This is a genomic window from Paenibacillus baekrokdamisoli (assembly GCF_003945345.1).
In the GTDB taxonomy this organism is placed as follows: domain Bacteria; phylum Bacillota; class Bacilli; order Paenibacillales; family Paenibacillaceae; genus Paenibacillus_Z; species Paenibacillus_Z baekrokdamisoli.
In genome coordinates, this window is sequence record NZ_AP019308.1 from 3229602 (window position 1) to 3287272 (window position 57671).

General features: G+C 45.9%; 54 protein-coding genes and 2 riboswitches (2 of these 56 cut by a window edge). Of the genes, 18 read left to right on the forward strand and 36 right to left on the reverse strand.

The window, feature by feature from the left end; all coding sequences use genetic code 11:
• On the forward strand, positions 1-350 hold the 3' portion of the coding sequence (locus EKN16_RS14545) for an ammonium transporter (protein WP_125666274.1). It extends 952 nt beyond the left edge of the window; only the last 350 of its 1302 coding nucleotides appear in the window; its start codon lies off the left edge, out of view; its stop codon occupies positions 348-350.
• Positions 351-439: 89 nt separating this feature from the next.
• Here the strand turns inward: EKN16_RS14545 and EKN16_RS14550 are convergent, their stop codons facing one another.
• From EKN16_RS14550 to EKN16_RS14570, 5 genes are all read right to left on the reverse strand, one after another.
• Positions 440-817 carry a hypothetical protein gene (locus EKN16_RS14550; RefSeq protein WP_125658380.1) on the reverse strand — a complete coding sequence of 126 codons (378 nt, stop codon included), beginning with the start codon at positions 815-817 and terminating at the stop codon, positions 440-442.
• A 340-nt stretch (positions 818-1157) separates the two neighbouring features.
• A complete protein-coding gene (locus EKN16_RS14555) occupies positions 1158-1718 on the reverse strand; it encodes an RNA polymerase sigma factor (RefSeq protein ID WP_125658383.1) in 561 nt (186 codons plus the stop codon).
• A gap of 116 nt (positions 1719-1834) precedes the next feature.
• Complete coding sequence (locus EKN16_RS14560) at positions 1835-2428, reverse strand: 3D domain-containing protein (protein WP_125658386.1); 594 nt, start codon at positions 2426-2428, stop codon at positions 1835-1837.
• Positions 2429-2512: 84 nt separating this feature from the next.
• Entirely contained in the window at positions 2513-4450 is a 1938-nt protein-coding gene (thrS, locus tag EKN16_RS14565) for a threonine--tRNA ligase (protein ID WP_125658389.1), read from the reverse strand.
• A gap of 426 nt (positions 4451-4876) precedes the next feature.
• Positions 4877-5875: a putative sporulation protein YtxC gene (locus EKN16_RS14570; protein WP_125658392.1), complete on the reverse strand. Its 999-nt coding sequence runs from the start codon at positions 5873-5875 to the stop codon at positions 4877-4879.
• Positions 5876-6056: 181 nt separating this feature from the next.
• Between EKN16_RS14570 and EKN16_RS14575 the strand changes: the two genes are divergently transcribed.
• Entirely contained in the window at positions 6057-7205 is a 1149-nt protein-coding gene (locus tag EKN16_RS14575; protein ID WP_125658394.1) for a GGDEF domain-containing protein, read from the forward strand.
• 356 nt (positions 7206-7561) lie between these two features.
• On the opposite strand, the gene mqnC is transcribed toward EKN16_RS14575, so the two are convergent.
• The 4 genes from mqnC to metA all read right to left on the reverse strand — a co-directional run bounded on the left by mqnC (position 7562) and on the right by metA (position 12172).
• Complete coding sequence (mqnC, locus tag EKN16_RS14580) at positions 7562-8698, reverse strand: cyclic dehypoxanthinyl futalosine synthase (RefSeq protein ID WP_125658397.1); 1137 nt, start codon at positions 8696-8698, stop codon at positions 7562-7564.
• A gap of 174 nt (positions 8699-8872) precedes the next feature.
• Positions 8873-10051 (reverse strand): trans-sulfuration enzyme family protein, encoded by a 1179-nt coding sequence (locus EKN16_RS14585; protein WP_125658400.1) that lies wholly within the window; start codon positions 10049-10051, stop codon positions 8873-8875.
• Positions 10052-10057: 6 nt separating this feature from the next.
• Positions 10058-11218: an aminotransferase class I/II-fold pyridoxal phosphate-dependent enzyme gene (locus EKN16_RS14590; protein ID WP_125658403.1), complete on the reverse strand. Its 1161-nt coding sequence runs from the start codon at positions 11216-11218 to the stop codon at positions 10058-10060.
• 36 nt (positions 11219-11254) lie between these two features.
• Positions 11255-12172: a homoserine O-acetyltransferase MetA gene (metA, locus tag EKN16_RS14595; protein WP_125658406.1), complete on the reverse strand. Its 918-nt coding sequence runs from the start codon at positions 12170-12172 to the stop codon at positions 11255-11257.
• Between the two features lie 116 nt (positions 12173-12288).
• A riboswitch (SAM riboswitch) is annotated at positions 12289-12399 on the reverse strand.
• A gap of 476 nt (positions 12400-12875) precedes the next feature.
• Between metA and corA the strand changes: the two genes are divergently transcribed.
• Positions 12876-13811: a magnesium/cobalt transporter CorA gene (gene corA, locus EKN16_RS14600; RefSeq protein ID WP_125658409.1), complete on the forward strand. Its 936-nt coding sequence runs from the start codon at positions 12876-12878 to the stop codon at positions 13809-13811.
• Between the two features lie 95 nt (positions 13812-13906).
• Here corA and EKN16_RS14605 read toward each other — a convergent pair whose 3' ends face one another.
• Positions 13907-15178, reverse strand: a complete 1272-nt coding sequence (locus EKN16_RS14605) for an MFS transporter (RefSeq protein WP_125666276.1) — start codon at positions 15176-15178, stop codon at positions 13907-13909.
• A 197-nt stretch (positions 15179-15375) separates the two neighbouring features.
• Here EKN16_RS14605 and EKN16_RS14610 point away from each other — a divergent pair, with 197 nt between their 5' ends.
• The 4 genes from EKN16_RS14610 to EKN16_RS14625 all read left to right on the forward strand — a co-directional run bounded on the left by EKN16_RS14610 (position 15376) and on the right by EKN16_RS14625 (position 19202).
• Complete coding sequence (locus EKN16_RS14610) at positions 15376-16278, forward strand: LysR family transcriptional regulator (RefSeq protein WP_125658412.1); 903 nt, start codon at positions 15376-15378, stop codon at positions 16276-16278.
• Between the two features lie 33 nt (positions 16279-16311).
• A complete protein-coding gene (locus tag EKN16_RS14615) occupies positions 16312-17121 on the forward strand; it encodes a histidinol-phosphatase (protein ID WP_125658415.1) in 810 nt (269 codons plus the stop codon).
• 171 nt (positions 17122-17292) lie between these two features.
• Positions 17293-18240, forward strand: a complete 948-nt coding sequence (locus tag EKN16_RS14620) for a cation diffusion facilitator family transporter (protein WP_125658418.1) — start codon at positions 17293-17295, stop codon at positions 18238-18240.
• A gap of 44 nt (positions 18241-18284) precedes the next feature.
• On the forward strand, positions 18285-19202 hold the full coding sequence (locus tag EKN16_RS14625; RefSeq protein ID WP_125658421.1) for a DMT family transporter: 918 nt from the start codon (positions 18285-18287) through the stop codon (positions 19200-19202).
• Between the two features lie 20 nt (positions 19203-19222).
• Here EKN16_RS14625 and EKN16_RS14630 read toward each other — a convergent pair whose 3' ends face one another.
• A complete protein-coding gene (locus tag EKN16_RS14630; protein ID WP_164522799.1) occupies positions 19223-20062 on the reverse strand; it encodes a DUF695 domain-containing protein in 840 nt (279 codons plus the stop codon).
• Positions 20063-20484: 422 nt separating this feature from the next.
• On the opposite strand from EKN16_RS14630, the gene EKN16_RS14635 reads away from it, so the two are divergent.
• Complete coding sequence (locus EKN16_RS14635) at positions 20485-20793, forward strand: winged helix-turn-helix transcriptional regulator (protein WP_125658427.1); 309 nt, start codon at positions 20485-20487, stop codon at positions 20791-20793.
• A 98-nt stretch (positions 20794-20891) separates the two neighbouring features.
• Here EKN16_RS14635 and EKN16_RS14640 read toward each other — a convergent pair whose 3' ends face one another.
• The 5 genes from EKN16_RS14640 to EKN16_RS14660 form a co-directional block, all read right to left on the reverse strand.
• Positions 20892-22028 (reverse strand): extracellular solute-binding protein, encoded by a 1137-nt coding sequence (locus tag EKN16_RS14640; RefSeq protein WP_164522800.1) that lies wholly within the window; start codon positions 22026-22028, stop codon positions 20892-20894.
• A complete protein-coding gene (locus EKN16_RS14645; RefSeq protein WP_125658432.1) occupies positions 22009-23802 on the reverse strand; it encodes an RNA polymerase sigma factor in 1794 nt (597 codons plus the stop codon). The genes EKN16_RS14640 and EKN16_RS14645 overlap by 20 nt, the downstream gene beginning before the upstream one ends.
• A 427-nt stretch (positions 23803-24229) precedes the next feature.
• Positions 24230-24994 (reverse strand): succinate dehydrogenase iron-sulfur subunit, encoded by a 765-nt coding sequence (gene sdhB / locus EKN16_RS14650; protein ID WP_125658435.1) that lies wholly within the window; start codon positions 24992-24994, stop codon positions 24230-24232.
• Between the two features lie 14 nt (positions 24995-25008).
• Positions 25009-26754, reverse strand: a complete 1746-nt coding sequence (gene sdhA, locus EKN16_RS14655) for a succinate dehydrogenase flavoprotein subunit (RefSeq protein ID WP_125658437.1) — start codon at positions 26752-26754, stop codon at positions 25009-25011.
• Between the two features lie 25 nt (positions 26755-26779).
• Positions 26780-27451: a succinate dehydrogenase cytochrome b558 subunit gene (locus tag EKN16_RS14660; protein WP_125666278.1), complete on the reverse strand. Its 672-nt coding sequence runs from the start codon at positions 27449-27451 to the stop codon at positions 26780-26782.
• Between the two features lie 224 nt (positions 27452-27675).
• Here EKN16_RS14660 and EKN16_RS14665 point away from each other — a divergent pair, with 224 nt between their 5' ends.
• Complete coding sequence (locus EKN16_RS14665; protein WP_125658440.1) at positions 27676-28599, forward strand: LysR family transcriptional regulator; 924 nt, start codon at positions 27676-27678, stop codon at positions 28597-28599.
• Positions 28596-28850 carry a hypothetical protein gene (locus EKN16_RS14670; protein ID WP_125658443.1) on the forward strand — a complete coding sequence of 85 codons (255 nt, stop codon included), beginning with the start codon at positions 28596-28598 and terminating at the stop codon, positions 28848-28850. The genes EKN16_RS14665 and EKN16_RS14670 overlap by 4 nt, the downstream gene beginning before the upstream one ends.
• A gap of 36 nt (positions 28851-28886) precedes the next feature.
• Here the strand turns inward: EKN16_RS14670 and EKN16_RS14675 are convergent, their stop codons facing one another.
• From EKN16_RS14675 to EKN16_RS14685, 3 genes are all read right to left on the reverse strand, one after another.
• Positions 28887-30086, reverse strand: a complete 1200-nt coding sequence (locus EKN16_RS14675) for a cation:proton antiporter (RefSeq protein ID WP_311547304.1) — start codon at positions 30084-30086, stop codon at positions 28887-28889.
• 90 nt (positions 30087-30176) lie between these two features.
• Positions 30177-30839 (reverse strand): potassium channel family protein, encoded by a 663-nt coding sequence (locus tag EKN16_RS14680; protein ID WP_125658449.1) that lies wholly within the window; start codon positions 30837-30839, stop codon positions 30177-30179.
• 15 nt (positions 30840-30854) lie between these two features.
• Entirely contained in the window at positions 30855-32207 is a 1353-nt protein-coding gene (locus EKN16_RS14685; RefSeq protein ID WP_125658452.1) for a TrkH family potassium uptake protein, read from the reverse strand.
• Positions 32208-32283: 76 nt separating this feature from the next.
• A riboswitch (cyclic di-AMP (ydaO/yuaA leader) is annotated at positions 32284-32480 on the reverse strand.
• 240 nt (positions 32481-32720) lie between these two features.
• Here EKN16_RS14685 and EKN16_RS14690 point away from each other — a divergent pair.
• Positions 32721-34334 (forward strand): CPBP family intramembrane glutamic endopeptidase, encoded by a 1614-nt coding sequence (locus EKN16_RS14690; protein ID WP_125658455.1) that lies wholly within the window; start codon positions 32721-32723, stop codon positions 34332-34334.
• A 40-nt stretch (positions 34335-34374) separates the two neighbouring features.
• Here the strand turns inward: EKN16_RS14690 and uvrC are convergent, their stop codons facing one another.
• The gene (uvrC, locus tag EKN16_RS14695; RefSeq protein WP_269462725.1) at positions 34375-36303 is read right to left on the reverse strand and encodes an excinuclease ABC subunit UvrC; all 1929 of its coding nucleotides are present in this window, start codon (positions 36301-36303) and stop codon (positions 34375-34377) included.
• Positions 36304-36500: 197 nt separating this feature from the next.
• Here uvrC and EKN16_RS14700 point away from each other — a divergent pair, with 197 nt between their 5' ends.
• Together EKN16_RS14700 and rsgA are read left to right on the forward strand one after the other, a co-directional pair.
• Positions 36501-36653 (forward strand): YqzM family protein, encoded by a 153-nt coding sequence (locus EKN16_RS14700; protein WP_179955611.1) that lies wholly within the window; start codon positions 36501-36503, stop codon positions 36651-36653.
• 596 nt (positions 36654-37249) lie between these two features.
• Positions 37250-38281 carry a ribosome small subunit-dependent GTPase A gene (gene rsgA, locus EKN16_RS14705; RefSeq protein WP_125666282.1) on the forward strand — a complete coding sequence of 344 codons (1032 nt, stop codon included), beginning with the start codon at positions 37250-37252 and terminating at the stop codon, positions 38279-38281.
• Between the two features lie 455 nt (positions 38282-38736).
• Here rsgA and EKN16_RS14710 read toward each other — a convergent pair whose 3' ends face one another.
• From EKN16_RS14710 to EKN16_RS14730, 5 genes are all read right to left on the reverse strand, one after another.
• On the reverse strand, positions 38737-38952 hold the full coding sequence (locus tag EKN16_RS14710; RefSeq protein WP_125658461.1) for a YezD family protein: 216 nt from the start codon (positions 38950-38952) through the stop codon (positions 38737-38739).
• Between the two features lie 290 nt (positions 38953-39242).
• Positions 39243-40307 carry an ABC transporter ATP-binding protein gene (locus tag EKN16_RS14715; protein WP_125658464.1) on the reverse strand — a complete coding sequence of 355 codons (1065 nt, stop codon included), beginning with the start codon at positions 40305-40307 and terminating at the stop codon, positions 39243-39245.
• A complete protein-coding gene (cysW, locus tag EKN16_RS14720) occupies positions 40297-41190 on the reverse strand; it encodes a sulfate ABC transporter permease subunit CysW (RefSeq protein ID WP_125658467.1) in 894 nt (297 codons plus the stop codon). The genes EKN16_RS14715 and cysW overlap by 11 nt, the downstream gene beginning before the upstream one ends.
• 12 nt (positions 41191-41202) lie before the next feature.
• Complete coding sequence (gene cysT / locus EKN16_RS14725) at positions 41203-42060, reverse strand: sulfate ABC transporter permease subunit CysT (protein WP_125658472.1); 858 nt, start codon at positions 42058-42060, stop codon at positions 41203-41205.
• A 28-nt stretch (positions 42061-42088) separates the two neighbouring features.
• The gene (locus EKN16_RS14730; protein WP_125666284.1) at positions 42089-43180 is read right to left on the reverse strand and encodes a sulfate ABC transporter substrate-binding protein; all 1092 of its coding nucleotides are present in this window, start codon (positions 43178-43180) and stop codon (positions 42089-42091) included.
• 439 nt (positions 43181-43619) lie between these two features.
• Here EKN16_RS14730 and EKN16_RS14735 point away from each other — a divergent pair, with 439 nt between their 5' ends.
• Positions 43620-44639 (forward strand): sulfate ABC transporter substrate-binding protein, encoded by a 1020-nt coding sequence (locus EKN16_RS14735; protein ID WP_125658475.1) that lies wholly within the window; start codon positions 43620-43622, stop codon positions 44637-44639.
• Between the two features lie 124 nt (positions 44640-44763).
• On the opposite strand, the gene dnaI is transcribed toward EKN16_RS14735, so the two are convergent.
• The 4 genes from dnaI to EKN16_RS14755 all read right to left on the reverse strand — a co-directional run bounded on the left by dnaI (position 44764) and on the right by EKN16_RS14755 (position 48679).
• Complete coding sequence (gene dnaI, locus EKN16_RS14740; protein ID WP_125666286.1) at positions 44764-45720, reverse strand: primosomal protein DnaI; 957 nt, start codon at positions 45718-45720, stop codon at positions 44764-44766.
• Between the two features lie 24 nt (positions 45721-45744).
• Positions 45745-47298, reverse strand: a complete 1554-nt coding sequence (locus tag EKN16_RS14745; protein WP_125658477.1) for a replication initiation and membrane attachment family protein — start codon at positions 47296-47298, stop codon at positions 45745-45747.
• 160 nt (positions 47299-47458) lie between these two features.
• Entirely contained in the window at positions 47459-48316 is an 858-nt protein-coding gene (locus tag EKN16_RS14750) for an alpha/beta fold hydrolase (RefSeq protein WP_125658480.1), read from the reverse strand.
• A 57-nt stretch (positions 48317-48373) separates the two neighbouring features.
• Complete coding sequence (locus EKN16_RS14755; RefSeq protein WP_125666288.1) at positions 48374-48679, reverse strand: YuiB family protein; 306 nt, start codon at positions 48677-48679, stop codon at positions 48374-48376.
• A 155-nt stretch (positions 48680-48834) separates the two neighbouring features.
• Here EKN16_RS14755 and hemQ point away from each other — a divergent pair, with 155 nt between their 5' ends.
• Complete coding sequence (gene hemQ / locus EKN16_RS14760; RefSeq protein ID WP_125658483.1) at positions 48835-49581, forward strand: hydrogen peroxide-dependent heme synthase; 747 nt, start codon at positions 48835-48837, stop codon at positions 49579-49581.
• A gap of 55 nt (positions 49582-49636) precedes the next feature.
• On the opposite strand, the gene EKN16_RS14765 is transcribed toward hemQ, so the two are convergent.
• Entirely contained in the window at positions 49637-49894 is a 258-nt protein-coding gene (locus EKN16_RS14765) for a hypothetical protein (RefSeq protein ID WP_125658486.1), read from the reverse strand.
• The gene (locus EKN16_RS14770) at positions 49894-51087 is read right to left on the reverse strand and encodes an NAD(P)/FAD-dependent oxidoreductase (protein WP_125658489.1); all 1194 of its coding nucleotides are present in this window, start codon (positions 51085-51087) and stop codon (positions 49894-49896) included. Before EKN16_RS14770 ends, EKN16_RS14765 begins: the two co-directional genes overlap by 1 nt.
• Positions 51088-51453: 366 nt before the next feature.
• Between EKN16_RS14770 and EKN16_RS14775 the strand changes: the two genes are divergently transcribed.
• Both EKN16_RS14775 and EKN16_RS14780 read left to right on the forward strand, forming a co-directional pair.
• Entirely contained in the window at positions 51454-52389 is a 936-nt protein-coding gene (locus EKN16_RS14775; RefSeq protein ID WP_221226781.1) for an NAD(P)/FAD-dependent oxidoreductase, read from the forward strand.
• An 88-nt stretch (positions 52390-52477) separates the two neighbouring features.
• Complete coding sequence (locus EKN16_RS14780) at positions 52478-52729, forward strand: hypothetical protein (RefSeq protein ID WP_125658495.1); 252 nt, start codon at positions 52478-52480, stop codon at positions 52727-52729.
• 29 nt (positions 52730-52758) lie between these two features.
• Here EKN16_RS14780 and sda read toward each other — a convergent pair whose 3' ends face one another.
• A complete protein-coding gene (gene sda, locus EKN16_RS14785; protein WP_375782077.1) occupies positions 52759-52893 on the reverse strand; it encodes a sporulation histidine kinase inhibitor Sda in 135 nt (44 codons plus the stop codon).
• A gap of 263 nt (positions 52894-53156) precedes the next feature.
• Complete coding sequence (locus tag EKN16_RS14790; protein WP_125658500.1) at positions 53157-53831, reverse strand: YheC/YheD family protein; 675 nt, start codon at positions 53829-53831, stop codon at positions 53157-53159.
• Between the two features lie 258 nt (positions 53832-54089).
• Between EKN16_RS14790 and EKN16_RS14795 the strand changes: the two genes are divergently transcribed.
• Complete coding sequence (locus tag EKN16_RS14795; RefSeq protein WP_125658503.1) at positions 54090-55034, forward strand: aldo/keto reductase; 945 nt, start codon at positions 54090-54092, stop codon at positions 55032-55034.
• A gap of 120 nt (positions 55035-55154) precedes the next feature.
• Here the strand turns inward: EKN16_RS14795 and EKN16_RS33030 are convergent, their stop codons facing one another.
• From EKN16_RS33030 to EKN16_RS14810, 3 genes are all read right to left on the reverse strand, one after another.
• The gene (locus EKN16_RS33030; RefSeq protein WP_375782078.1) at positions 55155-55637 is read right to left on the reverse strand and encodes a NucA/NucB deoxyribonuclease domain-containing protein; all 483 of its coding nucleotides are present in this window, start codon (positions 55635-55637) and stop codon (positions 55155-55157) included.
• A gap of 345 nt (positions 55638-55982) precedes the next feature.
• Positions 55983-56972, reverse strand: coding sequence for a sensor histidine kinase (locus EKN16_RS14805; RefSeq protein ID WP_164522801.1), 990 nt, complete (start codon positions 56970-56972; stop codon positions 55983-55985).
• 73 nt (positions 56973-57045) lie between these two features.
• Positions 57046-57671, reverse strand: the 3' portion of a protein-coding gene (locus EKN16_RS14810; protein ID WP_125658512.1) for a response regulator transcription factor. Its footprint extends 70 nt past the window's final position; the window shows 626 of its 696 coding nt (coding positions 71-696); its start codon lies off the right edge, out of view; its stop codon occupies positions 57046-57048.

A 57671-nucleotide genomic window follows, 5' to 3' on the forward strand; every position in this document is an offset into this window, starting at 1 on the left:
TAGGCGCCTTTGCCGTACATGGGATAAGCGGCAGCTTAGGTACACTAACTGTTGGCTTGTTCGCCAAACCGGAACTAACAGCAAGCATCGGCAAGGGTTATTACGGGTTACTATATGGTGGCGGTTGGAATTTATTAGGCATTCAAGCACTTGGACTTGTCGTTATCGGCATCTGGGGCTTCGCCCTGACATGGATTGCCTTAAAGCTCATTAAGCTAATCATGCCGGTCCGGGTATCAAAGGATGAAGAGCTGATCGGACTGGATGTGGGTATCCATGGCGTTCCTGCTTACAATCAGGATCATGACTTTCTCGATCTTGAGACAATGAAAAGAGAAAATAATAGATAACAAAAGAACGTCCTTAACTTGCAATCTATGCGAGTTAGGGACGTTCTTTTCTCTTAAACGGTACAAAAAAACCGTCTAGGCAGACGGCATCAGTTCGTATCATCGATAAGCTCATTGGATCTTGCCACCACATCGGCTTCAGAAGGGTTATTCAATATTTCACGAGCTTTCTCAACCTCTTTACGTAGCTGACGGACTTTCTCCATCGGCTTCTTGACGTAATGGATATACTCAACAGCCAAGTGATGATCAGGCTTCTTGCCAGAGATCAAGCGGCGCAGGGTAGATTTGGATTGATACGCCCGCTCTTCGATCATACGACGCTTCTCATATCGCTCTACCATCTGCTCGATCTCGCTAATTTCTTGTTCCTTCTTCGCGATATATGTGTTTAGGAATGGGATGACATCTGCAGCTTTGCGGGACTTGAAACGTGATGGTACGTTATGAACAACCGGGTCCGTCATGATAACTCACCTACCCCTACATGTTATCAATTGTTACACCATTAATTTTACACGATCATTTCGCTTTTGCAATCCTTTTTTCTACCCATTTTATGGCCATTATTTGACGCCAATGTCAGCCCCTATTACACCAACGCTATTACCTTATCGACGACATCCTTCAGCATAGTGGTGATTCATAGAATAAACCACCTTTTTGATTATATGTTAGAATAAATAACATTATAATTCAGCATACAACAAAAAGAAAGAGAAACCTATAAGGCTCCTCTTAAGATAACTATATATATGTCATACCTTTGAAGGACTCCATTCAGCTATCTGCGAAATTAGAATGCATTCATCCGGGCATAGTGCCTGATTCGCCCATTGTCTTTTTTAACTGAATCTTTGTACGGTGAATCCGAGCTTTGATGGTACCCACAGGAACCTTCATAGCGTCAGCAATTTCTTGATCCTTGAGTCCGTAATAGAACTTGTACAAAAGCATCGTTCGCGTCCGGGGATCTAGCTCTCCAAGCATCTCAGAAATCTCCAACATCAATTGCGCTTCGTCCTTAGGCATGTCGTGACTGCAAACCTTCACTTCATCTGGTGCATCGTCGCAATAGCTGCTTGAATGAGATCTTCTCCTAGATGCTCGATTCAAGTTGAGTGCAACGTTTGCCGTAATGGTCTTGGCCCATGAAATCAGCTTACTCCGCTCTCTAAGCGTATGATGCTTCGTCAACATTCGAACCCATGCTTCTTGAACAGCATCCTGTGCGTCAGACTTATTGCTGACCTTCGAGTAGGCTACCCGAGTCATTTGATTATAAAGCTCCCGCAATTCATCCTCACAGTGTGCCGACTGCAAAGAATGATCTACATCGAAAGGTAAATGTAATGATTCATCATCCATTGATAATCGCTCCAATAATCAGATGATAGCGTTTTCATAACTATATCATACCTATCCATGAAAAAGAAGATTGTTCAACAAATGATTCATTTGTTGAACAATCTATTAGGCCGCTATTAGGACTTAAGAAGCGATTCCGGAATTTTCTTCTCCGTGGTGACCGCCTCGTTAAGCTCATTCAACCACGCTTCCGTCAGCTTGCCTTTGCCTTGCTTGATCACATGGACAACAACGGTACGCTTACCCCATTGCTTATAAACCTGTTTACGTGTTTTAAAGTAGAGATCAATCTTCCTGCCTTTGATCGCTGAGCCTGTATCCGCAACAACACCATACCCATAACCAGGAATAAACAAAACTGTTCCAATAGGGAAAACCTTCGGATCAGCAGCAATCGTTGAGACACTCGCTCTTCTTACCTTAACACCAGAGTAGGTTATCCCGTACTGAGGATGGCCCGGACTTTTGCCGGTTGATTCGATACCAGCTGTATAACCGGTCGCTATGACTTCAATATGCTTGAGCGTCTTCACGCTGCTATTCATGGTTACATTAGCTAATTGCTGCTGATTCTGTTTATTCGCTCCCCCTTCTTGAGAACCTTCATGGGGCTTCGCGGCACAAGGAGCAGATATCGTAGAGAACAGCAAAGCACCTAGCATTATTATTGTCGTTAGGACACGTTGTAACGAGCTAAAGCTTGTCATCATTTGGTTTGTTGTCCCCCTTAGTCGAAGGATACCCCAACGTGACAAGCTTTATGCAAGAGCCTTGAAGTCTGCTAGTTTTATAGATTAAATGTGTTTAGAGTTGATTTCCCCTTGGAGCAAACTGATTAATTCCTCCACCGGCTTCGCACCGATGTCGCCTTCGCCGCGTTTGCGAACGGAGACCGTTCCAGACTGCGCTTCATTGTCACCTATTACGAGCATATAGGGCGCTTTCTCCAGCTGTGCTTCGCGAATTTTATAACCAAGCTTTTCGTTGCGCAAATCCGATTCCACACGAATGCCTGCAAGCTGCAGCTTTTCTGCAACCTCACGCGCATAACCTTCAAAGGCTGTCGACACTGGAATAATCTTCGCTTGAATCGGTGACAACCATAAAGGCAATGCTCCTGCAAAATTCTCCAGTAGGAACGCAGTCATACGTTCCATCGTGCTAATGATACCGCGGTGAATAACAACCGGACGATGCTTCTTGCCATCATCCCCCGTGTATTCGAGTTCAAAACGTTCAGGCAGCAGGAAATCAAGCTGAGCTGTGGATAGCGTCTCTTCCTTGCCAAGCGCCGTCTTGATTTGCACATCAAGCTTCGGTCCGTAGAATGCTGCCTCGCCCTCCGCCTCGAAGAAAGGCAAGCCAAGCTCCTCTACAACCTCACGAAGCATACGCTGAGACATTTCCCACATTTCATCGTTTTGGAAATACTTCTCCGTATCCTGCGGATCCCGGTATGACAAGCGGAAGCGGTAATCCTTAATGCCAAAGTCATCATATACCTGACGAATCAGCGTCACAACGCGAGCGAACTCCTCTTTGATCTGATCCGGACGACAGAAAATATGAGCATCATTCAGAGTCATCGCCCGAACGCGGTGCAGCCCTGTTAGTGCGCCAGACATTTCATAACGATGCATGGTGCCCAGTTCCGCAATACGGATCGGCAGATCACGATAGGAGCGCATATCACTTTTGAAAACCATCATATGATGGGGACAGTTCATCGGACGAAGAACGAGCTCCTCGTTGTCCATAATCATTTTCGGGAACATGTCCTCACTATAGTGCTCCCAGTGTCCGCTTGTTTTATAAAGCTCAACATTCGCAAGAACAGGTGTATAAACATGCTGATAGCCAAGACGTTCCTCTAGATCAACGATATAGCGCTCCATCGTTCTGCGTAATTTAGCACCATTTGGCAGCCAAAGTGGAAGTCCTTGTCCAACCTCACGTGAAAAAGTGAACATTTTGAGCTCACGGCCAAGCTTGCGATGATCACGTTTCTTCGCTTCCTCTAGGAAATGAAGATGCTCATCCAGCTGTGCTTTCTTCGGAAATGCTGTTCCGTAGATGCGCTGAAGCATTTTGTTTTTGGAATCCCCACGCCAATAAGCACCCGCAATGCTAAGCAGCTTGAAGGCTTTAATCTTACCTGTTGAAGGAAGATGCGGGCCGCGGCATAAGTCAAAGAATTCACCCTGGTCATAGATGGTCAGCTCTGCCTCAACGGGCAGATCACGAATAAGCTCGAGCTTGAGCGGATCATTCAGTTCCGTGAATATCGCAATAGCTTCTTCACGGCTGACGACGCGGCGGCGAATCGGCAGATCTTCCTGTACGATCCGTTCCATTTCCTTCTCGATTTTCGTCAAATCTTCGGGTGTCAGCGATTTCTCCAAATCAATGTCATAGTAAAAACCGTCTTCGATTACTGGTCCAATACCTAGCTTAACTTCAGTTTTACCATAAAGACGTTTAATTGCCTGCGCCATTAGATGAGCTGTACTGTGACGATATACTTCGAGACCATCAGCAGAATCAACCGTTACAATCTCTATTGATGCATCTTCTTGAAGCGGTGTATAAACATCAATAACCTTCCCGTTCCTTTTTCCTGCAATTGCATTCTTTCTTAATCCTGGGCTAATCGAGCCCGCGATTTCTTCTACGGTTGTTCCTTGGGCGTATTCACGAATTGCGCCATCAGGCAGTTTCACTTGAATTGTCATGGCCTTATGCCTCCTAAAAATATCCTGCGGTATGTGAGTCTTACATCCGCATTGGAATCATTTTGTACATTCTTCGGGTGTGTAGGCAACAAAAAAAGCACACATCCCGTGAAGGGACGAGTGCTTGTTAGCCCCGTGGTTCCACCCTAATTCAACCTGCACAGCTAGAACTCGTAATAAACGAATGCTGCCGGTCCTTGTGAGCGTTCTATAACGGGAACGGCCCGGTACAGCTTACAACCAGCATACGAAATCTGGCTTCAACTGCACAGCTACAAAGGGGTATCCGTGCAACTGCAAACGTAAGGAAATTTCAGCCTGGTTTCCTCTTTCTGGAACGCGCGTGCTGCATAAACATGTCTTTGTCATTGCTTTTACTTGCCATAATTATAATCCGTCAGCGCAAACCGGTCAAGCCCAGACATTTCACGGAATAACCGTACGCATACGCATTCCCGTATCTAGATCAGAGCAAGCTGCAGATGGGATGGTTTCATCAAAATAAGAATTGCAATGTGCGCAATCGGTACAAAGCTGCACACGCTGCTCAAATATCGTCTCAAGTGTCCTCATGACGGGCAGCTCAGGCTGACGGGTATGGATAACAATCTGCTGCGGCGACACCGTAATAAGTGTGCTGACGATCATATCCTCCATATTCATCTCTGTCTCCAGCATCTCTGCAACAATTCGATCCGTCGGTATAGCTTCTAATAGTTGAAACTGTTCATCATATAAAGCAAACTCGCTCCCGCCCTTATGCAAGACATGAACAATCGGCAGCTTGACCTCCTGCATTCGAACAAAATATTTGAGCAGCGAAATAAATTCCTGATATTGTTTGTCCATGACATATTCTTCTACAGCGTAAGCCGCTACCTCGCGCAATTCTTCCCAATAGGAGGCAAGTCGGAAGGTTACGAAGCCATCCAGATGGATGCTTGTATGGCTGCTTATGAACTGCTTCAGCTCATCGGCCACTTTGCTCTTGCGTCGATCACGATCTATTCGCAGCATATCGCTGTCGACCCGATCTTCCTCAAGGGCAGGCACAACAGCACCATATAATAGATTCCGACAATACAGCTCGACCATCTCTACTTCCTTAGGCACCTCATAGTGAAATTGCTTACGAATGATGGCCTTCAGCAGCAGCGGCTCCATTTCAGTCATAATGTACTGTGCAAAAGCGTTTGCGGCTCTTCGGTATACCAAAGGACCATCATCAGCGAGGTGAAATTGTGGCAGAACAGCAGAGCATTGTATGGTACCGGCTTCATAATCAGAGCTAAACGAGCAGCTATGAGATGGTATACTTGCTCCGGTATCGCTATGTAAATCAACGAATTCTTCGTTCAGACAACACTGCAGTCGATCAAGCGCTTCACTAGAAGCTGACAGTAAAGAAACGGTAAACAGTTCCATGCGCTCACTCCTAAAGGTTTCTACAATTCATGAAAATCGTTTCTTTTTCCAACTTTGAAAGCATGCCGAGTTGTGAATTAAATCGCTTCTTTAACAGTATATGGCCTTACAAAAGTATATATACGATGTAGGGAGTGGCGATAATGGCGGGGGATTGGAATGAAAGGTTATTCATGGTATATTGAAACTTGTACGAAGTACACCTGTTGGAGTGAACCTAATGGATTATGAGTCAATTGAATATAATCGGTACCGATGGAATCGTATGCTGCTTAATGGTTTTTGGTGTATCTTAATCATCACCATCCTATTAGAAGGCATGTATTTAACGATAACAAAGGAACCTTTCCTTGCATTTATTACCAATTACATGTTAGAGCCAACTATTCTACAGCTGAGCCTTTTGCTTATTGCAGAAACCGCTTTCCGTGTTCTTAAAGGTAAGTATCAGGACTACATCATTATCCTCACTTCAGCTTTACTCGCTTTTATTATTGTTTATATCCATAACTCCATTAATTACCTACTCCTAGCTCTTTTCTTGCCTGTTATGGTATCCGTCTTCTACTTTCATCCTAAGAAGCTGATCTTTGCTCTGTGTAATACGATGATTTCCCTGTATGTCATGTATTGGACCAATGATTGGATGAACGAGGATATTACATTAGTTGGACTGTCTACAATCACAGTCATGTTCCTTTCTTTTTCATTAATTGCTTGGGGGATTTTAAGACGCGGCCGGGAATTGATGATTTACTTGAAATCCTATTATGAATCCAATCAACAGCTGCTGGTAAAAACAGTCTGGATGGACAAGCTGACCAAGACCGATGCTCTCACTGATTTGTACAACCATATGACATTCCATGAATATTTTGAAGAATTAATTAAACAGCATGAAGATAATGACCTTCCTCTGCAACTGGCTATTTTCGATATTGATAACTTCAAGAAGGTGAACGATTTGTTCGGTCATCGTGCAGGCGATGCGGTGCTGCAGCGTGTATCGGAGCTCATACGAAGTAAAGTAAGTGCGCATGACTTTGTTGCTCGATATGGGGGAGAAGAATTCGCCATTCTGTTCACTGAGAAAGCCAAGCTAGAAGCATTCAACTTGGTCGAGCAGATTCGGTTGGAGGTTTCACAAGCCCCCCATGAGCTTCAACAAGGTAGACCCGTAACCGTTAGCGTCGGTTTCGCCGAATATGAGTCCGGTGAAGGAAAAGAACATTTCTTCAACCGAGCCGATCAGGCGCTTTACAAGGCTAAGAATATGGGTAAGAATCAAACGGTTATCGCCTCAGGTACCCTAGAAAGCCAGTTGGCCTAGTGTTGAAATGACTGAAAAGGAGCTCTTCCCAGTAGGAATGACAACGTCATTCACTGGAGAGAGCTCCTTTTTAATTATTACTACAAAATAAGTGCTTGATAAATGCGAAGCATTGTACATAGAAGCCCGCTGCGCGGACGGATCATTCTTACGATCGCTGTTGTCTCCCTATTTCTTGATTCTATCCCTTAGAGGTAGAAATTCGGAGACAAAGGCGACCACTATCGCTTCTTCAGAACGATTCCGTCCGCTTCGCTTTTGTTTTGTGTTGGCAAGCACTGCAATAACGACAAAGAACGCTTATCCGTACTAATCCCTCCTGGATTAATTTAGATAAGCGTTTGACTCTAGCTTAGTTAGTTCTGCATCACAAAGTCGTGAAGAGCACCTTCGGTCTCATTATACATTTTAAGAATATCGTATCTTGTGTTGCGCTGTGCTGGTATCTTACCGCACTCCCGAATCAATCGAAGGATCGACTCAATGTTTACCTTATGCGTAGTTCCCGCTGCCGACACAACATTCTCCTCGATCATCGTGCTGCCGAAGTCATTACAGCCATAGAAGAGTGACTGCTTACCAACCTCAGGCCCCATCGTAACCCAAGAAGATTGGAAATTATCAATATTATCAAGCGTGATACGGCTAATAGCCAGCGTCTTGAGGTATTCCTCTGGCGTTGCCTTCTCACGTTTCATGTTCGTATTGTCAGGCTGGAATGTCCATGGAATGAAAGCAAGGAAGCCCTTAGAGTCATAACCATTAGCTATACATTCATCCTGCGCATCACGGACACGCAGCAAATGAAGCGCACGCTCCTCCATCTCTTCACCGAACCCAATGACCATCGTTGCCGTCGTATTCATACCGACACGATGTGCAGCCTTCATGACATCCATCCAGTCTGTCCATGAACCCTTAAGACGGCTGATCTTACGTCTTGTGCGGTCATCGAGTATTTCGCCGCCACCGCCTGGCAGAGAGTCAAGACCTGCTTGATTGAGCTGACGAACGACCTCTTCCATCGATAGACCTCCAGAGATAGCATGCATCTTGTGGATTTCAGCAGGAGAGAAGGAATGCATGGTAATCGCAGGAAAATGAATTTTTATTTTGCGAAGTAGGTCCAGATAATACGTGAAAGGCAAGTCAGGATTGACTCCCCCCTGCATCAGAATCTCTGTGCCTCCTACATCCATTGTTTCTTGAATTTTGCTTAATATCGTTTCATCTGGCAGAACGTATCCTTCCTTTGAACCGGGAGGACGATAGAAAGCACAAAAACGGCAATAAACATCGCAAACATTCGTATAGTTAATATTACGCCCAACAACAAAAGTAGTAATCGGGTCAGGATGCTTGCGCAGCATGAGCTGGTTGGCCACATGGCCCATCTTCTCAATCTCATCTGATTCAAACAACGTCACACAATCTTCCAGTCCAATACGTTCTCCTAGAAGCGCCTTATCTAAAATTCGATCTATTTGCTGCATCTGGGAAGACCTCCATTCTCTCTCACATTTCCGTTCCTATATTAGGCTCCATCTTCAATACTAACATAAATAAAGCAGCTGCGTCACCCGCAGGATCAACGAGTAAATGCCAGCCAAAAGGCGAAAAACGCGGCTAGTCCGCTTGGACTGCCGCGTATCGCTTTATATCGCTTCTTAACCGTTCAAGGCTTGCTCTAGATCTGCGATCAAATCATCAATATCCTCGAGTCCGACAGAATAACGGACTAGACCATCGGTGATCCCACGTTCAAGTCGAACCTCCCTTGGCATTGCCGCATGGGACATCATCGCAGGATAAGAGAGAATGCTCTCAACCGCACCTAGACTCACGGCAACCAGAGGCAGCTTCACACGGCTAAGAACCGCTTTGGCCCTGTCGCCATCCCCTACATCGAAGGAGACAACAGCTCCATAGCCTTGGGATTGCTTCTCATGAATTTCGCGACGCGGATGGTTTGGCAAGCCAGGATAGAACACCTGAACGACGTCTGTGCGCTGAGCAAGCCAATCTGCCAGCTTCCGTGCGCTGCGTTCACTATGCTCCATTCTCGCTTGCAAGGTCTTCATTCCACGTATAAGAAGCCAGGATTCCTGCGCACCCAGAACCGTGCCAAGACCATTCTGAAGCTGCTTCAATTTACGGCCGAGACTTTCTGTCGCTACAACTGCAAGCCCAGCTAGAACGTCACTGTGACCACCTAGAAACTTCGTCGCACTATGCAGCACAATGTCGACACCAAGCTCAATAGGACGTTGATGGTATGGTGTCATAAACGTATTATCGAGCATCGTGATCAAATCAAGTGACTTGGCCCATTCAGCGACTTCCCCGATATCCGTGATCTTGAGAGTCGGATTAGAAGGTGTTTCCATGAACACCGCCTTCGTATTGGACTGAAGCGCTGCTTTGACAGCTTCAAAATCTGTCATATCTACGAAGGTGGATTCGATGCCTAATCGGTTCAAAACCGTTGTCAGCAAGCGATACGTTCCACCATATACATCCTCGGTTACGATAACATGATCACCAGAGGAAAGCAGGAGAAACGTTGTGGATATAGCTGCCATCCCGGATGCGAATGCGAAGCCTCGGGCACCGCCTTCAAGCAGCGTAATATAATCCTCCAGCGCCTGTCTTGTCGGGTTACCTGAACGGCTGTAATCGTAGTCTGGTGGATTAAAGATATCGTGATGATGAAAGGTGGAGGCTTGATAAATCGGCACACTCGATGCACCAGTATGCTCATCAATCTCTGCGCCGAAATGAATCAGCTTCGTCGCGAATTTTTTATCCAGCTTCTCCGCTGATTTCCCTTGTTCTTGCTCTGCCATAGTTGCTTATGCCTCCTGTCTTTCACGTTTGGCTGCTGCTAGCGCTTGGTCCAAATCTGCGATAATATCGTCGGCATGCTCGATTCCAACCGAGAAGCGCAGCAGTTTATCGTCTACACCGATCTGACGGCGAATTTCTTCTGGAATATCCGCATGTGTCTGCACAGATGGATAAGTCATTAACGACTCAACGCCGCCCAGACTTTCTGCGAATGCAATGAGTTTAATATGGCGAAGGACCGGCTCTATATAGCCTGCGTCCTTCAAGCGGAAGGAGAAAATACCAGTATTGCCGGATGACTGCCTGTTCTGAACATCATGCCCTGGGTGATGCGGAAGTGCAGGGTAATAAACCTCTTCAACCAGCTCATGCTCCAAAAGCCAGCTCGCAACACGCGTTGCATTCTCCTGATGACGCTCCATTCGCAGGGCTAGCGTCTTCATCCCGCGCATAAGCAGCCAGGAGTCCTGAGCACCCAGTACCGCACCAATGGAGTTATGAAGGAAAGCCATTTGCTCCGACAATTCCTTACCCTTGGTTACGATCAGACCAGCAAGCACATCGTTATGACCACCGAGATATTTGGTAGCACTATGAATGATAATGTCCGCTCCAAGCTCTATTGGACGTTGGAAGAAAGGCGTCAGAAGCGTGTTGTCCACGATTGTAAGCATACCCTTCGATTTAGCCCAAGCGCATACTCGCTCGATGTCAGTAATCATCATTAGTGGATTAGTTGGCGTCTCGATAAGAACGGCTTTGGTATTAGGCGTATACAACGTAGACATCGCATCCAGATCATTCGTATCCACATAAGAAGCCGTTACACCGAATCGGCTCATAATCCGTTCTAATAGCCGATACGTTCCCCCGTACAAATCAAGCGATACAAGCAGATGATCTCCTTGACTGAATAAGGCAAATATGGTTTGAAGGGCAGCCATACCGCTGCTGCATGCGAAGCCTGCATCGCCGGATTCCAATTGAGCTGCAGCCTCTTCAAGCACTTTACGTGTAGGACTTTTTGACCTCGCGTAATCGAACCCTGTGCTCTCACCAAGACGCGGATGACGGAAAGCTGTAGCATTATAGATGGGAAAGCTGACAGCTCCGGTCACAGGTTCTTGAATCGATCCAATTTGCGCTAAGCGGCTTTCAATTTTCATCGTTGTATGAGCTCCTTTAAGATTAATTAATAGCCATTAAATCCCAGCGCCTAGGTCGAAAGGAGTCTGCTGATACACATAATAGTTCAGCCAGTTCGAGAACAACAGATTCGCATGTGCGCGCCAGCTCGATAGCGGCGCCTGCTCGGGATCATCATTAGGAAAATAATTCTTCGGTACGTTAATTTGCAGTCCTTTGGCCAGATCGCGATCATATTCATACTTGAGCGTAAGCGGATCATATTCGGCATGTCCGGTTACGAAGATCTGTCTGCCGTCCTTGGATGCAGCAATATAGATACCAGCATCCGGTGATGTAGACAGAATTTCAAGTCCTGACGCCTGCTCGATATCCTCCAGTCGCACTTCCGTATGACGGGATTGCGGTACGAAGAACTGTTCATCGAATCCGCGCATCAACGGAACGTTGCGTTTCTCAACCGTGTGCGGGAATACTCCGAATATTTTCTCAGAAAGATCATATTTAGGGACACCGAAATGGTGGAATAATCCAGCTTGTGCACCCCAACAAATATGAAAAGTTGAAGTCACGCGGCGCCTGCTCCAATCCATGATTTCCTTCAGCTCTTCCCAATAAGCTACATCTTCAAACGGCATTTGTTCGACAGGAGCCCCTGTTATGATTAAGCCATCATAATATTCATCAGCAATATCTTCGAATGTTTTATAGAAGCTCTCCAGATGCTCGGAGGACGTATTCTTCGACGTATACGTCTTCATATGAAGGAGAACAGCCTCTAACTGCAAAGGCGTGTTACCAATCAGCCTAAGCAATTGGGTCTCGGTCGTTTCCTTAGTGGGCATCAAATTCAGAATTGCAATACGCAGCGGCCTTATGTCCTGATGGTACGCTACACTTTCATCCATAACAAAAATGTTCTCGCCCGACAAAATGTCTTTTGCTGGCAAATGATCCGGTACTTTAATTGGCATTTCCATCACTCCTCAGTGGTGCGGCCATTCAACGTTACTTTTCTTGGAGGTTCAGGCAACGAAAATAGCCCCCTCTCTGTCGTCAGAGAGGGAGCACAAATTTATCGTTCATGCGCCTCTCATCTCTCAGAAACATTGAATCGTTTCCGCAAGAATTAGCACCGTGCGTGTTAACGCCGGTTGCCGGGCTTCATCGGGCTAGTCCCTCCGCCTGCTCTTGATAAGAAAGCTTGCTATTTGGTTACTTACTATTTCTTGATCTCACTTTAAATCATTCCTTAATTCAAGTCAAGTTGAATCCTTCTACATGGCGGCCAATAAGCCTCAAGCCTATCCGCACCGCCGAATCGAAATAGCATATCATATAAGGTGGCACAGCCATCTAGTTTCTTCTTGAATGGAAAGACATTGTCGGAGTATACTAGACAAGGATTATACGAATCCTAAAATTGCTGTTCATTTGAAACTAAAGGGGTGTTGACGAATATGGAAGGCGACCCGAGGCCTGCGGGTAACCGCATTAGTATACCAGTAGCTCAAGGAAACGTACCCTACAACGTACAGTTGCCCATGTTCGTCAACGCCGTAATGATACTATATACGGCTTAGCTAGGCATGGCTTGCTTCACGTTCACGTCCGTCTCCTTCTGCGCTTCTGGCATCCGGGAATTATACGCAACAAGGATGAAAGGAGAGGACGCGAATGAAAATCCGGTTGGTCAATCAAGGTATTTTCACACCGATTGAAGACATCCATTCGGCGCTTATTCCGCCGGCTGAAGGCTTCTACTGGATAGATGCAGATGTGGATGATTTGGAAGTGCTGCAGCCGATCTTCCAGCTGCATGAGCTTGCCGTAGAGGACTGTCTCAGTGAAGAGGAGCAGCGGCCGAAGATTGAAATTCATGAGGGCCATTATTTTATTGTGATCAATAGCATTCGTTTTGACGATGAAGAAATTTTTCTTCGTGCACTGAATATTTTTCTGGGCCGCCATTATATTATTACGGTTACGAAACAGAAGATCAACGAGCTTCGTTCACTCAAGCCTATCTTATGGGAAGAGGGCATAAGCCGTCCCGACTATTTTCTTTATCATTTGACCGATATCGTCGTCGATAATTATTTTCTTGTAGGCGATCGTATTGAAGCACGCATCGAAAGCTTAGAGGAAGATATTTTGATGCACACCAAAAAATCCCATTTGAATGAGATCATCGGTCTTCGAAGTGAAATTTTGTGGCTAAAGAAGGTTCTGAATCCGCAGACACAGGTTATCGCTACGCTTAACAAGAAAGACCTGAAGCTCATCGATGATCAGCTTCAAAAGTACTTCAGCGATATTTATGAGAATGCGGTTAAAATCGCTGAGACCTTCGAAACTTACCGCGATCTAATGGGAAACTTACGAGAGGCTTATCAATCCAGCCTTGCCAACCGAGCGAATGAGATCATGCGTGTGTTCACGGCGCTGACGACCATTTTCATGCCGCTGACGTTCTTAACAGGTATTTATGGGATGAATTTTGATTACATCCCAGGCATGCATACGCATGGTGGATCTTACATTCTGCTCTCGTTCATGTTGGTTCTCGCCGTTGGCATGCTGTATGTTTTCCGGAAGAAGGATTGGTTATAACGGACGCTCCTATTGAAGCACACATATAAAAGCTCTCTTCGGTCCATAATGGTCCTTAGAGAGCTTTTTCTGGCTTTATCTTTTCATTCCTAAGATCAGTTAACCTCTCCCGTTAATGCCTCTTTGCGACCCTTTTCCAAATCCACGAACGCCAGTATGGCAATTCCAACTATGAAGAATGCGACAAGCGACAGTATAGCAAGTCTGCTTGAGCCTGTTATTGTCCCCACAACGGAGAACACGAGCGGACCCGCTACCGAAGAGAATTTACTGGATAAGCTGAGGAAACCAAAAAATTCAGCCGTGCGTGAAGGTGGGACTAAATTGGCATACAAGGATCTCGCAATCGCTTGGCTGCCTCCCTGCACAAGACCGACCATAAACGCCAGTATGTAGAAGTGAATCGCATTGGTCATGAAGAATCCAAGAATGACTATGACCACATAGATCACAAGTGAACCATTTAATGATCGCTTCGTGCCAAACCGCGCCGCCAATTTAATGAATAACAGCGTGCTTGGATAGCCAACGAACTGTGTAATGAGAAGCGCTATTATGAGATCTGACGTACCAATACCGATCCCGCTTCCGTATATGGTCGCCATCACAATTACTGTGTTAATGCCATCATTGAAAAACCAAAAAGCCGCCATATATTTGAGAAGCTCTGGGTAACGTGAGGCCGTCTTCATTGTCCGTCCAATGCGCATAAAACCACTCTTAACTGCATCTCCAAAGCTAACCGCCTTACCCTTAGCCTGTTCCTTTACATGACGAACAATTGGAATCGTAAATACAAGCCACCAAATCCCTACCGTAACGAAGGCCATTTGCGTTGCAATGGTCTCGCCTGGGAACCCGAGTTTGTCCCAGCCTTTAATCATGACAAGGTTCACGGCCAGCAGCAGCCCGCCTCCCAAATAACCAAGTGCATACCCCTTGGAGCTGATTGCATCACGTTTCTCAGGCGGCGCAATTTCAGTAAGCAAACCATCATAAAAAGTATTGCCTGCGGCAAATCCGATCGTTCCTAGAACGACTAGCGTGGAAGCAAGCAGCCAATCCCCATGACCGATAAACCCCATACACATCGTCGCTAGCGCACCGATAATCGCAAAAGCAGTCAGAAATCTCACCTTTGATCCGGAGTAGTCAGCGATCGCGCCCATAATAGGTGATAACACAGCTACGAATATCATCGCAACAGTCTGTGTATAGCCCCAATAGTTCTCTGCTGTATTTCCGGGTAAATCAGATCCTGCAACCGTCTTATAAAAGATCGGCATGACCGCTGCCATTATGGTCGTCGCAAATGCTGAATTTGCCCAGTCATACATCAGCCATCCCCGAACCGCTTGTCGATTCACCGTCATCGCCCTTCCAGCTATCAGATTGTTTGTTGATTCAACCTTTTCGACAACGATACCTGGTTTCCTTCTTAATTTTCTGTAAATATGAGGGGTAAACCACCTCTAAAGCGGCTCTTGTTTTTGCTGTTACAGCTGTTTTCATTTATAATAGGAGTAATATGTGATAAAAATCTTTAATCGATTGGGGGTTTTCCGTGAATATAAATCAACTTGAGACGTTGTTGACCATATCTAAGACCATGAGCTTCCGAAAAGCAGGCGAGCTGCTCAACCTGACTCAACCGGCTGTCTCTGCACAGATCAAGAGCTTAGAGGATGAATTTAAAACCGTTCTGATTGACCGCAACCAGCCCGTCACCTTAACGGACCGTGGACAAGTATTTCTCGATCATGCAGAGCGAATACTAGCCATTGTTGAGGAGCTTAAACAAAAGCTTTCTGATCTTAGCCAAACACCACAGGGGCATATCGTTCTAGGTACGACCTCTTCGATTGCCATTCAGATTCTACCGCGCGTCCTTTCTTACTTCCAGGATCAATTTCCGATGATCAAAACGACGATTCACTCCATGCCCTCCTCTCAAGTAATGACAAGTGTAGAGAATGGCACAGTCGACATTGGTATCACCTACTTATCAGAACGCAACCCGAACGTTGAAACTTCGATTCTTTACTATGATACCTATGAGCTTGTTGTCTCGCCTGAGCACCCGATGAGCCATTTAAAGCACACCACAATTGAGTCGCTTAAGGACATTCCGATGATTATGCTATCTCCTGATACACTTGGCAGAAGGTTTCTGGATCAAATCTTTCGCAAGCTCAAGCTGCAGCCCCATATCGTTATGGAGCTATCAAGCAGTGAGGAAGTGAAGCGGATGGTTGAGATTAACCTCGGTGCTGCTGTCGTCTCGAAGCTGTCCATACACAATGAAGTGCGGCTTGGCACCCTTAAACGAATCAAAGTGAATGAGCTGGATATGAGTCATCCTGTTGGTGTTGTGTATAAATCAGGGCGCTACATCAATTCGGCTATGCAGCAATTCTTAAGTGATCTGAAAGGTATGCCTGAGGATCAATTTATCAGCAGTGAGTAGACGTGAATTGAAATGACAGGAGGATGACTAGCGATGAAATTCGACTTACACACCCATCACTTTCGCTGTGGACATGCAGACGATTCCATTGAAGCTTACATTCAGGCGGGCATTAAAGCCGGCCTTGGGGTAATCGGTATTTCCGACCACTCTCCTTATTTTGCAAGCGTGGAAGATCAGCCTAATCCCGGCACTGCAATGGCAAAAAGTGATTTTGTCAATTACATTGAAGAGGTTCTTAAGCTAAAAGCAAAGTATGAAGGCAAGATTGATGTACTCCTTGGGGTGGAATCCGATTATTATCCCGAGCATGAGCAGCTTTATAAGGATGTATATGCGAAGTATCCTTTTGACTACATTATTGGCTCGGTTCATCAGACGCGCGGTGTCAGCATTTTTAATCGCAAACGTTGGAAAGGCTTGTCTGCTGAGGTTCAAATCACGGAGAAGGAACACTACTATGCTTTAATCGGACAATCAGCAAAGAGCGGGATGTTCCAAGTACTCGGCCATATCGATGCGATGAAGGGGTACTATCCCGCATTCTCTGATATTCCCGCAACTGAAGCGATCGATACAGCCTTATCAATCATTGCTGATAGCGGGGTAGCAATCGAAATCAATACATCCGGTAAAATGAAAGATTCGGGTGGATGGTACCCATCCAATGCCATTCTAGAGCGTGCCTGCCATTATGGCGTACAAGTTACGTTTGGCTCAGACTCCCATGTTCCTAAGCGTGTTGGTGATGAATGGGAGCTTGTTGCGAAACGGCTGAAGGAAATCGGTTTTAAGCAGTGGGTTTATTTTAAGCAAAAGCAGCCGGTCGTCGTGAAGCTCTAAGCTGGCGCCGAGCAGACAAAAAAATGGACCTGCTCGCGGCAGGTCCTAACTTACATATAATAAAAAGGGGGTCTTGTTTATTATCATAACCCTCTATTGTGTTAGGACAATAACAGAAACATTTCATTTGTGTAACAAATTCGATTAGCCTACTTGGAAGGAGTGATATACATGTACGATTACCATCATCTTGGACATGAGAAGGAGCAAGCAACCTCAAAGCGGTCGCTCTGGATTACCCTTTTTTTAACTTTATTCTTTACGATTGTCGAAATTATCGGTGGCCTTCTAAGCAACTCACTCGCTCTATTATCCGATTCAGCTCATATGATCTCCGACGTCATCGCGCTTGGACTCAGCATGACAGCCATTTATTTGGCACGCCGTCCGCCCAATGCCCGTTACACCTTCGGTTACTTGCGCTTCGAGATTATTGCCTCTTTTCTCAATGGACTCGCCCTCTTCGCTATTGCGATTGGTATTTTCATTGAAGGCTACCAGCGCTTTATTCATCCTGTGCCGATCAAATTCGCTCTCATGCTAACCATTGCTTCGATTGGTTTTGTAGTGAATTTAGTTCTAACGCTGGTGCTAAGCCGCAGTATGAAGGAAGAAGAAAACTTGAATATTCAGAGTGCCTTATGGCATTTCATCGGAGATCTTATTAGTTCCATCGGTGTCATTATCTCGGCCATCATCATTTACTATACCAATTGGCTTATTGTGGATCCGCTCATCAGCATCATCATCGGCAGTATTCTCTGCATTGGCGGCTATCGTATTATCCGGGAATCTTATCTGATCCTTATGGAGTCCGTTCCTCACAAGTTTGATCTGGATGAAATGCGCAGCAGCCTGCTTGCAATTGATGGAGTCGAGGATGTACATGAAATGCATCTCTGGGCGATTTCCTCCAATCATTACTCCCTGACAGCCCATGTATTCATTCCCAAGAATATGCAGCCCTTCTGCGTCATTCTAGCCATTAATGAGCTGCTTCGTGATAAATATGATATTACCCACTCGACCATTCAGACGGAGCATGCCACGATTCATCCCCATGGAGAATACGGCAAGCAGTTCTTGAAGCAGCATGAGCTGCAAAATGCGGATACCTAATGGTTAACGTAATCGTAGAGAATAATTAAGGAGCTGAAAGCATCATGTGGTTCGCAGCAGCCGTGAGCAGCGCGGTACTGTTTGGCTTGGCAGGCTGGTGGATGAAAGTGTCCCAGATGCAGAGTGGTTCTCCTTCTTGGCTGCTTCTGGGCCTCTATCTATCAGGAACCCTTGGATTCGGCATTCATGCTTTAATCGAGCATACCTTAATCCCCTCTCTTCTTGATGCAAGGGTATGGGCAGCCGGTATCATTATTGGTGCCGGATCGGCTCTCGGAAATGTCTTGTTCATGAAAGCATTAGAATACGGACCTGCCAGCTTAACATCACCCTTGACCAACATGAATATTGTTCTCGTGATTGCAATGGGCGCCTTCGTCTACAAAGAGCATTTAACAGGGGTCCATTTCTGTGGGGTGCTGCTCTTGCTATTGGCGGTTATTTTTGTTTCTATGCGCGGGAACAAGGAGAAACAATCGATAAAACATAACAAGTGGTATCTTTATGTGGCGATCAGCATCCTAATGTTTGCCGTTCGTAATGGAGGGTTGAAGGTAACTGAGGATATGGGACTTGCAGGGGCACCTATCTTATTCGTTGCTTACCTATTATCGGTTCTTTGGTTTGCCAGAGCGGCCTTACAGGAAAGAAGCCTGCTCATTCACACAGCGAAAATTAATGATCCATCTACTGTTATTAGAAGCTCCATGCAGCTTGCGAGTGCTTCAAGACATACAGGCATGTACTGGGGATTACTTGCCGGATTATTCTCTTATGGTGGGTTGCAGCTGTATGCCATTTCGCTCGAGACAGGACAAGCCAGCATCGTGGGTCCAATCTTTGCTGCTAACAGCCTTATCGTAGCCGCAGGCTCCATCGTTCTTTACCGGGAAAGACTTACTCCCTTGCAGTGGACAGCCTTCATGCTCATGATAACTGGGCTCGTGCTTATCCGACTATAGGTAGATGGTAATGCATCATCTTAAGATCTATTGCGGCTAGAGAATTTTTTGCGTAAGGAAGACTCTATCGAATCAAAAAAACGCCGAACCTGCTGACGCATCCGATTACCTGAAGATAGCTTCATGACAGATCCCCAGCCATCATACCTCCCACCCTTGCCAATAATCAGCCGATAGAGCTCGCGTACTCGCTCATTCACCGTATCCAGCTTGACGTCATCGAACCTGCTTATTACAAGCGGATAAGGATATCCATTCTCCGGGCTGCCTTCTTTTTCTTTCTCAATTCGATATCCTAACGTCTGAAGCGTAGACTCCACCTCGCGCCTTTGATTATCTTCTTGGAATAATAGCCAATGATACACATGTCGAGGCTGCTTGATGTCATCACCTTTATGAATAAGCGCATAGATCATTTGTGCATTATGAACGAATAATTCTTCTAATTGATCTGGCAGCATAAACAAATAAAAGGACCACTCGGGATCTGGCTTCAAGTAATGCTGCACCCGATATGCCCAATGCTTGTCCATCCACTGCCTAATCAACTCTTCATTCAAGCGACCGGAGCTCACATAATAATAAAACTCCAGACGGGTTGCAGCGTTGATCCGCCCTACATAAATAGCACCCGCATCTTTCTTCAGCCATTGCTCTAGACTAGATTCAAACTGCTCCAACTGTTTGATGAAATCTCGCTTTGAATGATTATGGGTTCGAACAGGATATAAATTAATCGTTACCGAGAATAATTCGCTATATTCCGCTAAAGGAGCAGCGCCTTTATAACCAATATTGACCAGAACACGCAACTGATCTGACTCTGATCGGCGTTCGTAAAATCCCCAATTGTCCGTCATACAGCACCTCTGCATAAGTTATTCGCATCTATATAAGTTGAACTTAAGAAACGAACAACGAGCCGCTGCACAGATGGAATGTTCTTCCGATCGCTGTTGAGCCCGGATTTCTTATTTTGTCCCCTGATAAGGGGGAAATCCGGTCTCAAAGGCGAACGATCACGCTTCTCCAGAATCATCCATCTGCTCCGCTCACTTGTTATATCTCTAGTTCAACTTATATAGTTCTTCTCGTTACATACCAACCATTATAACGTTTCTGCTTAGCATATGACTATTTTTTTATATACATCATCTATTTGAAGCTAACTTTACTATAGTAAATATTAAAATATAAGTATTTTTTGACAACTGTTGTTTACCCTCTCCTTTTTTAAAACACCATGTGCTACAATGGAATTACCGAAAGAGGGGTGATAACGGTGGATTATTCCAAAATGTGTCCAAAATATGAATGCGCTACTGAATTACTTGGTAAGAAATGGACAGGTATGATTGTCCGCGTTCTGCTTGGAGGACCTAAACGGTTTAAAGAAGTGAAGGAACAAATTCCGGAGATGAGCGATAAGATGCTGACCGATCGGATGAAAGAACTCGAGCAGTTCCAAATTATTAAACGAAGCGTTTACCCGGAAATGCCGGTTCGGATTGAATATGAATTAACGGAAAAAGGACGGGGTCTAGAGCCCGTTATCCAATCGATTCAAGATTGGGGCGAAGGTTGGTGTTAAGCTGCTGCATTCATGCTGGCAGCTTTTCTGCTTATAAGGACAGATGAAAGGCGCGGGACAATTCGTCCACGCGCCTTTGTTGAAGAATCGTATGATTGCTAAGCGTAACGAGTCCAGGATCGTAGAAGTTGACCGACATCATCACCATCCAGGATCATTCTCTCCATATCCTGATTAATGAGCTGCCGGGATGAGTTCCACCTCTCATTCAAGTAGAATCCGGATGTTTGAACCACCTCAAGCTCCTTCAAATATCGCTGCCAGAACTTGTTCTCAGTCATCCCGCTCTGCTGGGCTAATGAGTATGTCAAAGGCAGAACATTGGCTTGCTGGAACCTCTCAGGTCGCTCCAAGATGTAATGGCGTAGGAATGCCCAGGCGAGATCTGGATGCTGCGATTTGGTTGTAATTCCACAACCCCCCATATAAATCATATTAGCCTCCTCTTCTCCAGGCATCCGCGGTAAACCGACTACCTCGAAATGATCGTCGATGTTATGGTGAATTAAGCCGCCAGTAAACCATGTAAAAGCAAAAACCATTGCAAACCCCTGATGAAGCTCACCCGCTCCAGACGGTTCTCCCGGATTTCGATTAATATGGTGAACGCGGAACATATCGACTACTTTCTTAAACGCTTCTATGGTTGCTGGACTATCTACATAGCCTCTGGCTGTCCTGCCATCCGGAGATAAGTATCTGCCTCCATTACGCATGACGAAAGGCTCGAAGTACTCGATATCTACGCCAGTTCCAAACCCAAATTGAGTAGCTAATCCCTGATCATCTCGGATCGTAAGCTTCTTGCCCAGCTCTATCATCTCATCCCATGTCCAATCATCCGTTGGATAAGGCAGCCCAGCCCTATCGAACATGGCTTTATTGATAAGAATCAGCGGAACAGATATATCGATCGGCAGTCCTGTCAGCTTGTCGTCTTGAAGTGCTACACCAAGAATACCTGCATTCAAATCCTCCTCCAGCCCATCAATCTCTCTTACGCATGGCATTAAATCAATAAATAAACCCTCTTTCAGGCATAAAGCCCATCCACCCGAATCCATAATGTCAGGCGGAGCATCGGAGTTGAAAGCACGTAAGGACTCAAAATTATCAGTCACCTGCTCGATATCAATCTGAACGTCTGGATGCTTTTGTTCGAAGGAGGCTTTGGCCTGAATAAGATCATTCAAATTCTCAAATTGTGTCGTAAATTTAATAGTTGTTATACTCATGCTCATTTCCTCCATTTGCTCTTAATAGGAGCTTCTCGATATATCCGATCGCCGCAGTTTCAAAGGTTTTGGCTGTCTCAAGCTGAATGGCACACCAATACACAGTATCCTCTTCCATTCTTTTTCCGCTGCGTTCAAAAGGTACAGCTTCGCTAATTGCATTCAGGCTCTCCGCTGCCTGCTCATACGCTTCCGCAGCAAGCAGTGCGAGCCGCATGGCTTCACCTTCAAGCGGGATGTTATGTAGATATTGTACAGCTAGCCTTCTAGCATCTCCATAGACAGCGGCTAATTGCCCCATGCCATAGCGATTGGGAGAGGTGATCCCGTTGCGCAAATGATCGATCCAGCGGTCGTACGCCGTAATACCCGATGTATAAGATAAGTACACGGTCTTAGGAAAATACGGACAGCCCTTCCTGGCGTAGTCCACTGCAAACTGCAGCGCTTGCAGCGTCATCGCTTCATTCGGGGTGAACGCAGCCGTTGTGATTTTCTTATCGATGCCAGCTAGAAAGCGAAGTGGGTTCTCTGTGATGTCTTGGTAGGACAGCATCTTTCCCTCTGGTCTAATGGCATCCGTTAAGTAGACAAGCTGATTATCATCGTCATAGCCATAAATCAGTGACCATTCATGAACATAAGGGCTTTCCGCCAAGGTATCGAAATAAAGCACAGGTTGACCTGCATCCACATATTTGCGAATAAAGGGAATAACCGCTTCCTTAATTGGCAATACAACCGGAAACCGTTCAGCAGCACCCAGCAGCGGAGTAGGTGCATGGGCTAATTGACCACAAAGCAGACTAATCTCGTAGCCCAATTGTTCCATGATCTGAACTAGCGTCTGACGCCAGTCGAAGATAAATATGCCGTCGGCAAAGGTTGTCTTATTCGAAATTTTCATGCGAAATGCAAAACCAGATATACCCATTAAAGTCGATGGCTCCACCGGATTGCCGATCGTTGATAAAAGATGGCCAATCCGATCCATTAGAGTTGTTCTAACTCGCTTCTCCGAATGCCATTCCGATAAAGGAAGTATAACTTTCTTGCCCATCGAGCCCGCTCCCTTCTCTTGAGGAAGGTCGAAATAGGAGCGGCTGTCATAGAGGCTGCGGATCTTCTGCTTGGAGCGGTGAAGATACGTATACACTGTGCCCGTTGTCGTTTGATAAATTTCCGCAATTTCTTGGGGGGACAGCTGTTGAAAGAAGTAAGCCTCGAACATTCCCCGTTCCTTGCGGTTTAAGCACCGCAGCAGGGCATTAATCATTTCATACAGCTCTTTGCGCTGAATCTGCTCATGAGGATCATTAGAGGTGTGAGCCTGATTGGCTTGCGTCAAATAATGCAGAATGCTGCTTAAGTCCTCCCAATCAACCGAACGGCTGTCTCTCCCATGCCCCTGCAAGTTTGTGAACAGCTGTTCCTTCTTATAGGGTCCCCCCCGTCTGAGCCTCATTCTCGCTTGATTGTAGACAATACGGTGCAGCCAGGGCAGGAATCGACTCGTATCCGACAATGAACCGACATGCAAGAATGCGCGAATAAGAGCATCCTGTACGATATCCTCCGCCATATGGGGATCTCCTGTAACCTGCTGTGCCCATCGCTTGGCCTTTTCCCTATGGGTATGGATTAATTCTCCGAATGCCTCGGTATCCCCCTGCTGTGCCCGTTCCAAAAGCGTCATATCAGTCATTTGTTGTCGATATTCATTGCTCTCTCGCCGCTCATGATTCGCTTGTCTTCCTTCTTCCGAAATGCTCACACCCGCTGCCTCCTGTACCGCCTTTTTCGACCCTCATTAAGATAGATGCCACAGGTACTCCTCTTTTGAACAAATAGTTGTAGTGATTGTACCAAATAAAGGTTATTCCTGAAAACTATATAAGTTGAACTTAAGAAACGAACAATGAGCCGCTTCACAGATGGAATGTTCTTCCGATCGCTGTTGAGCCCGGATTTCTTGTTTTTTCCCCTGATAAGGGGGAAATCCGGTCTCAAAGGCGAACGCTGACGCTTCTTCAGAATCATCCATCTGCTCCACTCACTTGTTATATCTCTAGTTCAACTTATATAGTATTCATTGATACCTATGAGCTAGATGACTGAGGTGCATATTTGAGCACAAAAAAAAGACACAGGTGAGCGTTATTAACGCTGCATCTGTGTCTTTTATGATCCGTGTGATTCGATTACATACCCAACCATTTCTTGAACATATGTTTAGTTGTGTCTTTATTGATTGCTGCAATCGAAGTCGTAAGTGGAATACCCTTTGGACAGGAGCGTACGCAGTTCTGCGAGTTACCGCAGCCTTCAATACCGCCATCCTCCATCAGTGTTTCCAGACGTTCCTCTTTATTCATCTCACCTGTTGGGTGAGCATTGAACAGACGTACCTGTGAGATCGCTGCCGGACCGATAAAGCTGTTCCGGTCATTGACATTCGGGCATGCTTCCAAGCATACGCCGCAAGTCATACATTTGGATAGCTCGTACGCCCATTGACGCTTCGTCTCTGCCATCCGGGGACCTGGACCGAGGTCATAGGTACCATCGATTGGAATCCATGCTTTAACACGTTTGAGTGCGTTGAACATACGCTCACGATTAATGACAAGGTCACGGACAACCGGGAACGTGCTCATCGGTTGAAGTCGGATCGGCTGTTCAAGTTTGTCGATTAGCGCGCTGCAGGCTTGACGCGGCTTACCGTTAATAACCATGGAGCAAGCTCCGCATACTTCTTCCAAGCAGTTGGATTCCCAACACACCGGAGCGGTCTTATCTCCATCTTGCTTCTTCGGATTCCGTTGAATTTCCATCAACGCGCCGATTACGTTCATATTCGGACGATACGGAATTTCAAACTGTTCCGTATAGGATTGAGCATCCGGAGCGTCTTGACGCGTGATGATCAGCTTAACTGTTTTTGCTGCAACTGTCGTTTCCGCCATCGTTATTCTCCTTTCTACTTTTCCTTCGAATAGTCGCGTTTCCGCGGTTTAATAAGCGATGTATCCACTTCTTCATACGAAATTTGCGGGCCTTCTGCCGTCCACTTCGCTTTCGTGGTCTTCAAGAACTCCTCATCGATACGATCAGGGAATTCCGGTTTATAATGCGCGCCACGGCTTTCGTTACGAAGAAGGGCACCAAGAGTCATCGCTTCGGAAAGCTCCATCATGTTCCAGAGCTGACGAGTAAACGCGACCGATGCATTATTCCAACGCGCGGTGTCATTGATGTTGATGTTGCGGTAACGCTGCTTAAGCTCTTTGATCTTGACGATTGTTTCTTCCAGCTTCTTGTTGAAGCGAACAACGGTCATATTATTGGTCATCCACTCGCCAAGCTCTTTATGAAGCACATAAGCATTCTCTGTACCGTTCATGCTGATGATGCTTTCATATTTAGCTGTTTGACGTTTATTCTCGCGCTCATAGACCGAAGAAGAAATATCCTCTGCGGATTTTTTAAGCCCTTTAATGTATTCAACAGCTTTAGGTCCCGTGATCATACCGCCATAAATAGCGGAGAGCAGCGAGTTCGCTCCCAGACGATTAGCACCGTGGTATTGATATTCACATTCGCCGCAAGCGAACAGACCTGGGATATTCGTCATTTGATTGAAGTCAACCCACATTCCGCCCATTGAATAATGGACAGCCGGGAAGATTTTCATCGGAATTTTACGCGGGTCATCGCCCATGAACTTCTCATAGATCTCAATGATACCGCCAAGCTTAACATCAAGCTCCTTCGGATCCTTATGTGAGAGATCAAGATAAACCATGTTCTCGCCGTTAACACCAAGCTTCTCGTCTACACAGACGTGGAAGATTTCGCGCGTCGCGATATCACGAGGAACCAGGTTACCGTATGCCGGATATTTCTCTTCAAGGAAATACCATGGCTTACCGTCCTTATACGTCCAGATCCGTCCGCCTTCACCGCGAGCCGATTCCGACATCAAGCGCAGCTTGTCATCGCCTGGAATGGCAGTCGGGTGAATTTGAATGAACTCGCCGTTCGCATAATCAACGCCCTGCTGGTACACGGCGCTCGCTGCGGTTCCTGTATTAATAACGGAGTTCGTTGTTTTGCCGAAAATAATTCCGGGACCGCCTGATGCCAGAATAACCGCATCTGCAGCTACCGTATGAACTTCCATCGAACGAAGATCCTGTGCAGATACGCCGCGGCATACGCCATCGTCGTCAAGTACTGCCCCAAGGAACTCCCAGTGCTCATACTTCGTTACAAGACCCGCTGTTTCCCAACGGCGCACTTGCTCGTCCAGCGCGTATAGCAGCTGTTGGCCTGTTGTTGCACCAGCAAATGCTGTACGGTGATACTGCGTGCCTCCAAAGCGACGGAAATCGAGCAAGCCTTCTGGTGTCCGGTTGAACATAACGCCCATCCGGTCCATCAGATGGATAATACCAGGCGCTGCGTCGCACATTGCTTTTACCGGTGGCTGGTTGGCAAGAAAGTCCCCACCATATACCGTATCGTCAAAGTGCTCCCAAGTGGAGTCGCCTTCACCTTTCGTATTAACCGCACCATTAATGCCGCCCTGCGCACAAACGGAGTGAGAACGTTTTACAGGCACAAGCGAGAATAAATCAACATGCATACCCGCTTCTGCTGCTTTAATTGTAGCCATTAGACCGGCGAGGCCGCCGCCTATGACAATTATTTTATTTTTAGCCATATCGATTCGCTCCTTGTCCTAATGCCTAAACGAGATTCGTCAACTGCAGCGCTGCGGAAGCCGCTTCTTTAAACTCATCGCTGCGGAACGCCACAAGCGACAGAAGGAACAAAGCCGCTACGATGACAAATACGCCCATCCATATAAAGGAAGAAATTTTCTGAGCACGAGGGCCAACTGTAATACCCCAGCTCACAAGAAATGCCCACATCCCGTTACTGAAGTGGAATGTAGCTGCAACAACACCAATGATATAGAGCAAGAAGTAGAACCCATTGGTCGAAATACCATGCATCAGGTTGCCAAGATCTTCATGCTTCACATTACCGATCAATACTTGATAACGCGTTTGGTAAAGATGCCAGAAAATAAAGATGAATGTGATTACCCCTGAAATCCGTTGAAGCGCGAACGCCCAGTTGCGGCCATATTGGAACCGTCCGGTGTTCAGATTTGATTGGTACGCGACATACAGACCATAAACGCCATGGAACAACAATGGCAGCCAAATGCCGAAAAGCTCAAGGAAGAAGACCAACGGAAGATCATTCAACATTTTGATGCTATCCTTGAACCCTTGCGCTCCGCCCTCGTATGCCGAGTAGTTCGTCAGCATGTGCTCAATAATGAACAAGCCGAGCGGGATTACTCCTAGCAGGGAGTGGATCTTGCGCGATAAATACGAATTTCCTTTCATAACTTGTGCGTTCTCCTTTCCATACTGTGGAATTACATTCGCCATACTTCGCCAAAACCATTCTCCATTGTACAGCCAGCCCCTATAGGCGTCAATATATAAGCTTGACACTTATTTGTCACACTTCACATCATACTCCTTTTGCGCTTATAATGGAATTGCTGATTATTCATTAAAAGTTATAACAATTATGCATATGTAAGTCTGATAAAGGAGATCTTCACATGCTTGAGGAATTACATGTATTCGCTATCGTAGTCGAGCAATCCAGCATGAATAAAGCCTCTGCGATCTTGAATTTATCACAGCCTGCTTTATCACGGAAGATTGCCAAGCTTGAACAGGAGCTCGGTGCTCTACTATTCAGGCGTATTGGCAAGCGGCTTGAGCTGACTCGAATTGGCCAATTGACCTATGAGTATGCTGTCGAATCCCGCCAGCAGCATCTGCGCTACCTAAAGATGGTTGCTGATTATAAAAGCGTAGGCCGTTCCTCCTTCACGATTGGTGCGAGTCTTACAACTCTACAAACCACGCTGCCCGATCTCATTCAAGCGCTGACCAAACGAAGTCCGGAGCTCGATATTAAAGCCATAACAGGCAAAACTCATGAAATTGTAACGCTAGTTCGAGATCACAAAGCAGATCTCGGCATTGTCGCCTCCCGAATCGATGATCCCTCATTACACTGTATACCTCTATTTGACGACCATCTTGTGCTGGTGCTCCCCCGTAACCATTTTGTTATGGATAAAGGGCTGCCGGTTATTGGCGACTTAGACGGAATGCCAATGATCCTGTTCTCCAAAGGAACCTGGTATCGGATCTTAACGGATGAGCTGTTTGACAAGTATCAACTATCACCTGATGTTCGGATGGAAATTGACTCTTTCGAAGCCATTCTAAGGCTGCTTCATACTTGCCGAGCCGGAACACTGCTGCCCAAATCCTATTTGCGCCCAGAAATGATCGCAGATAACGACCTTACCGTTATTCCCATTCGCGAGCTTGTTGATTCTAAACGGACCACTTCTCTTATCCATGCCGAAGCTGAAAGCCTTAGTCCGGCTATCCGGTTGTGGATCGACGAGATCGCTACGCATTATAAACGGAATGGCAGGAGCGCTGCTGACGCTCCTCTAGGATGAAGAAGTGGCTGGACGCGGTCGGGGGATCAATTTCCGTCGCTGTTGAACCCCGGAATATTGATTATACGCCTAGCGGTGTATTCCCGGGTTCAAAGGCGAACGCTCGCGCTCTCCAATCGAATCCCCCTTCCCTTTGTCCATGCCATCTTCATCCCTGCTTCGCGGATGCAGCTTGCCTAGCGGATTACATTGCTCCGCTGGGGGTAGAAGGCTTGAAGCTCCGCCTGTCTATCGACAGCTACCGCTTATAACAATAAAGGACAGCAGCCGTCAAGCGGCCCTGTCCTTTATTGTTTGCCATTTTCCGTATCCAATACCATTCCGAGCTTACGAGCCATCCAAGCGGTCGTACTAGCCTGCAATAAAATCGTCAGCATGATCGCCATGAAGGTAACAGATGCGATAATATCCGCGTGCTTGACGCCCATACCTGCCAGCATTCCTGATAAGGCAGCAGGTATGACTCCCGTTTCGCGAACCCACATCATAAAGGTCATTTCCTTAAGTGACCAACGTGATTTCACATCTGGCAGCGCTGAAGCAAAGACCGTAACCGGACGAGCGATGAACATCAACACGAGTACGGCGATTAAGCTCTGCCACCAGTAATCGGCAAGCAGTGTGAAATTGACTTGACTGCCAAGCAGTATGAAGATCAGCATACGCATCATAACGGTCATATTATCGGAGAAGTGAGACATCTCTTCGTGCTTTCCGCTCATATGGATACCAAAGGACTGCGCGTTCCCCCAGATCAAGCCAGCTACAAAGGTAGCCATAAAGCCGCTCACATGAAGAAAGTCACCGATTAAATAGGCCCCGATCGCTGTACCAAGCATCGCAATTGTCGTGTAATCACGCAGAACTCCAACACGGATATGTGCAACAAGATAGATCATGATGAAGCCCACTGCGATACCGATACCAATTCCGCCTAAGGCTGTTTTTAGAAAATCCAGTGTAATGACCCCTGCATCCAGCGATGATTTCCCTGTTGCAGCACCGAGCAAAGCGAAGGTAAGGATTGATCCCGTGGCATCATTAAAAGCTGATTCGCTTTCTACCGTCTCCCTTACCCGCTCACGTATTCTCACCTGACGGAAGACGGGGATTATGGAGGCGGGGTCCGTGGAAGCGATGACTGAGGCAGCAAGCAAGGCATAAAGCCACTCAATACCAAACAGCCAATGAATCGCCGAACCGGCAATAGCAACCGTTATAAGAACCCCAGGCACACTGAGAAGCCCAACCGTCCAGCCAACTTTTTTGAGTCCATGTAATCGGATATTGCGTCCGCCATCGAACAGAATGATAGAGGATCCAGCTACCAAGATCAGCTGATTGGTTAATGAGCTGCTGGATTCATTAATCCAGTTCAACCCTTGACCAATAATCATCCCAACGATAATGAAAAGGGCAACATCCGGCAGTCGAAGCTTGGAGGCAACCGTTCCGGCAATCATACCAGCCGCTACGATAATCAGCATTAGTAATAGGAAGTGATGAATTAATTCCGTTGTAGGAGTTTCCATCGTTTAATGGCACGTCCGTTTCTTGAAAAGTAGCAAGCATCGTGATTAACGAATAACTGACTCCTCGAAATGTTCAATCTGTTGATTCGTACCGATTACGACCATGACATCCTTCTCGGCAAGTACATCATTTGCTTCTGGTGCAATAATAATACCCTTGGGCTTATTAATAGCGACTATACTGCAGCCGAATCGCGCGCGTGGATTAAGCTCTCTTAAGGATACGCCATTCAGACATTTCGGTACGGCAAGCTCTGCGATTGTATATTCCTTAGAGAGCTCAATATAATCAAGCAAATTCGGTGAAACTAGCTGATGCGCGACGCGGATGCCCATGTCCCGCTCTGGATAGATAACGCGGTCAACGCCGATTTTCTCGAGCACACGTCCATGAAGCTCAGTCATCGCCTTCGCGACAACCTGCTTAACACCGAGATCCTTCAACAGGATCGTCGTTAAAATACTAGCTTGAATATCATCACCAATCGCGATAACACCACAGTCAAAATTACGCACACCTAGTGATCGCAGCACTTCCTCATCTGTTGCATCTGCAATAACAGCATGTGTGAGAACCTGACTCATTTCTTGAACTGATTCTTCGTCCTTATCGACGCCAAGCACCTCATAGCCAAGCTGTATTAGTTCTCTGGCCAAGCTTGAGCCAAAACGGCCGAGCCCGATGACGACGAATTGATTGCTTTTCATTCTCTTTCTTTTCCCCTATCCAATCGTAATTTTACCTTCCGGATGACGGTACAGTTCTTTTTCCGTGCGAGGTCCCAGCGCATAAGCAAGCGTCAGCGGGCCAAGCCTTCCAGCGAACATGGTGAGCGAAATAAGGACTTTCCCGATATGCGATAATTCAGGTGTTATCCCTAGTGTTAAGCCTACCGTTCCGAATGCAGATGTCGTCTCAAATAATATTTTGATAAAAGCTTTGTCCTCTGTCGTTGACAGCACCATGGTCACGAAGATAACAAGAGCCAGCGATAGCATCGTAATGGTTAATGCTTTGAAGATTCTCTCGCGTGCCAGGCGATATTTGAAAAGCACGATATCCTCTTTGCCTCGCATCATAGCTATAACAGCACCAATCAGGACAGTGAACGTCGTTGTCTTGATCCCGCCACCGGTTGATCCTGGAGATGCTCCAATGAACATTAAAATGATCGTGAAAAATTGTGTGGCTTGTCGAAGTGAGGCAAGGTCAAGCGTATTAGCCCCCGCCGTTCTCGGTGTAACGGATTGGAAGAAGGAAGCTAATATTTTACCGCCCCAATTCAGCGAACCAATTGTCTTGGTGTTGGAATATTCAAAGATAAAGATGACGATGGCACCTACAATGATAAGCGTGCCGGTCATGGATAGTACAACTTTGGAATGCAGTGATAGTCGTTTATTTTTACGGTAATCCATCAAATCCGCCATAACAATAAATCCGATCCCACCTGTTACAATAAGCAGCATCGTTACGATATTAACGAGCGGATCATTCACATATTGCGTCAAACTCGTGAAGGGAACTCCGAACTGCCCGAATAGATCAATGCCTGCATTGTTGAAGAATGAAACCGCATGGAACATGCCAAAATAAATCGCTTGACCAATCGGCATGTCATAAGACCAGCGTATCGCGAACAGGACACCACCCACGAACTCAATCGTGAGCGAATATAGGATGACCTTTCGTATGAGCCGGACAATACCCTCCATACTGTTCTGATTCATTGCTTCCTGTAGAATCAGACGCTCTCGAAGCGAAATCCGCTTGCGCAGCATGATGGCAAATAACGTGGACATGGTCATAAAACCGAGTCCACCCATCTGGATAAGCGTCATAATAATAACTTGTCCAGGTATAGACCAGTGGCTTCCTGTATCGACCGTCACAAGCCCCGTCACACAAGTCGCGGTAGTTGCAGTAAACACGGCATCGATGTAAGGCGTGAATGTCCCCGCTCTTGATGAAAAGGGCATGGAGAGCAGCAGTCCTCCCATCAGAATAATGAGAGCAAAGCCAGTAACGAGAATACGGGGCGGTGACCATTTGGATACATTAAAAAAAGCTTTCATGCAGCACCTTTCCACCCCTCTTAACTATTTATACGCACAAAAAAAAGCACTGGAAGCCCAATGCTTGTTGCCATGAGTCCTGTTCCAGGGAAGCCTACGAGGTTAGCTGACGGATTCGGGCCCGGACAGGCGGCCCTATTCGCAAGAATGCAAGTTCGCTAACTTGAGAAATTCACCCCGTGCTGACGGTATTCACGACTCGACAAAATCGATCGCTTCTCGACAACAATATGGTTCCCCCGTTTTCACTTTGAAATTCGGCTTTTTATGCAATTGATCACATTATATATTGCCGCGCCTAGAATCACCAAGCGACAATTAGGAAGATATTCAAGCTTATTCGGCCAAAATAACGCAATCAATGCCCAAAATCAAATCGTTGCTAGCTTTCTTGCTTTATTACCTCGTGATTAAATCGAGAATGGATGCAATCGCATGGATAATTTCGAAACAACTATGATATGGTAGTTATATGCGTTTAATTGCTTGTATACCATAAACAGAGGTGCATTCATGAAACCAAATCAAATCCATCCCAATTGGAAAACCTATTCATGGTTAGCTGCAGTTGGCGCAATTATCTATTTACTCATTCAAATCGTCCCCTCCACAGCAGAATCGTTCTTTGGCACTACTAGTGAAAGCGTCATTGCCAAGAGCACTGCGGAGCGAATTGCCTCAGACTTTGCCAAGCAGCAGTTCAACGAACGGCCTCTGAATCTGCATGCTGTTCATCAATCTGATAGCTTATTAGTTGGTTATCTGGCTAAAGAGAAGCTGTCATCTACCTACGAGAAAAAATACGATCCAGCTTTCCCAACCGATACTTTTCAAGTGAATGCTAACATGCGGGACGGCAGCGAATTATTTATTTATGTACATATGCAGAAAGGCAAGGTCGTGAGCTGGAATCGTCTCAACTCCTCCCATGTGCAGCTACCTCAAGAAAATGAATTAAGCGATTCCGCCTTTGCCTATGCCATTTCAAAGGGCTTCAAGATGAATCAATTAAAGGTATCCAAGGTTACTCCCGATCAAGGTCTGATTTGGTTCGATGTTAGCGGCTACGATATTGGGAAGTCGAAACTTACTCTCAAGATGAGAAGCGAGCGGCTGGACAACGGCAATCTGGTCATTGCCGAGTATAAGCCCCAATTCACCGTTCCCACAAGCTATGAAGCCTATGTAGATAAACAGAAGAAAATTGCATCTTATCTTTCCTTGTTCGGGAACTCACTCATGACCTTTGCTCTATTCATATTAGCCATTATTTACGCTGCACAGTACCGGAAGCATACTTCTTTTGTCCGAGGTATTGTCCTTTCACTCCTCTTCCTAGCCATGTATGTTGTCAATGACTTCAACATGATGGATGGTTTCCTGGCAGCCTATGGGGAACAAGCAAACATCTCCGTACAGGCGATGTTCGCCCTCACTTTTACCGTCGGAATTACCGTTGTGATTGCCGCTTCTGTTTATTTCTCTCTCATAGGCGGTGATGGACTCTGGCGGTCAATAGGGCGTAATCTATGGCCTCGTTTCGGTGAAGAGGGATATGGAGAGCATGTGTGGCGAAGCATGTGGCTCGGATACTTGATTGCTTTTATGCTGCTGGGCCTGCAAACCATTATCTTCATCATTCTCATGCAGGTTACCGGTGCTTGGTCGACAAGTGATGTCAGCCAATCGCCATATAATCTGGCTACACCTTGGATTTTTCCGATGATGGCTTGGTGTGCAGCGATCTCGGAGGAAGCCATTTATCGTCTGTTTGGTATCGGGTTAATGAAGAAATGGTTCAAAAATACATTCGTCGCTTCTCTCATACCTACAATTATTTGGGCGCTAGGCCATGTTACCTATCCCATTTTCCCGTCCACAACTCGCTTGCTGGAGCTAACCATAATCGGACTTATCTTCAGTCTCATGTTCGTCCGTTATGGGTTTATAACGGTGGTGTTCGCTCATGCTGTGTTTGACAGTATCATGATGGCGATCTCCCTTATGTTTATGGGGACAGCCGGCAACATCATCTTAGGAGTCGTTTATATCATCCTGCCCATCCCGATTGCCTGGATGATGAGATGGTTCAGCTCTAAATTCCCGAGGAGGGAAAGACTCGCATAGCCGATAGGGCTCTGACTACAAAAAAAGGAGGAGCCGTAGATTACGGTTCCTCCCTCAGTGCTTCAATAATTTGTGCGGCGAGCTTCTCGCCGATCGATAGAGGGCGGAAATCTTCAATTCCGGCCTCTTTTATTTTCTTAATGGAGCCAAAATGCTTCAAAAGCAGCTTCCGCCTTTTCTCACCAATTCCAGGGATCGCGTCAAGCTGAGAGGCAATCATCGACTTGCCCCGCTGTTCACGGTGGAAGGAAATTGCGAACCGATGGACCTCATCTTGTATTCGCTGCAGCAGGTAGAACTCCTGGCTGTCGCGGGCTAATGGGATGATGGCAGGCGGGTCGCCGCTCATTAGCTGGGCGGTTTTATGTTTGGCATCCTTCACAAGTCCGCATACAGGCACGAACAGCCCCAACTCGTTCTCAAGAATATCTAATGCTGCTGAGATTTGTCCGCGCCCACCGTCCACAACGATAACGTCTGGAAGCTGCAGTCCTTCCTTCAACACCCGTTCATATCGACGGCGAATGACCTCACGCATCGTCTCATAATCATCAGGCCCTTGGACTGTCTTGACCTTATATTTGCGATATTCATTTTTATCCGGCTTACCATCCGTGAATACGACCATTGCCGATACCGGATTCGTTCCTTGAATATTCGAGTTATCGAAGGCCTCAATACGGCGCACTTCTGGAAGACCCAAAGCTGCAGCAAGCCCTTCAGCTGCCTTAGACGTACGCTCTTCATTACGTTCAATAAGCCGAAACTTCTCGTCAAGCGTTATCTTGGCATTGTCTATCGCCATCTGTACGACGTTTCGTTTGCGCCCGCGGCGAGGCATGAATACTTTAACCTTTAACCACTTTTGCAATGAGGAGCCCACATCGTCAGCTGCTGATCCTGGCAGTGCTTCGTCACCATCTGGATCATCTTCTGGCGAAGGTTCTATGGCCGATAAAGATTCTGCTTCAACGGAGCCTTCCTCATCAGGGGGTAACGGAAGTAAGATTTCTTTGGGCAGCGCAGGATTATCGCTGTAGTATTGCGTAACGAACGTCATAAAATCATCATAAGCTTCCCCATAATAAGGGAACATTGTTGCGCGGCGTTCAATCATTTTGCCATGACGCATATATAAAATTTGAACGCACATCCAGCCTTTTTCCGTGAAATAACCGAATACATCGCGGTCCATTGCGTCTGTAAGTGTAATTTTTTGCTTCTCCATGATCGCATCGATCGACATGATCTGATCGCGGAATTCCTTAGCCCGTTCGAACTCCAGTGCTTCAGCCGCAACCATCATTTTACTCTGCAGCGTCTTCTTTACTTCATCATAACCACCGTTTAGAAACTTCGTAATCTCTTGGATCATGTTCTCATATGTCCCAGGTGCAATGTCAAATTCACAGGGTGCCACACATTGTCCGAGATGATAATACAAACAAACCTTTTCCGGTAAGGTATTGCATTTGCGAAGCGGATACAGCCGATCTAGCAGCTTTTTTGTCTCCTGAGCCGCGTAAGCATTCGGATAAGGCCCAAAGTACTTGCCTTTATCCTTAATAATCCGTCTTGTGACTTCAAGCTTCGGATGCTTCTCACTGGTTATCTTAATATAAGGAAAGGTTTTGTCATCCTTAAGCAGTACGTTATATCTTGGGTGATACTGCTTAATGAGATTACATTCAAGAATGAGTGCTTCCATGTTGCTGGAGGTTACGATATATTCAAAGTCGCGTATTTCTGACACGAGACGCTGTGTTTTACCATTATGACTCCCGTTAAAATAAGACCGGACCCGATTCTTAAGTACTTTGGCTTTTCCTACATATATAATGGTGCCTTCTGCATTTTTCATTAAATAGCAGCCTGACTGATCCGGCAGCAAGGCCAGCTTGCTGCGGATATGCTCTGCCGCCGCCAAACGCTGCTGCTGAGCAGAAGCTTCTGGATGTTGGTTCTCCACGCTGGTTCCCCTCCCAACTGATCGTAATATTCCTATTGTAGCACAGCAAGGAACACCATGTCGGAGGTTCACTTTCCAAATTTGCATGTGCAGACATGAATTCGCCTTACAATTGTCACGACCTCCGACTTTACAATTATTCTGAAGTTTGGGTATACTAAAAGGAGCATTCGTTGTTTTCGAGGAGGAACTAGGTTATGGAAAATGTGTCTATTACTGACCCGCGCGAACATCTGAATGAAGAACCGCGCGACGACTTTATGGATGTAGCAATCGGCTTCGGTGGATTTTTCGGGCTTCTGTTCGTCATATTCGCTGCTGCGGTTATCATCAAGCTAATCATTTCGTAATAAAGAATCAGCTAACGTACTTCAAGAACTGTAGGCACGATAACCTCATGTTCGGTTCTAAGCTGTTTTTTGCGGTGATGGTAGTTAAAGGCTTCGTGTCGGTCAATTGACCGGACGAGGCCTTTTCCATTCCGATCGATCCGATCCGATCCGTTCCGATTCCGATTCCGATTCGATTACATCTGGATCATGGAATGAATTGACAAAACTGTCGTATCTGACATACAATATGAAATAAATTACCTGAAGGAGGCTGATGTTTTATGTACAACTATACATCGATTGCATTCAACCAACAGCATAAACAGCAGTCTCTACGGAATAAGGCATTCTAATCGAAAGTAGCAGCAAGCGTTTGGAGTAATATCCAACACGTTCGTGCATACTTTTTTTTAGAAACAACTACTAAGAGCCGTAAGAGACCGCACTGGTTTCTTGCGGTTTTTCTCTTTGTACGCGCAGGAACTCTCCTGCGCTTTTTTGTCGTTCACCCATAAAAATTGAAACTTAAGGAGCCCACCCATTTGCAATTAACTAATCGAAATATAGCTGAAACTTTACAACCCTACGGCTGGAATGAACACTGGCGTTCATTGATGAATGATAAGAAATTCCAAGATTTATTACCCGCTCGTGTCATTGCCCAATTCACGAATCAATATCGTATTATTACCGAGGAAGGCGAGCTTGTTGCTGAAGTAAGCGGCAAATTCCAGTTCGATGCAAATAAAAGAAGTGATTACCCTGGCGTCGGAGACTGGATCGCTGTTCAACCCCTTCAAGGTGAGAAGCGAGCCATCATCCATGCGGTGCTGCCGCGACGGTCAGTTATGCTTCGCAGAGCAGCGGGCTCCATTCCTGAAGAACAAGTAATTGGTGCTAATTTGGATACCCTGTTCATCGTAAGCGCATTGAATGATGACTTTAATGTGCGCAAAATCGAACGCTACCTCATCGCCGCCTGGGAGAGCGGTGCAGCTCCTGTTGTACTGCTGACCAAATCTGATCTATGCGCGGATACGCCAAGTCGTATTGCAGCCGTTGAAGCCATAGCGCCGGGCATTGCCGTTCATGCTGTCAGTGCGCTTCAAGGCGTTGGCAAAGAAGCGCTAGCTTCTTATATGCTGCCAGGCCGCACATTAGCCGTGACCGGTTCATCTGGTGTTGGCAAGTCCACCTTGCTTAATTGGCTTGCCGATGTTGATTTGCAGCGCGTACAGGAGATCCGTGAAGATGATGCAAGAGGAAGACACACGACCACCCATCGTGAACTGTTCCCTCTCCCGTGCGGTGCAGTCATGATCGATACGCCTGGTATGCGAGAGCTCCAGCTGTGGGAAGCTGCCAACGGACGGCAGGAGGCTTTCTCCGATATTGAAGAGCTGGCTGCTGAATGCAGATTCCGCAACTGTACCCATGAGACAGAAGCTGGCTGCGCCGTCAAACATGCACTGGATGATGGAGTCTTGGACTCTCGCCGTTATGCTAACTACAAGAAAACAGGCCGAGAGCTCGCTCATCAAGCCCGTAAGGAGCAGAATTTAAGCAAACGCCAGAAGAAAGGCTCAGATAAACGCCTTGATGGAAGATTCACATCCACGGACAGAAAGAAAATAGATCTGGAATAAGAAACAGCGTAGAAGCCCGCTGCGCGGACGGATCATTCTTAGTGCAGCCCGCTGCGCAGACGGATCATTCTTACGATCGCTGTTGTCTCCCTATTTCTTGATTCTATCCCTTAGGGGTAGAAATAAGGAGACAAAGGCGAACGCTTTCGCTTCTTCAGAACGATTCCGTCCGCTTCGCTTTTGCTTCATGTTGTCAAGTACCGATTATGGTTTAGAGCCCCGTCATAGGATTCATGTTCCGTCTGATCTTTGCTTATCAAGTGATAAGGTATATTTTAACTGAAGCCCTACATCTTTAAGAAGCACGGCTGAGGACGCACTAAGCCAGGCAGCTGTTTGTCCGGGTAAAGTAAAGGAACAAGCAGCATCCTTATCGGATCGTTGAAAAAGAAGTGTCTGCCCTACTCAATCAATGAGTGGGTCAGACACTTCTTTTCTCTTTACCTGTTTTATTATCAGCCATTGTTTACAGCTTTCAGCTTTTCACCGGCGTTCTGATTCTGAATTTGCTGCTTGTTAGCAGCTGCATCGTAACGTTTCCGTTCCGTTCGATCGATCTGAACGACTCGGCCATCATGAACAGTGATGAGAACCGAACCATATTCAAGACCATCCACTTGTGTTGCTATTCGCTCCAACCATTCTTGATCCAGCACGATTGGCTTTGCCATAATGATCCCTCCTAAAAGTTTTGCGTGCTCTACCCGCTAATGCCGATCTTAGCATTAGCTAAGCAAAACTACTTCGTAAGCATAGGCTAAGTTTTGCGTGCTCTGCTCGCTAATGCCGATCTTGGCATTAGCTAAGCAAAACTACTTCGTAAGCATAGGCTAAGTTTTGCGTGGTTCTACCTACTAATGCCGATCTCAGGCTTAGCTAAGCAAAACTACCTCGTAAGCATATGCTAAGTTTTGCGTGCTCTTCGTAAGCAGTAACTAAGTTTTGCGGGCTCTGCCTGCTTCTAAATATAAACGGGCGTCGGGTCGACTTTAAGCGGATTCTCCACCATGGTTGCGGATTCCTCCGAAATGACATACAGCCGATGGATCAGAACGGATACTTCATCACCTGGCTGAAGTGGGTCTTGATCGAGCGAACGATGCGCCGATAGACGATTCTCCCCGACTTGAACATCAAGCTCAAGATGCGCACCGCGGAAGAAAATATGCCTTACCTTACCTTTCTCAGCAGCAGATGGGAAGGCAATTTCCCGCTCCTTGCCCACCTCTACGAACTCAGGACGGATGAGCGCTCTCGAGCCGCTTGCAACCTCCGTATTCTCAAAGCCTCGGAGCCGATTAGGCTGTTCAATCAGACTAGAATGACCGATGAAGCCTGCAACGAATGCGGTTTGAGGATCCGTATAGATGGAAACGGGTGTCCCCTGCTGTTCCAGCTTACCTTGCTGAACGATAAGCATTTCATCCGCTACCTCAACTGCTTCTTCCTGGTCATGGGTAACGAAGATGGAAGTGATGCCGAGCGTACTGATTAGCTGTTTCAGCCATGTCCGAAGCTCTTTACGAACCTTCGCGTCAATAGCAGCGAAGGGCTCATCGAGCAGCAGCAGCTCCGGCCTAGGAGCAAGTGCTCTAGCAAATGCTACACGCTGCCTCTGACCACCGGACAGCTGGTGAGGGTAACGGTGTTCAAACCCGCGGAGCCCCGTGAGATCAAGGAGCTCATTCACACGCTCCTTGATCTCCGCTTTGCTTGTCTTCCGAATGGTTAGGCCAAATGCAATATTATCAAACACATTCATATGCTTGAACAAGGCATAGTTCTGAAAAACAAATCCGATCCCACGATGCTGCGGGGCTACATCATTCACAATTTTTCCATTGATAAGGATTTCTCCGGAGTCCGGTGATTCTAGCCCAGCTAGAATACGTAATAGAGTGGATTTGCCACCGCCGCTGGGGCCAAGAAGTCCGACCAGCTTCCCTCGATTAATCGAGAAACTGACGTTCGATACCGCCTTGTGATTACCAAACGACTTGGATACGTTACGAATCTCAATGTGCATCCTGCGTGCCCCTTTCCGGATCCTTTTGTGCCGTCTTCCATTCAATGAAGCTCTTAATAACAAGCGTTAGGAGTGCAAGCATGACAAGCAGCGATGCAACTGCGAATGCAGCGGAGAATTGGTATTCATTGTACAGAATTTCAATGTGCAGCGGCAGTGTATTCGTCTCTCCACGAATGTGACCGGAGACAACAGAAACCGCACCGAATTCCCCCATCGCTCTAGCGTTACAAAGGATAATTCCGTAAAGCAAGCCCCACTTAATATTAGGCAATGTAACTCGCCAAAAGATTTGCCAGCCCTTCGCACCAAGGCTTGCTGCAGCCTCTTCCTCCTGCACACCTTGAGCCTGCATGAGCGGGATTAATTCGCGAGCAACAAATGGGAATGTGACAAACGTAGTTGCCAGAACGATACCCGGCAGTGCGAACACGATCTGCATATTATGATCCGACAGCCATGGGCCAAAGTAGCCCTGTGCGCCAAACAATAGGATATAAATAAGACCTGCGATAACTGGTGATACCGCGAATGGTAAATCAATCAGCGTAATCAATACATTTTTACCACGAAATGAAAACTTACTGATCGCCCAGGCAGCAGCAACACCGAATACCGTATTAAGCGGAACGGCAATGAGTGCAGTGAATAAGGTTAGCTTCAATGCAGACAAAGCATCTGGATCAGTAATCGATGCGATATATACCTCAAAGCCTTTCTTGAACGCCTCGATAAATATGGAGAGGAGAGGAAGCAGAACGATAAGCGCTAAGAATAATAAGGCGATACCGATAAGCGTCCAGCGTACGAATCCCGATTCCGTTATATGCTTCGGACGCTGTGCAGCTTTTTCTGACAAAAAGGTTGTAATTGCTCCCGCCATGTATGATGCCCCCTATCCCGCTACAACACGGCGATTACTGCGCCATTGTAGGTAGTTTATAAGAAGTAACAAGAGGAATGAGGCAACAAGCATGACAAGGGCGATTGCTGTTGCTCCCCGATAGTCGTACTGCTCAAGCTTCGTCATAATGAGGAGCGGCGCAATTTCTGTCTTCATCGGCATATTGCCAGAGATAAAGACGACCGAGCCATACTCCCCAATCCCCCTAGCAAACGCTAGCGCAAAGCCGGTAAGCAATGGCGGGATAAGCTCCGGTAGAATGATACTGCGGAATGTTCGCAAGCGGAAGGCACCTAGCATAACGGCTGCTTCCTCAGTATCCTTTTCCAAATCCTGCAGAACGGGCTGTACGGTGCGAACAACAAACGGCAATCCAATAAAGATCAGTGCGATCGTAATACCTAGCGGTGTGAAGGCTACTTTAATGCCCAGCGGCTCTAATCTAGAGCCAATCCATCCATTGGGCGCATAGATCGCAGTAAGAGCAATCCCGGCTACAGCTGTCGGCAGCGCAAACGGCAGATCAACCAAGCTATCGATAAGCTTCTTTCCGGGAAACCGATATCTCACAAGTACCCAAGCGATTATCAAACCAAAAACAAGATTCACAAGTGCAGCTGCGAGAGCCGTAAAGAAGCTAATCTTATAAGAGGCAACAACACGCGCATTGGTCACTGTGTGCCAGAATTGATCCCAGCTGAGGCCGGAGGTCTTGATGAAGACGCCAGCAAGCGGAATAAGAACGATGACACTTAAGTAAAAGATCGTGAATCCAAGTGACATCCCGAAGCCGGGCAATATGCTCTTGGATTTCTTCTTCGCTTTGGTTGAAGAAATGGAACCTTTCATGTGAAGTCAGCTCCCCGCCCGTTTCGCATTATGAGCCTGGCGTATAGATTTGATCAAACACGCCGCCATCTGAAAAATGTTTCTTCTGTGCTTCTGCCCAACCACCAAAATCATCGTTAATGTTAAGCATTTGGATATCTGGGAATTGATCCTTGAATTGCTCGGCTACAGAAGTTAACTGCGGACGGTAAAAGTTCTGTGCAATAAGCTTCTGAGCTTCTTCTGTATAAAGGAAATCCAGGTACGCTGCTGCGACTTCACGGTTCCCGTCTTTATCGACATTCTTGTCTACAACTGCTACAGGCGGTTCAGCTAATACACTGATCGATGGATAGACGATATCAAATTTGTCCGGACCCAATTCTTTTACAGATAAGAGAGCTTCATTCTCCCAAGCCAAAAGAACATCGCCAATTCCTTTCTCAACGAAAGTTGTTGTTGATCCGCGAGCACCTGTATCTAGAACCGGAACATTCTTATACAGCTGACCTACGAATTCTTTTGCTTTATCTTCATTACCATCATTCTTGTTCATTGCATAACCCCAAGCTGCTAGGTAATTCCAACGCGCACCACCGCTTGTTTTTGGATTTGGCGTAATCACCTGGATGCCAGGCTTCACAAGATCATCCCAGTCTTTAATCTGCTTCGGGTTTCCTTTACGAACAAGAAACACGATTGTTGACGTGTATGGTGAGCTGTTGTTATCAAACTTCTGCTGCCAATCCTTGTCGATCAGACCTTTACCGGCAATAGCATCAATATCATAGCCAAGCGCCAATGTGACCACATCGGCCTTCAACCCATCGATAACTGCACGGGATTGAGCACCTGAACCGCCATGTGATTGTTTGATGACAACCTCTTGGTTTTTTTCTTTCTTCCAATAATCGGCGAACAATTTATTGTAAGCTGTGTACAGCTCGCGTGTCGGATCATAAGAGACATTCAGCAATTCAACTTTTTCTTTCGGTTTAGCGTTATTCGTTTCATTCGAAGCTGTTCCTTTATTCGTGGTGCCGTTTGTAGAATTGCCATTGCTGCCGCAGCCGGTTAAAGCGATGGCCAGTACGATAAATGTAATAAGAGCATGTAACGGCAAACGATTTTTCTTTTTCATGTTTGTCATGTAAAAGCACCCCTAGTTTCTAATAGTTACAGATAAATTTGATAATGCCGTATACTCCCGTGATTGCGGACAGTAAACAAAATTATTCCTACCTGTTTAGTTGGTTATGGAAGAATAATAGCAACGGACAAGCTTAGTTGTCAACTCCTTTTTTTATTATTTTGATTGAAGCTATAAGATCTACTTATACATAGTTGAAGGAAAAATAAGGGTGTCCATTATTTTCATAAATTATCAATTCATAGTTGACAGGTGGGAATTGTGGGTTTATGATAATTCCATCGAGCCGACCGGTCCACCGGAGGCCCCGAATGATCAGGCTGTGCAGCTCATGCGCATCTCATTTGGGGCCTCCTTTTGTTCGTTATTAACCGGCTCAGCATACGAGGCAAATTTTATCCAATTCATTTATTCAGGGGAGAGATTGAAGATGAAGAAGAGATTACTGATCGGCCTTACTATTTTGACACTGGTGCTATCGCTCGGATCCAATGCTTTTGCAGCAGTAACTAAACCACAGAAGCCAGATATTGAACTACTTAATGTATCCTATGATCCAACCCGTGAGCTTTACGAGCAGTACAACAAAGCCTTTGCAGATTATTGGAAATTTAGAACGAATCAAAAAGTGACGATTAAACAATCTCATGGCGGTTCCGGTGCTCAAGCTCGTGCCGTTAATGATGGACTAGGCGCTGACGTTGTCACACTGGCACTTGCTTATGACATTAACGCAATCGAGAAAGCAGGACTTATTAATGATGGCTGGGAGAAACGTTTCGCTCATAACAGCTCCCCGTACACCTCAACGATCGTCTTCCTTGTACGTAAAGGAAACCCGAAGAAAATCAAGGACTGGAGCGATCTCGTTAAGAAGAATGTTTCCGTTATTACACCTAATCCAAAAACAAGCGGTGGCGCTCGTTGGAATTTCTTAGCGGCATGGGGTTATGCATTGAAACAAAACAACGATAGCGAGGATAAAGCAAAAGATTTCGTTACCAGCTTATATAAGAATGTACCCGTACTCGACTCCGGTGCTCGCGGTTCAACAACGACTTTCGTAGAACGAGGAATTGGTGATGTTTTGCTGGCTTGGGAGAACGAAGCTTACCTTGCCCTTAAAGAGCATGGAAGTGATTTTCAAATCGTAACACCTTCCTTCAGTATTCTTGCAGAGCCTCCAGTTGCCGTCGTCAACAAAAACGTGGAGAAGCATGGTACACGTGATGTAGCCAAAGCCTACCTTGACTATCTGTATACGGATGCAGGCCAACGCATTGTAGCTCAAAACTACTATCGCCCAACTAACTTGAAAATCGCTGCAGAGTTTACGAAGAAATTTGCAAGACTTGAATTAACGAACATTCAAGCATTCGGTGGCTGGGATAAAGCACAAGCCAAATTCTTCGCGGATAACGGCGTATTCGACAATATTTACGGTAAATAAAAATGTTCTACTTTGCCAATAGCGCTATCTTCGGGTGGTATTTATTCCAAATAAGGAAGTACAACAAAAAGCCGGGAGCTCAATGCTCCCGGCTTTTTGTTCGTTATACAGTCGAAGAAATCTATTAGCTTGTTCCACGCTTGTTATGCCCCGTTACAAAAACGGTCTCTACATAGGGCCGTATTCGGTCCATTAGCCGCTGTCCCTTATGCAGCTCGTCTCCGTCCTTATTCGTAAAGCTGAAATGCTTCTCAAGCGCATCCAATCCATAGTTAGAAGTGTAGAAGGTCGGCTTCCGATTCATCCGATAGTTCAGAATGGCTCCCAGTACATGATCTCTAACCCACGGGTTCAAGTTCTCTGCACCAACGTCATCGAAGATGAGCAGATCTGTTTCTTTCATGAGATCTACCATTTCCTTGAGCTTACCCTGCTCATGCATCAATGATTTCAAGTCTTCTACAAAATCGGGCATATAGACAATCGCGCCCGTATAGCCAGCCTTCGCAAGCTCATGCAGCATGTAGCACATCAAGAAGGTCTTCCCCGTTCCGAAACTTCCGGCTAAATACAAGCCTTCTCTTTGAAGACCATGCTCCTGCGTTTTACTTATATAATTGAGGACCTGTCCAACGGCTTTCATCCGCTCCATATCCTTAGAGACAATCTCATCAGCGGAATATCCCTGAGATAATGCCCGCTCATCCACGTAAAAGCTGCGCACACGACTTCGAATCAAGTCTTCACTTTGTCTAGTCAACAACTTCTTACAGGATTTCTTGCGGTCGGACATCTGCACAATACCGTTAACGGTTTCACAGGAGAGAAGGGTATAATGGCCTTCATAATCATTCGGACAGCGGTCAAGTCCCGGACAATTCGTGCAATTCCGGTATTCTTTCGTATATTGGTACACGCGGTTCAGGTTCAGCTTAATTGTCGCATCGTCGAGCTCTGGGTATTTGGCACGCAGCCGATCTACCAGTGGATCTGCGAGCAGTCCAGACATTAGCTTCTCCGCCTGTTGAACCGCATTATTGCCATTGGGCAGCTGTTTAAGCATTTCGCCAAGCGATTCCATTGCCATTTCTTAAGTCACCTCAGATCACGTTGATTGACCATCTAATTTGCGTGCCATCCTGCGTATTTCTTCCATCTCCTCCTGCGAGAGAGCTGTCCCCCCGCTAGGTGAGTTCTGAATAATCGAGATGGATGGCTTGCGGCTTGTACCTGCGCGAGCTCCTCTTGCATTTCCTCCGCCTTTGGAGGCATTACTGGTACCTACTGTTGTGCCGCTCTCACGGCGACGTTCCTTATCTTGCTCCAGCTTGACTTGTTCCCTAACATAACTGACAGCCTTCTCGAAAGAATCAATTTGCTTCATCAGCATATTGGATGCAACTGCATCTATGTATGTTTTGGTGACACGCTGTGCATCATTAAGGCCAAGTACGTAATGAATAAGAACATTAATAACGGATCCTTGAAGGCGATAATTAAGATCGATAATTTCAAAAACACGAATGATCCACTCTGGGACGGCTCCTGGGAAGAAGCGAGCAATAAACCGTGTATGCGGCTCATTCCGCATTAGCATATTATATTGATGAATGTCGCACCTAGCAGCAAGCTGAGTCGGCACTTCCATATAAAATTCAATTTGAACAGCCACTTCTTCGGGCATATCATCATTGGATGAATCTTCGGTTGTATCCTTATCTATGCTGTCTTGGGCAGCTGATGTTCGTCCATATATGCGCAGCCGTTCATCATTGCGCTTACGATCCTGATGATACATTTGGTTCGCGCGCAGCTGCAGCTCGTCCATAATTAGCTCACCGCTGCTCGTAAATACATGATCTTCATCTAGCAGTCTGCACAAATCGACAACAGTCAAACCATATTTATACGCGACATAGTTCAGCTGTGCAAGCTGTTCTTCATCCCCGCGAAGACGCTCAACATGACGTCGGTTCGTTGAATTACGCGGAAAGCGCATAATGATCTCGCCATATTGAATACCAGCCGTCTCAAACTGTGGTTTAGGCTGTGCTTGTCTTGTCGGGGCGACTTCAGTAAGTGCCTGTTCAAGCTCCAAATCGATGCCTTGTGTATTGAGCCGAAACAGTTCATAGAAAGGAACTGTAATATTCTCCTTCTGAAGCTCGGCACCTGCCAGCTCATCCGCTTCCTTCGCATAGAATGATTCACGCAGCGCAATTACGGAATGCTTCCCAACTTTATCACGCAAGAGCAGTGTTAAATGCGGGCTCCCAAAAAACTCGTCCGGCGTGAGCGGCTTAACCAGCTCGTATTCATAAATAACATCATCGCTATCCTCAACACCAAGCCGCGATACCTGCAGCAGACCTACAGCCTCAAGACGAGAAGCGTGCACAACGAGCTCCTGTCTGCCTTTCTCGTTCATATCCAGTCCAAGACCAAGGAAAAGCTTACGTTGCGGCTCGAGCGGCGAATAGCCTACCCGATCGTCAGCAACCTGCTGGTAGAGCTGTTGATAGAGGCCAGCAGCGAATGCACCAATCATCGGCTGATAGATAAGACCAAGCATTTTGCGATCTACCGCGCTTAGCGAATAATCACGAAAAATGTAATATCGATGATGCTCTGTAAATTGATGCAAGTTACCAATCCGCATCTTATCGACTCCATCCGTTTCAACTTGTTCTACTATTTTAACATAAAAGAGTAGCATTATAGAGGCGCGAAAAAAAGAAAATTCCCCCGAATGAGGGAACTTTATGATACTGCTATCTGATATCAGAGAAGTCTGCATACTAATTCTTCACCAAATCCAGTTAAACCATCTGCTCCTCCACACCATGGCTTACGAGATCTTCCAGCCATTCACTGCGCTCTTCAAAGGTATCCACTCGCTCTGGCTGCTGCTGATTGGCCAGCCACATTCGCATAACAAAAGCTGTCTTAGTCGTCTCCTTAACAAGCAGCTGACGCTGCGCACCAACAACTCCAAAAAACTCCGCATTGGGCAATTGGCCGTACATATGCTCCGACAAGCTTCTGCTAATCTGATCTTCAGCTCCACATAACAGCAGCATCGGCTGCTTGATGTGATGCAGCTCTCGATCAAAAGAAGCGTTCAAGCAAGCCTCCGCGTATTCTTTCCATTTAATCGGATCACCCTGCATGGCCTGTTCGAACAGCGTACTAACGACTGCTTTATTCTCCGTTTCCATTCTAACTGCTTGCTTCACAATTGAACTCTTCGCCTTTAAGATGCTTGAAATAAAGGTCGCCTGCAGCTTTGATCTGGTGCTGATATCGGTGTAAGATGCAGCTCCTGAGATCAGGATACCCCCACAGAACCGTTCAGGGTATGTGTATAACGCCATAATAATAGGAAAAGACGCTGCTCCATATCCGCAGAGATAAGCTTTTTCCACGTCGCATTGATCTAGTACATGCTTCATATCCTCTGCGATAAGAGCAAGTGAAAGCCTTGCAGGACCCGATTCGCTTGCCCCATGTCCACGAATATTGAAGGCTATTATCGGCCCGGCTGCATCTAGCTCCGTATTAAGATTTGAAAAAAGTGCACTGGTAATACAAGGCGGATGGACGAAAACAATAGGTATCCCTCCCGCTCCTTGCTGTTGATACTCGATGGCAACATCCCCAATATGAAAAAACGGCATCGCGCAACACCTCGGATTTTTACCCTTAGTATGGCCGAGCCGCTAGGTTGTTCATGATTAGAACATTTTGTAACCGCCGCGCCGAAGGGCACGAATCGTTGCACCGCTAATATAAGCACCAATGAGGGCACCAATTGCCGGCAAAATGTCAACGAAGGTAAATGCACCAAAATTGCCTGCAAACGACTTCTTATCATCCCAGGTCTGCCAAATGAATATTGGGAGCAGCACGATGATGAACAAGTAAATTGGAAACCATGTCGTTTTGAGAAGCATATTTAAAATAAACCCGATTCCAAACATCATAACGAAGAACAAGACCGTCGCAATGATAAGCTGTAGGAAATCAACATCTGAATTCATACCGTTTCGTATTCCCCTTTCACTACGAATAGTGTAGTAGATGACTGATAGGAAGTCAATTTGATTTGCCATGTTGTCACAAGACCGTCATTTGCTCTACATTGTAACGTTACGTTACAATGGGGACAACAAGTACATTTAAGGGAGAGATCAACATGAGTGAAGCAGCTCAAACGCTGGAAGGCTGGTACGCCCTGCACGATTTCCGTTCGATAGACTGGGTAGCTTGGAGATTGGCAGATCCAACTGATCGCAATACCGCTCTAGATGAGCTTCAATCTTTTCTTAAAGAATGGCAAGCTGTAGAAGAAGCAGGCTCTGGTAGCACGGCATTCTATACGATAGTGGGTCAAAAAGCTGATTTCGTTTTCATGTACTTGCGTGAAACGTTAGAAGAGCTGAATGCCATTGAAACAGCGTTCAATAAGACAATATTCGCTCAATACACGGTTCCTGCGCATTCCTATGTCAGTATCGTGGAGCTCAGTAACTACATGGCTCCTCCAGGAACAGATCCGCTGCAAAACCCAGACATTATCGCACGTATTAAGCCTGTTCTGCCAAAATGGAATCATATCTGCTTCTACCCGATGAATAAACGTCGTGAAGGAAACGATAATTGGTACATGCTCAGCATGGACGAGCGGAAGACTATGATGCGCAGTCATGGCATGATTGGTCGCGGATATGCAGGTAAAGTGAAACAAATCATTACAGGCTCTGTTGGCTTCGACAACTGGGAATGGGGCGTAACGCTGTTCGCTAATGATGCTCTGCAGTTCAAGAAGCTTATTTACGAAATGCGGTTCGATGAAGTTAGCGCTCGCTTCGGCGAATTTGGTGAGTTCTATGTCGGCAACCTGCTGACCGAAGAAAAGCTCGCACAATTCCTTAGTCTTTAAAAAGCAAAAAGCGGTTGAAGTGTAGCTATCTCTACACCTCAACCGCTTTTCTTTATTAATCCTCGTCGTCGTCCTCTTCCATCAGCCTCTTGGCTTCCAGATAAGCTTCTGTCTGACGATCACGCTCTCTGCCTTTTTCCTTCAGCCGTTCAATGGCTGGAAGAATGAGAATATCGACTTCCTTTTGCACTGTATATGCCAAGTCATGACGGGTTTGGGATTCCAAGAAGGAGCCAACCTCCATCAGCGCGTTGTATCTGTCCAGCTCGTCGCGTTTCAAGAGTCCTCGGACCTGTACGCTGCAATGGCGCATTATAGGAATTTCCCTTTACGAACAACTAACGGAATTCCACCGATGATGTATAAGTAACGGATGTCGATCGCTTTCTTGAGCAATGCAGCTACGCCGCCCTTGTATTTCTTGCCGAAAGCAAGACCGACCGCTTCGCCTTTACCAAGGGAAGCCACAGTACCTTTGTTTTTGAACTCGAATTTCTTAAGTGGCTGGTTACGAATCGAAGCAACCAAATTATGCGCACAGGTAACCCCTTGCTGCATCGCAATTTGGGCTGTAGGCGGGAAAGGACGACCTTCCTCATTAAACATCAGTGAGTTGTCACCCACAACGTAGATGTTGTCATGGCTAGGAACACGCAGTGATTCGTCAACCTTCACACGTCCACGCATGGTTTCAATGCCCGCTTCTTCAATCAGTCGGTTGCCGCGTACGCCAGCCGCCCAGATCACAGTTGCAGCTTTGATTTCTTCGCCTTCACCGACGATAACACCGTCAGCCGTGCATTCTTTAATTGCCGTTCCAATGCGGAAGGTAACGCCCTTCTTCGTCAGTACGTTCATCGCGTACTCAACCAGCTCCGGATCAAAGCCCGGCAGCGCACTTGGAGCTGCTTCTATGTTGTAAAGCTTTACGAGTGATGGGTCAACGTCATTTTGTTTAGCCAGTTCAGGTAAACGATCAGAAAGCTCCCCTACGAACTCGATTCCTGTGAAGCCAGCACCACCGACAACGAAATTTAAGAAATCGGTACGGTGTGGTTCACGCTTATAACGGGCAAACTGATACTCAATATGCTCGCGAATCAAGCGAACGGAGTTAATGCTGCGGATGTTCATGGCATGCTCAAGCATACCTGGAATACCGAAGGTTTCTGGCTCGCCGCCAAGTCCAATAACCAGATAGTCATAGGAAAGCGTGCCGTCCTCCAGAATGACTTTCTTATCTTGGGTACGAATTTGTACAACTGTCGATTTGACGAAATCAATTTTGAATTCATCAATCAGTTTCGAAATGCTTACACGTGCATTCTCAGTCTTATCCGTTCCTGCAGCAGGCATGTGCAGATGTGTAGTAAAATAATGATAGTCATGCTTGTTTACAAGCGTGACATCAGCTTCATTGTAGTTAAGTTCCTTCTGAAGACGAAGTGCAGTTAGAACACCGCCATATCCAGCTCCGAGAATAACGATTTTCGGTATGTTGCTCATCGCACAATCCCATCCATTCCTAAATTCTTTTTATTTGTACTTTGTGAAAAATTACACAATCTCAGACGAAAGTTCGTATTTTATCCTGTAGTTTGTGAACAGAGTAGCGCTTTTATGTCAAACAAGCGCACCGTTTCGACAAAGCCTTGTTATTACCTCACATGATACAAACTTTCATGCAATAATTCAAGGGTAAAAGTATACGAAAATCTTTAGAACAACATACAATTTTGTTATTTCCATTAGGCTTGTTACAGGATTATAATGTACGAATAGATTGAACTTATTGGAGGTGCCATCGTGTCAAACTCTGCTACACAACCTATCTATGTTGATATCGCGATTATCGGGGGTGGCCCCGCTGGAATGTTTGCTGCTTTTTATGGCGGAATGCGTCAAGCTTCGGTTAGAATCATCGAAAGCATGCCTCAGCTCGGCGGTCAGCTTGCTGCTCTTTACCCAGAAAAACACATTTATGACGTTGCTGGATTTCCCAAGATCACAGCTGGTGAGCTGGTCGAACAGCTTAAGAAGCAGATGGAACATTTCAAGCCTGATATATGCCTAGAAGAGAAAGTGCTTGAAGTGATTAAGAGGGACGAGCGTTCCTTTGAGATCATCACCGATAAAAAAACTCATTTTGCCAAAGCGGTCATCATAACCGCCGGAGTTGGCGCTTTTGAGCCTCGTCGGTTGGAGCTTGAAGAAGCCGTCGCCTTTGAGAAAAATAATTTGCATTACTTCATTAATGATCTAAGTCGTTTCCATGGGCAGCATGTCCTTGTGAGCGGCGGTGGTGATTCTGCCGTAGATTGGGCGCTCATGCTTGAACCAATCGCTGCGAGCGTCACCCTGACGCACAGACGGGATAAATTTCGTGCACATGAACATAGCGTAGAGAACCTGTTGAATTCCAAGGTGCAAATATTAACTCCCTACGAGATAACCTCACTGCAAGGAGATCAGCATATCGAGACCGTTGTTCTTCAAAACTCGAAGACGCAAGAAATCAAAGAAGTAAAAGTCGATGCCGTTATCGTTAACTTCGGCTTCATCTCTTCTCTGGGTCCGATTGCAGAATGGGGACTTGCTATCGACAACGGCTCCATTATTGTTGATTCTCGAATGGAAACGAACATCCCCGGCATATTCGCCGCTGGTGACGTAACGACTTATCCAGGTAAGCTGAAGCTTATTGCGGTAGGCTTCGGTGAAGCACCAACTGCCATTAACAATGCAAAGGTATATCTGGATCCAACTGCAAAGCTATCCCCAGGACATAGCAGTAATATGAAAATGTAAGAGGCATGTATTTGAAACGAAACAGGGTATCCTAAGCTTAGCCAATAAGAGCCGTTTCCATCGGCATAGGCAAAGGAGGATACCCTTTATGTTATGTCCCATTTGTAATGGATTGGAGCAGCTTGCCGCAAAATGTCCTTCATGCTTGAAGTTGACGAACGACTATGGCCAAATAGCCGATTTCACTGCTCCCTATGCGCCTTATCAACAGGATTCAGACACTTCCTACAGCATGGAGACGATGATTTCTAATTTAGACGGTGAACGCAGCTGTAAACATGTCCTATATTGTCCGAATTGCGAGAAAACCTACGAAGCAACGGTAATGAAATGGCACTAACGATGTTATTCTTCAAAAACTGCATGATGCTAAGCGGTAATACGAGAAATATCTGGATTAAGTTCTCTACGTAATAGCTCCTCATTCAACAATCGGATGAATTCAGGCTCCAAATTAAATAAAATGGCCGAATGGTACGCATCCACTAAGACCTCATCGGACAAGATTCCCATCTCCTCACACTCCCTTCCTTTTTATTCCTGTTCATCTTAGCATGTCTCTTTTATCAGAACAAGCGTTCCGGTTATCCACAATTTGATGTGGACAGCATGTGTGTAACTTGTGGGTAATCGTCGAATAAACAGGAATAGCAATGAGGATTATGTGGATAGGTTTATACACAGCCTTTCTATTTACAATTCCAATAAAAAAGTTTGATGGTACTCTATGAATCTATCAATCAAATATATTAAATCCTATTAACTATTTATTGAGGCCTTGTATTCACCTCAAAAATCCACAGCTTACCGCTTTGATCGATACCAAAATCGAATCCCAGCTGTCCGATCCCGGGAAATTTATTCTGCAGCATCTGTGTAGATAACTTTGTTAAAGTTCGCATTTGCTGTTTCTTAGAAGAGACGGCTGCTGCTGATAATGAACGTCTAATGCCCTCAGAGCCCGACATTCTTGTGCCTCCGCGACATAAATTTGTTACGAACAATCCTGGTTTTGCTAACCTTCCTACAATAGCTGTAATGGCCCATCTGCCGCCCGCTTGTTTCACATGCTTCACGCGATAGTCAATCGGTCTGCCTTGAATGGTTGCCAGCCTGATCCCTTTCTGAATCATATATCTTCGTCCATTGCGCATTGCATTCAAAGATTGATAGCAAGCATCAAAACCAGTAAAATGTTTCGTTCTTGCATAATAGGTGTACTTGTACCCGCTGCCTTCATGAGAAACTTTAATAACGCCATGCCCGCCTGCGCCGCACACCGGCTTGATGACAACCATGCCGTGAGCATGTAGCATGCTCCGCATATTCGCCTTCGTAAACATTCGTGTTGGAGGAATATGCGGTGCTATTTGTGAATGAGATAACAACACCGCTGTCTTGGCCCATTTACTGGCTAACTGCCTTCCATGTCCTTTGCCCATTAACAGTTTCCCCTTTCGTTCCATACTACTAACTAATATATGCCTCATAACCATCTATCTCTTGGATGATTGAAGGGGGAAACTCGCCTGATTCAATAGCCTTATAGAATAGGTGATTGATTAAGATCGCCTTTCCTCTTGCACTGCACTTCCTTATAATAAAAGGAGGAATAGCTGCTTCGACGCTTCCTATTGCGAGCGGCTTTTTGCTAAAAATCTGTAGATGAAGTACAAAATAACCTTTAGGAGCGTGAACAAATGAAATATCGAAAACTTGGCAAGAACGGACCAGAAATATCCGTCATCGGTTTTGGATCATGGGCGATTGGCGGGGCGGGCTGGGTAAGCGCTTGGGGAGATCAAGACGATAGCTTGTCGATTGACAGTATTCGCGCGGCATTGGATGCAGGGGTTACCTTTTATGATACAGCGGCTGTGTACGGATTGGGCCATTCGGAAGAAGTACTTGGAAAAGCGCTTAAGGGTGATCGAGATAACGTAGTTCTAGCTACAAAATGCGGACTTGTATGGGATGAGAACGATACGATTACGCTAACGGGGGCTTACGACTCTATTATTCGTGAAGCGGAAGCATCTTTACAGCGTTTAGGAACGGACTATATCGATCTCTATCAGATGCACTGGCCAGATTCCGAGATACCTGCTGAAGAAACGATGCGAGCGATGGAAAAGCTTATTCAGGACGGTAAAGTCCGCTATGCCGGAGTCAGCAACTATAATGTCGAGCAGCTTGAGCAATCGCTTCAGGTACGTCATGTCGATTCGCTGCAGCCTCCTTATTCCATATTGAGACCCGCTGCTGAGCAGGAGCTTCTGCCTTTCTGCCTAGAGCACGGAATCGGGGTTGTCGCCTATAGCCCCCTTACTTCGGGACTACTATCAGGCAATTATACATACGAGACCACTTTCTCAGAGGGTGACTGGCGTTCCCGTAACAAAGCTCATACCGGAGAAGGCTTGCGCGCGAATGTTGATAGGGTTGAGAAGCTCAAAATAATCGCAGCACGCTTAAACTTAACTATGCCCCAGCTTGCTGTCGCCTATGACCTCGCTCATCCAGCCATCACTAGTGCGCTTATCGGTGTGCGTAAGCCAAGCCACATTCTAAGCGTATTATCTGCTGTTGATGTTGTCCTAGATGAAGCTATACTTGCTGAAATTCGTGCGATAGCAGCAGAGTAAACAGAACTCGAATAGAAACGCAGAAAATCCCTCATCAACTGATTCTGTATAGTAGCGATAGCCACGATACGTCAGTTGATCGAGGGATTTTGTGTTGTTAGACATTGTTATGGTTAGCCCTTATTTAACGATGAATAATATTTGAGTTCCATCCTCGTATTTCTCCAATTGATTGCTAACCCAAGAGCCCGCTCCTCGATTATCTGAGGGATCAATGTACGCGATATCAGCTCCAGTCCCACCCTCGGCGCACATCGCCATCGGCCATTCATCACGGTCATACCCCTTCTTAGTCGGTACGCCTTTGAGAGAATGTTTGCGATTCTCTTCAGCTTGCTTGCGATCAATCGTGCAGATTGATGATTCCCCAGAAGCGATGGCATTCTTGATGTGCTGACCTGTTTCGGGAAACCGATCTTTAGGGAAGTACAAGGTGTGTTCACTAGTAGTGGAGCCATTATTAGTTGTTGCTGTTACTGGCTGCTGTGACTTCTCGGTTGTGCTCTGTTGATGCAGCTGTTGATGCAGCTGTTGATAAGCAAGACATAAAAGAACGATGACAAGTAGAATTAATGATGGTACTTTTTTCTTTTTCCTTTTCACGCTGCGACTTTCCCCCTGTTGTGGTTTACATTCCCAAATTGTAGCACAGGGTGAATCGTAATTGAACATTAATTATATTGTGATTCCTTGTACGGCTCTAAACCATAATCAGTGCTGGCCATCACGAAGTACCTAGCGAAGCGGACGGAATCGTTCTGAAGAAGCGATAGCGTTCGCCTTTGTCTCCTTATTTCTACCCCTAAGGGATAGAATCAAGAAATAGGGAGACAACAGCGATCGTAAGAATGATCCGTCCGCGCAGCGGCCTTCTATGCACAATACTTTAAATTTATCAAGCACTTATTTTAGTGTTGAGCCGTTATTTCCTCGGAAATAATTGTCGCATTAAGAACTTTGCAATTCGATACAGAATTTAAAATGACCGTTATCATGCTCCAGCCAAATCCGGCCCTCGTGCAGCTCCACAATATGCTTCGCTATGGAAAGGCCAAGGCCAGAGCCAGAAGGCATATTCTTATCATTGCGTGATGGCTCACCTTTAAAGAAACGTTCAAATAACTGCTCTTCAACCTCTTGGCTGATTGGCTTGCCATCATTCTCGACAGCAATTATTATGCTGTCCTCTTGCGTCAGGAGTGTGATCCTAAGCTCAGACGGACGTTCAGAAAATTTAATGGCATTCCAAAACAGATTATCGATAGCCCTTACGATTTTCTCAACATCCATAATGATTTTAACCGGTACTGGAGGCAGGCTTTTGTGAATGGATATTCCGTGTTCCCTAGCTACTGGCTCAAACTCAGAAATCATTTGTTCCAGTACTTGATTAAGATCAACCTCTTGTAAGGATAGCCGTACCTCTCCACTTGTAAGCCGCGTATACTCAAACAGATCATTAACAAGCTTATTTAACTGCTGGATTTTATTACAGGCATGATCAATATAACGTTCTTGCTCCTGTACATCTTGATAGGCATGTGTCTTTAATAAATCCAAATAGCCAATAATACTCGTAAGCGGTGTTCTCAAATCATGAGAAACAGATGTAATGAGCTCCATCTTCGACTTCTCTAGATAACGCTCCCGTTCTACTTGCAGTTGCAAACGTTCAGCCATGTTGTTTATATTCTGGGCTACTGTGCCAAGCTCATCTAGTCTGGTTAAGGGAAGCCTGTAGCCCAAATCGCCACCCGCTATGGCATTCAATCCATGTGTAATCGCTCGGAAATATTGCATGATAGGGCGAGTTAATAAGAAGAAGGACATAATAAAAAGGAAAAGAAAAGTGCCAATTGATAGTATTGAACTAATAAAACCATTCGGAATTTCATTCAAAATGTAGTAAGTGATAAACAGGTTCAATATTATAGTCATGATCATCCCCAGAACGAACGACCACAGCATTTGGCCTCGAATACTTCTTTCACTAATTAAGAAAGTCCACATTCTATTTCTCAATCTTATACCCCACTCCCCATACGGTCTTAATATATTGGGGTTCTCTCGGGTTCACTTCGATCTTCTCACGAATGTTCCTAATATGAACCATGACCGTATTGTCGGAGTAATACGCCGTTTGATCTTTCCACACATTCTGATAAATTTTATCGATGCTGAACACCTGACCCCGATAGGTAGCTAACAATTCAAGAATAGCAAACTCTATAGGGGTCAAAGCTGCTTCCTTGCCGCGGATGGTAATCGTATGAAATTCCTTATGAATAACAAGATCATCCACACAAATTTCCGATTGATCAGAGCTTTGGGATAGGCTAGAAAAACCCCTTCCTCTCAGCTGTGCCTTCACCCTTGCAATTAATTCGAGTGGATTAAAGGGTTTAGTGACATAGTCATCTGCTCCAGTGGAGAGTCCCATGATTTTATCCAGATCCTCTCCCTTGGCGGAGAGCATGATGATTGGAATATTCGATAGCTCTCTTATTTTGAGGCAGGCCTTAATCCCGTCCAGATTAGGCATCATAATATCCAATATCATCAAATGGATCTTCTTTTGCTGAACAAGTTCCAAAGCCTGTATGCCATCCTCAGCCTCAAGTATGTGATACCCTTCAT

Bases quoted from the DNA above. Each gene is read 5' to 3' on its own strand.
- EKN16_RS14790 (WP_125658500.1), bottom strand. From the start codon at position 53,831: ATGGGCAAAGGACATGGAAGGCAGTTAGCCAGTAAATGGGCCAAGACA.
- EKN16_RS14670 (WP_125658443.1), top strand. From the start codon at position 28,596: ATGAAGAAGTGGCTGGACGCGGTCGGGGGATCAATTTCCGTCGCTGTT.
- dnaI (WP_125666286.1), bottom strand. From the start codon at position 45,720: ATGGAATCGCTTGGCGAAATGCTTAAACAGCTGCCCAATGGCAATAAT.
- EKN16_RS14710 (WP_125658461.1), bottom strand. From the start codon at position 38,952: ATGGCAAAGCCAATCGTGCTGGATCAAGAATGGTTGGAGCGAATAGCA.
- EKN16_RS14615 (WP_125658415.1), top strand. From the start codon at position 16,312: ATGAAATTCGACTTACACACCCATCACTTTCGCTGTGGACATGCAGAC.
- EKN16_RS14805 (WP_164522801.1), bottom strand. From the start codon at position 56,972: ATGACTATAATATTGAACCTGTTTATCACTTACTACATTTTGAATGAA.
- EKN16_RS14625 (WP_125658421.1), top strand. From the start codon at position 18,285: ATGTGGTTCGCAGCAGCCGTGAGCAGCGCGGTACTGTTTGGCTTGGCA.
- EKN16_RS14675 (WP_311547304.1), bottom strand. From the start codon at position 30,086: ATGCTGATTATCGTAGCGGCTGGTATGATTGCCGGAACGGTTGCCTCC.
- EKN16_RS14745 (WP_125658477.1), bottom strand. From the start codon at position 47,298: ATGCGGATTGGTAACTTGCATCAATTTACAGAGCATCATCGATATTAC.
- EKN16_RS14750 (WP_125658480.1), bottom strand. From the start codon at position 48,316: ATGCCGTTTTTTCATATTGGGGATGTTGCCATCGAGTATCAACAGCAA.
- EKN16_RS14775 (WP_221226781.1), top strand. From the start codon at position 51,454: ATGTTTGCTGCTTTTTATGGCGGAATGCGTCAAGCTTCGGTTAGAATC.
- hemQ (WP_125658483.1), top strand. From the start codon at position 48,835: ATGAGTGAAGCAGCTCAAACGCTGGAAGGCTGGTACGCCCTGCACGAT.
- EKN16_RS14680 (WP_125658449.1), bottom strand. From the start codon at position 30,839: ATGAAAAGCAATCAATTCGTCGTCATCGGGCTCGGCCGTTTTGGCTCA.
- cysW (WP_125658467.1), bottom strand. From the start codon at position 41,190: ATGGCGGGAGCAATTACAACCTTTTTGTCAGAAAAAGCTGCACAGCGT.
- EKN16_RS14640 (WP_164522800.1), bottom strand. From the start codon at position 22,028: ATGAGTATAACAACTATTAAATTTACGACACAATTTGAGAATTTGAAT.
- EKN16_RS14570 (WP_125658392.1), bottom strand. From the start codon at position 5,875: ATGGAACTGTTTACCGTTTCTTTACTGTCAGCTTCTAGTGAAGCGCTT.
- mqnC (WP_125658397.1), bottom strand. From the start codon at position 8,698: ATGCAGCAAATAGATCGAATTTTAGATAAGGCGCTTCTAGGAGAACGT.
- EKN16_RS14590 (WP_125658403.1), bottom strand. From the start codon at position 11,218: ATGAAAATTGAAAGCCGCTTAGCGCAAATTGGATCGATTCAAGAACCT.
- EKN16_RS14755 (WP_125666288.1), bottom strand. From the start codon at position 48,679: ATGAATTCAGATGTTGATTTCCTACAGCTTATCATTGCGACGGTCTTG.
- EKN16_RS14665 (WP_125658440.1), top strand. From the start codon at position 27,676: ATGCTTGAGGAATTACATGTATTCGCTATCGTAGTCGAGCAATCCAGC.
- EKN16_RS14780 (WP_125658495.1), top strand. From the start codon at position 52,478: ATGTTATGTCCCATTTGTAATGGATTGGAGCAGCTTGCCGCAAAATGT.
- EKN16_RS14795 (WP_125658503.1), top strand. From the start codon at position 54,090: ATGAAATATCGAAAACTTGGCAAGAACGGACCAGAAATATCCGTCATC.
- sdhA (WP_125658437.1), bottom strand. From the start codon at position 26,754: ATGGCTAAAAATAAAATAATTGTCATAGGCGGCGGCCTCGCCGGTCTA.
- metA (WP_125658406.1), bottom strand. From the start codon at position 12,172: ATGCCAATTAAAGTACCGGATCATTTGCCAGCAAAAGACATTTTGTCG.
- EKN16_RS14560 (WP_125658386.1), bottom strand. From the start codon at position 2,428: ATGATGACAAGCTTTAGCTCGTTACAACGTGTCCTAACGACAATAATA.
- EKN16_RS14715 (WP_125658464.1), bottom strand. From the start codon at position 40,307: ATGCACATTGAGATTCGTAACGTATCCAAGTCGTTTGGTAATCACAAG.
- sdhB (WP_125658435.1), bottom strand. From the start codon at position 24,994: ATGGCGGAAACGACAGTTGCAGCAAAAACAGTTAAGCTGATCATCACG.
- EKN16_RS14620 (WP_125658418.1), top strand. From the start codon at position 17,293: ATGTACGATTACCATCATCTTGGACATGAGAAGGAGCAAGCAACCTCA.
- EKN16_RS14550 (WP_125658380.1), bottom strand. From the start codon at position 817: ATGACGGACCCGGTTGTTCATAACGTACCATCACGTTTCAAGTCCCGC.
- EKN16_RS14765 (WP_125658486.1), bottom strand. From the start codon at position 49,894: ATGCGCCATTGCAGCGTACAGGTCCGAGGACTCTTGAAACGCGACGAG.
- EKN16_RS14690 (WP_125658455.1), top strand. From the start codon at position 32,721: ATGAAACCAAATCAAATCCATCCCAATTGGAAAACCTATTCATGGTTA.
- EKN16_RS14555 (WP_125658383.1), bottom strand. From the start codon at position 1,718: ATGGATGATGAATCATTACATTTACCTTTCGATGTAGATCATTCTTTG.
- EKN16_RS14700 (WP_179955611.1), top strand. From the start codon at position 36,501: ATGGAAAATGTGTCTATTACTGACCCGCGCGAACATCTGAATGAAGAA.
- corA (WP_125658409.1), top strand. From the start codon at position 12,876: ATGAAAATCCGGTTGGTCAATCAAGGTATTTTCACACCGATTGAAGAC.
- EKN16_RS14660 (WP_125666278.1), bottom strand. From the start codon at position 27,451: ATGAAAGGAAATTCGTATTTATCGCGCAAGATCCACTCCCTGCTAGGA.
- EKN16_RS14585 (WP_125658400.1), bottom strand. From the start codon at position 10,051: ATGGCAGAGCAAGAACAAGGGAAATCAGCGGAGAAGCTGGATAAAAAA.
- EKN16_RS14770 (WP_125658489.1), bottom strand. From the start codon at position 51,087: ATGAGCAACATACCGAAAATCGTTATTCTCGGAGCTGGATATGGCGGT.
- EKN16_RS14685 (WP_125658452.1), bottom strand. From the start codon at position 32,207: ATGAAAGCTTTTTTTAATGTATCCAAATGGTCACCGCCCCGTATTCTC.
- thrS (WP_125658389.1), bottom strand. From the start codon at position 4,450: ATGACAATTCAAGTGAAACTGCCTGATGGCGCAATTCGTGAATACGCC.
- EKN16_RS14735 (WP_125658475.1), top strand. From the start codon at position 43,620: ATGAAGAAGAGATTACTGATCGGCCTTACTATTTTGACACTGGTGCTA.
- EKN16_RS14630 (WP_164522799.1), bottom strand. From the start codon at position 20,062: ATGACGGACAATTGGGGATTTTACGAACGCCGATCAGAGTCAGATCAG.
- rsgA (WP_125666282.1), top strand. From the start codon at position 37,250: ATGAATGATAAGAAATTCCAAGATTTATTACCCGCTCGTGTCATTGCC.
- cysT (WP_125658472.1), bottom strand. From the start codon at position 42,060: ATGAAAGGTTCCATTTCTTCAACCAAAGCGAAGAAGAAATCCAAGAGC.
- EKN16_RS14730 (WP_125666284.1), bottom strand. From the start codon at position 43,180: ATGAAAAAGAAAAATCGTTTGCCGTTACATGCTCTTATTACATTTATC.